Below are 57,671 nucleotides of genomic sequence, written 5' to 3'. Positions count from 1 at the left end.
TTGGCGTGAGCGACAATTTATTGGAGAACTTGGAATTGAAACAGATTTAGTATCAACTCGACCGCCACCCAGAGCGATCGCTTCTCACGTATGGGCAGAAGAAGCTCAAAAAAACACTATTTATCTATTTCCCTTTGCTGCGAAAGATTTTATTAATTCATTCCTAGAGGTTCTCAAAGCAGGTCGCGCTGCATGGTGGCAGTGCCTCGCAGTTATTGCCAAAGCGAGAGATACATCGTTATTTGAAAAAGTTAAACTCTTAGCACTGGTTTTGGTTGCTGGGAAATTAGCAAGGTTAACAAAAATAAAAGGTTGGTCTCACATCCACGTTCATTCCTGTGGTAATTCCGCCAATATAGCCTTATTTAACTCAATTCTTACAGGCTGTACTTACAGTATAACTCTTCACGGGCCTACTCTAGAAGTGTACGGGTCTAATCAGGAACAAAAGTGGAAAAATGCGGCTTTTGCGATCGTCATATCTCAACTGCTTCTCAATGATGTCAAAAATAAATTAGCAAACTTTCTTCCGAAACAATTAGCTGTTGCTCCCATGGAAGTTAATATTACAGAAATTAAACGCAGCAGCCCTTACAAGCCTTGGCAAGAAGGAAGTCCGTGCAAGATTTTTGCTTGCGGTCGCCTCAACCCGGTAAAAGGTCATAAATACTTGATTGAGACTGTAGAATTGCTGCGAAATCGGGAATTTGACGTGAGGCTGCAAATTGCAGGCGAGGATGAACAAGAGGGCAGCGGATATCACCAAGAGCTACAAAAAATCATTGAAGATAAATCGATGTCCGAATGCGTGGAGCTAATTGGGGCTGTTTCGGAACAGCGAATTCGCCAAAGTCTAGAAGTAGCTAACGTTTTCGCTTTGGCAAGTTTGAATGAAGGAGTTCCGGTTGCTGTAATGGAAGCAATGGCGATGGAAGTGCCGTCGGTTGTTACTAATGTAGGTGGAACTTCTGAGCTAGTAGATGACGGCGTGGATGCTGTATTAGTTCAATCAGAAAAACCCGAATAAATGGCAGATGCGATCGCAAATATACTGCAAAATCCCGAATTTGCTTTGAGCCTCAGTCAGGAATCTCGGAAAAAAATTATGGCCAAATTTAGCCACGGCCGCAGTGCAGAAACTTTAGCTCAGTGCTTGGAAAAAGTTGGAATAACTAACCTGTCTTAGTTATGCCAAAGAAAAAAATTAATCTCTGATTATATAAATCGAGTTGATTCCCAAACAAGTGATGTGAATTGTAATTGTTGCTCAAAATGCTTCAACGAAGTTCGGCGGTGAGTCATTGTTGCCGGTGAACTACTTCAGGATACTTCGATCGCACCAAATAGAGACTTGGTTAGTGACGCCCGCACCCAGGCCGAACTCTAAGCGATGTTTCCCGAAGAGTGCGATCGAATGCTTGAAATTTATCAACAAACCGTAAAAGATAGCGTCCGCTAAGGAGCAGCTTTCCTCTGTCTGTCGAGCTGTAGGGGCAGTGCCTAAAAACTCAAGCGCAAAAAACGGGTTAACCCGTATTTGGTTAACCCGCAAGCTTAGAAACGCGCACGGCGATTAATTTTGCACTACCAGCTTGACGTTAGCGTTTTGCAAACCGCGCTGCTTGACGGCTGCCAAGGTCTTGTTGACTGCGTACTTCTGGTTGATGGAGTTAATTAACTCAGTTTGATTGTGCTTTTTGGCCACGCCCCAGAGGTCGGCAATCAGGTCAAAGGAACCATCGCTATTGCGAGACCAACCCAGGTCGTATTCGCCTTCCAGAGTCGCTACGATGTCGGAGCGAACGCGCTGACCGTTATAACCGCGAACATCAGCTTCTGACTTGACTGAAATGCCCAAGTCGCGCAGGGAAGCTTTCAGGATTTCGGCATCGGTGATTTTGGTACGCAGAGTGCTAAAGTGAGACATTGGATTTCCTCCTAATAAAACTGAGAGAGAAACAACAACGGTCTGGATTTAACGGTGCCGCTGGGCGGCTTTTCAATCGAACTGCTAGCTGTTGCTAGCCTTTGCTCCTGTTTGGACCAGGAGAAAGCTTTTAGAATTCCATTCGCTGATATTCAGCGACGGAAGACGCAGCGGGCCGTGCGCGCTGTCTCGCCCAATCTCGGAGGGCGCTGACCTGTTCGGTCATGGTTTTAGACAGTGGCAATGTGGATTTAATGGCCGCGATGATATCTAACTGCGTAAACTCTCTATCTTGAGCGAAGGCCTCGTACATGGCTGCTACTAACCCTTGCTCAATTTCTGCGCCTGAAAAGCCCTCGGAAACATTGGAAAGCTGCTCTAAATCGAAGCGAGAGATGTCCCGACGGCGCTTTGACAGGTGAATGTTGAATATATCTTGGCGTTCTTCTTTGGTAGGCAGGTCAACAAAGAAGAGTTCGTCGAACCGGCCTTTCCTCAAGAATTCCCCCGGCAACCGCTCGATGCGGTTGGCTGTTGCCATTACGAAGACTGGGGAAGTCTTTTCTTGCATCCAAGTGAGGAATGAACCGAAAATTCGGCTGGATGTGCCTCCGTCTGAGTCAGCAGAACCAGTGCCTCCGGAAAAGGCTTTGTCTAGTTCGTCGATAAACAGGATGGCTGGAGAGATGGATTCTGCTGTTTTTAGAGCGTTGCGGAGGTTGGCTTCCGATCGACCCACCATCGAGCCGTCATAGACTCGGCCCATATCTAGCCGCAGCAGGGGCAGTCCCCAAAGGCGCGATGTAGTTTTGGCAATCAGCGATTTTCCGCATCCGGGTACGCCGAGAATTAACATCCCTTTTGGTTGGGGCAGACCGTATTCTCTCGCCCTTTCTGTAAAGGCGTTGGAACGCTGCTTGAGCCACCGTTTCAGCTCTTCTAAACCGCCTACTGCATCCAGGGTTTCATCTTCTTCAACGAACTCTAGAATGCCGTTGCGCCGAATTAATTGCTTTTTCTCCGACAGAACTATGTCTACTTCTTCTTCAGTTAACCGCCCTGTCGAAACGTGGGCTTTGCGATACACTTTTTCAGCTTCGTCCTTAGTCAATCCCAAGGCTGCTTTTAAAAGTTTTTCTCGCGCTTCTGTGGTAATACGTCGCGATTTTGTTTGCTCCAACTGACCGGACAATACTTGGTTGAGTTCCTTCATGTCTGGCAGCGCGAAGTCTAAGACCACCACTTCCTTTTCTAGCTCGATCGGAATTTGCTGCAAAGGAGACATCAGTATAATTGTCTTTTGCGTTCCTTTGAAGTTGGCGATCGCATCCCGCAATAACCTTGTTACAGTTGCATCATCTTTAAAAGGATGAAGGTCTTTGAATATATAGATTCCACTGGGGTTGTTGCTTGGTTCCCGCTGCCTGATAACCCACTCAAGGGCTGCCTGTGGCGAGAGGGTGCTTTGCTGAGTGTTCCGAGGTTGACCGTGATCCGTGCGCTCTATCATGCCTTGGGTTACAGTCCAGACGAATACTCGTCGCTGTGGCTTGGCTTGAGCTATTGTTGAAATTGCTTGCTCACACCGCTCTTCCTCGGATGTCACGAGGTAGATCAGAGGATATTGAGCTTGGATTAGGATACTGATCTCTTCTTGCATAGTCCTCGACCCACTAGAGACGGTGCTATCTGTGCTGAATCTCAATGCTGCCTTTAGCCGAATTAGAAAAATTTTAGTGAAAAATTTCAGTAAATTTAAGTTCTAGCTTTTGGGGAAGCAAGGCATTCTTAGCAGGGAACCAATTCTTCCTCTCCCGGTCTGGCTGTGCTGGCACCGACGCCTGACACCTGCTTTACTGGAAGATCTTGCTCAGCCAATACGCTCGGCTGACTTGTTACTGATGCCAGTTCTCCATCTCGCATTACTACAGAACCCGTGCATTCTGGACAAGTGTACACCCGGTGGGTTTGTCCGTAGGAGGCTTCTACTTCGTCAACCACTTCGGGGTTTCCTAGGTAAAAGACAATTGCCCTTTCTGCAATTGATGACATCGGTTCTGTTTCGACTGCGGCTTTGATTTTGAGCTGACGATGCAGTTCCGGTGGAAGATACAGTGTAACTTTTTGCTTTTCTTGCATATCTGTGAATTGACTTACCCGGGTATGTATATTAGATTAGCCGCTTAATTCTTTGCTGTCAACCCTCTATGCTGTTTTAGCGTCATCTTGTAATACTTCGTTACAATTGAGGTAATTTTGGGGCATCCTACAACGGAATTAATGGGCTTTTAGCTGATGAGGCTGCGATGCAGTGGCAGGTATTTCGATTTGGGATTGGGATATGGCGATTTGGGATTGGGGAATGAATGGATGGCTGTCAACTGCAGATTTAAGGCAAATTGACGCGCATAAACACAGATCATTTGTATAGGAGCGAGTTTGGGGAGGTAATGCAAGTCTAATTTTAAGGCCCGTTAGCCGATCGCCCCACCAGATATGGCAAAATCAATCAGCGTCTGCCGGTAAACCTCCGGCAATCCCGTGTCAAAACACCGCCCTTGCACCACATAACCAGCCATTCCCTCGATCTCCCGCAATTTCTCCAAACAGGATGTTAACTGAAATTCGCCTCTTTCTCGAAAATTGGCACTAATATGTTCCGCCAAATAATCAAATATTTGAGGATTGAGCACATACATCCCAAACATCGATAAAAATAAATCATCCCCCATTCCTTCTACGCTTAAATGCTGCCGCGCATACTCGATATCCGGCTTTTCGTAAACTTGCGTCACAGACAAAATAGCATCTTGTTCCCGCCAAACACCAGCCGCACAGCCGTAGTGATGAATTACCTCAGCCTGTGTCACCCTCAAACCAATTACGCTTTGCTGCACTTGCGAGTAAATATCCAATAGCTGGCGCGCGCAAGAGTTTGCAGTGTCCGACAAGTAAATGTGGTCGCCCAACAGCAGCAAAAATGGCTCCCTGTTCGTCCATTCTCTAGCACAAAATACCGCGTGGCCGAATCCTTCCTGAACATCTTGAGTAAGAATTGTAACTTTCTGTCCTACATTTTGTAAATATTCACTATAATCTTGGTTTTGCACAGACAGTTTTTGGAAAAGTTGGGGAGACGGAGGGGCTTTAAAGAAATCTTCAAAAAAAGCGCGATCGCCCTTTTGCACAACTATACCAACTTCTTCGATTCCGGCGCTCAAAGCTTCTTCCACAATTGCCAAAATTATCGGTTTGGCGCGGCCGTCGCGATCGATAATTGGAAATAACTCTTTCTTCACAGCCTTAGTAGCCGGAAACATCCGAGTGCCAAAACCGGCGGCCGGAATCACCGCTTTGCGGACTCTGTATTGAGAACGGATTGTCATAGGATTTTAGATTTTAGATTGAAGAATTTGAAGCTTCCTTAAATTGGTATTTTTTTTTCAACTGATTTTCAGTTTCACACAATTCATCTGAGGAAAATCCCGTGCAATAATCTCCATAACCTCCTGTTGACTTTCTGCATCTTTAACTATAAACTGCGCCGTGCCGTCTCCTTGAGAACCTACTCCCTTCCCACCCAAAATATAAGGCTGAATTGGTGCATAGTTCAAAAGTTCGTGCAAAACAGAAGCAGTTAACTGCCCCGGACAAGCGGGGATTAAATGCTTGTCAAATTCCCTCTGGGCAACTTTCATCAACTCGCCGAGTTTAACCGCATCTCCCTGCTGTAAAGCTGCGGCTGCATCCTGCGTAATTTGTGAACTAATGGCACCGAGATATAGCTGCACGTTTGCTGCTACTTCATTCGCAGCAAAGGGGTAAGCCAGATTGAGACTTGCCAGGATTTCTTGAGTGTTTTTGCTAGCGCCCAAATCTACGAGTACAAAAAACAAATCTTTGGTAACTTTTAACTCAACAACATCCATTTGAGAACCGTCAAAAATCATCATAATCGGGCGATTTCCATAGGCACAACCCTGATCCATGCGGCCGCAGCGCGAAGGTGTTGCAGTCTCGCCTAAATAAGCCATTTCCATTTCACCGCGCACGTTCATTTTTAAATCGTATAAGCGGTTGAAAGCGCGCGCTACTAATACGCAAATTGCGGCGCTGGAAGACAGGCCTTTCTGAATTGGTAAATCTGTTAAATAATTGTCAATCTCTACTCCTCCCACGCGGTAGTAGGTGAGAAATTGAGCCGCCACACCGGCTGCATAACTGAAAAAAGTTCCTGTTTGTGCTTCAGCAAGCAGACGATTTTTTTCCATCGGGAGTGCAGCTTCTATTTTGGTGCCGTCATTTAAAGCAGCTCGCAAAATCAAGTGTGTGGGATGCGCCTTAACTTCAGCATAAATTCCTTGATTTGTACTGGCTATCAGAGTGCAGCCTTTTGCTATAGCGGGATTGAGGGGGCGATAGGCGGCTGCCCAATCGCTGTGTTCGCCAAACAGACAAAGGCGGCCAGGAACAAAAAGCTGCATGACATCTATCTAAAGGTATCTATATTGCGATTACTTTAACCTGAAATGCAGATATTTGACTAAAAGTGCGATCGTCCTTTGGGTTGATGTCAGCGGCTGGCAAAATTTGTTTTAATAAATGTCTAGTTAGAAGAATTGAGGAAATTATTTCAATGCGTAAGTTAAATATAGGTCTATCTGACGAGCAACGTGCAGGTGTTATCGAACTTTTGAATCACGACCTGTCTGACGCTTATCTGCTGTTAATCAAAACTAAAAAGTATCACTGGGATGTAGTTGGCCCGCAGTTTCGATCGCTCCACCAGTTGTGGGAAGAACACTACCAGGTATTGACTGAGAATATTGATGCTATGGCCGAACGGGTTAGAGCTTTAGGCGGCTACCCAATTGGTACTGCTGAGGGTTTTCTCAAGTATGGTTCGATTAAGGAACACGTCGGCGATTTGCCTTTAGCAAGTGAGATGGTATCGCGTTTGGTTGACGATCACGAACTGGTTATTCGCAATCTCCGCAAACACGTTGAACAGTGTGGTGAAGAGTTCAAGGATGACGGAACCGCCGACTTTTTGACTGGTTTGATGGAACAGCACGAACAAATGGCTTGGATGTTGCGATCGTTTATTGAAGGGGAATCGCTTTCGTCTGACGGTCAGCAGCCAAAAGCTAAAACTGCTACAGCTTCTCACGCTTAGATTGGACGCGAGTTACCTACGGTGGTTATAAACCGTGTTTTTACGACAATACTGGTTAATCACCATTAATTTTGGTCAAAAACCCGGTTTCTCGGTCTCGGAATGCGTCCGGGTTAGCAGAAACCGGGTTTTTACGATAATACTGGTTAATCACCATTAATTTTGGTCAAAAACCCGGTTTCTCGGTCTCGGAATGCGTCCGTATTATAAATAAAATTATATTAGACTAGAATTTTTTAGTTAAACAGGGTAAACTCAATCAAAGGGTTTTTTAACCCTGATTTTGATTGACTTCGGCAGTTTGAGCCTAGGATATTGCCTATGGTACAAGTTGGTTTTCTGCGAGTCAGCCTTCAAAATTTACAAACAAAATTTAAAGACACAGGTTAGCCAGCTAGTCGGGAACTTAGTTTCTGCGGCTAGAATTTTGGCTAAGTTTTTTGCAAAGCAACCGATCGCTCTGAGGAGAGGCGAATTATGATTGAGCTTGGTGATCTGGTGCGATCGCGCAACAATGACCTCGGTATAGGAAAAGTTGTTAAAATATTTAATTCAGATGCCTTAGTTGAGTATTTTTGTTCGGTAGGAGACCGGAAAGAACGAACCTTAGCATTAAGTTTGCTCTATCGAGTTAGGCTGAAACCTCAGACGAGGTGCTATTTCTGGTCTCAAAGCAAACAAACTTGGAGAGTTGGTCGGATTTTTGCCTGGGATGAAGATAGCTGTAGATACGAGATTGACTTACCCGATCGCCAAACAGAATTCGCCGTTGAACGAGATATTTGCGTGCGTTGCAATATCCCCATTGCCGATCCGATCGCAATTATAGCGCTGAAAGGTCAAGAAACACCTTACTTTCACGATCGACGTTTAGCTTTTGTTAAGTGTCTGACTAAACAACGCGCTGTCAGTCGCGGGATGACAGGACTGATTTCTGCCAATATTGACCTTTATCCCCATCAAGTTGAAGTTGTCCGGCGGGTATTAGAAGATCCTATTCAACGTTACCTGTTAGCAGATGAAGTTGGACTGGGAAAGACGATCGAATCGGGTGCTATTGTTCGCCAATATCTTCTCGACTACCCCCAGGGACGGGCTGTGGTATTAGTACCGCAATACCTGCTCGAACAATGGCTTCAAGAATTAAAAAATAAATTTTATATCTCTGACTCGGACAATCGAGTGCAGGTGCTTGCAGTAGAAAATGTCGATCGAATCAGCCCGAAGGGCGATTTAGGCTTTTTAATTTTAGATGAAGCGCATCACGTCGCAGCAATGGCTACTTCTTCAGATTCGGTGAAGCGCGGGATTTTCGAGACTTGCAAACACCTCGCCCATCAAAGCGAGCGCCTACTCCTATTATCTGCAACCCCAGTTCTAAATCACGAGCAAGATTTCCTGGCGATGCTGCACTTACTAGATCCAATAACCTATCAACTTAACGATTTGGAAGGTTTTCGTGCGAGGGTGCAAAACCGCCAACAAATCGGTAGAGTTTTACTCTCATTTAAGGAAGGAGCAAATCCTTTTGTTCTTAAAACTAACCTTAACCAACTGCGTAATCTGTTTGCGGAAGATCCGTATCTGCTAAACCTTGCAGATGAGTTGCAAATTTGCTTGCAGACTAAAGAAACACCTGTCGCCGATCGCGATCGAATTGTGCGATCGATTCGCACCCACATCAGCGACACCTATCGCTTGCACCGTCGAATGCTGCGTAACCGTCGCGCTTCCGTAGAAGATGTAATTTTCGATCGCAATATCATACCAAAAGTAGAATATGAATTAGATGAGCGATCGCCCCAAATTCACGAACTCATCGACGAATGGCGCACTATCGCCCCCAAAGAACAACAATATCAACACATTTTTCTGCTGTTATTCCGTGCTGCTGGTACTTGGCTGGGAATCTTGCAACAGGTAGTTGAAGTCCGTTTAAATTGTATCACCCATGCTGGCATAACTCAGGAATTTGGGATGGATAGCGCCAGAATTTTGAGTGAAACTCCCAAATTTTCAGGAGAAGCAGAAATCCTGGAATCTTTGCTGCGAATTATTCAAGAACCTTCAGAAGATGGCGATCGCATCGAATTACTCAAAATAGTTCTCATCTATCATTTATCTGAGTGTTTCAAACTCCAATCTTATCGCAGCAACATTCATAAATTGCTCGAACAATTGCAACAGCGAATTCGCAGACCTATACCGGGAGATACCTTACCTAAAATTGTCATTTTCACCAGTTTTGTCAAAACAGGTAATGAAATTTTTCGGTACTTATCAGACACTTTGGGTCAAGAAACTGTAGCTAGCCATCAATTAGGGATGGAACGCTCTCAGGTTGAAAAAAACCTCGCTCGGTTCAAAAATGACCCAAAATGTTTTATCCTTGTTTGTGATTCCTCTGGTGAAGAAGGCCGCAACTTCCAATTTGTGAATTGGATGATTAATTTCGATCTTCCCTGGTCGCCAAATCGTTTAGAACAAAGGATTGGCAGGATCGATCGCATTGGTCGTCCGATGAATGTTCAGTTTACAGTATTTGCAGGTGCAGACCTAGAAGACAGCCCTCACAGTGCTTGGTATGAATTATTAAAAAGTGGTTTCGGCATTTTCGAGCAATCAATTGCCAGTCTTCAGTTTTATGTAGATGAAAAACTGCCGGAACTTGAAGCAGTGATGTTTCAAGCTGGCGCTAGCGGACTTTTAGAAAAAATTGACTCGATCCGGCAAGGAATTGCTGAGGAACAGGTGAAAATTAGCGAACAAAATGCTTTAGATGAAATTGATGCTCAGGATGAAAATGCTACCGAGTATTTTCAAGCTTTAGATGATTATGACGCTGGCCATCAAGAAATTAAACTAGCAACTGAAGACTGGATTTGTCAAGCACTAAAATTCAAGCAAATTGACGATTTGAATTTAGCAAAAGTGCAGCATTATCAACATACTGCGCGGACTTTAATTTCCCTTAGCGATCTAAGAACTCACTTTGCTAATTGTGGAGAAATATCTGGTACTTATAACCGGAGAATATCAACTCAACATCCTGGTGTCAATCTCTACCGTATTGGGGAAGGATTTGTGGAAGGGCTAGCATCTTATATTCATTGGGATGACCGAGGTCAAGCCTTTGCGATGTGGCGGTGCGATGAATCTTGGGATGCTGGAGAAGCGATGGAATGGTTCGGTTTTCGCTTTAATTATGTAGTCGAGGCTAATTTGGAAATAGCCCAGCAAGTTTTAACAGATTTGGAGCAGGATAGTAGTAAATTTAAATCTCTGAAGCGACGCACAGATGCGCTATTTCCCCCTATTGTAGAGACCATTTTTCTTGATGCTCGGTACGAACCAATGAGCATTGTTGAAGATGAAGCTCTTTTGAAGATTCTGCAAGGTTCGTACAATGGTAAAAGTTCTCGTCCCTGCCGAGATTACAATTTAGCCAAAAGTCGATTATCGGTGCTCAATGAGTTTGTTGATGAGAGTAAGTGGGCAGATTTATGCAGTCAGGCGCGCGAGACTTCTGAAATACTGTTGCGCGATCGCACTTTTTTCATCTCACTCTGCGAAGAACGCGCCCGAATCGCCGACCAGAAACTAGGAAATAGACTAGAGCAACTGCGGCTGCGCCTCAACCGACTGGCTGAAAACGAACAAACTTCGCATTTTTTATTAGCAAAAGAAGTGAACATAGAAACTGCGTTAAGTCAAGCTATTTTAGAAGGAATTCGGCATCCCGGAATTAAGCTTGATTCTGTAGGATTCATCATTGTTTCTGGGCGACCTCCGGTTGAATCTCAGGAAGGGGGTGATGAGTGATGACTGATTCTTTTCAACAACTCAGAGAAATTCTCCAAACAGGTAAGATTCCTGCGGATTTAAGTCATTTTCCAGAAGCTTGTCACAGGCGCTTGCTGGAAACTTTGGATGCTGCGGGAACTTCTTACGCGCCGGGAATGGGAGATATTGCGGCTCTGATCCGTCAGGTTCTGCGGCGGGAAGATGAGCGACAGGGCGGGATGCCCCAAACTCTGAAAGTACCTCGAACTTTCCCTTTCCCCGATCGCGAAATGTGGCAACAAAGCGGCATCGATATATTGAGCGAAGATGCAGATTACTATCTGATTAGCGCTCATTCTTGGCAGCCAGATTGGCTGGATTTTTCCCAAAGATATCCCCCAGACCAACCCGTATTTAATCAGGAAGAGCGCCGAAATTACGAGCCAGTAGAGGGAGATCCTTTTCTGGAATTGGTGCAGTTACAGAAGTATCAGAGTGCAGGGCAACGTGAAGCAATTCGGGCTGTTTTGACGGCTCCTAAAAATTCGACACTTGCGATTAATCTGCCTACTGGATCGGGGAAAAGTCTTTGCGCTCAACTGCCGGCTTTGTTGCGATCGCAAAATGCTGGTGTAACAGTTGTTGTAGTGCCAACTACAGCACTAGCCATTGACCAAGAACGAGCTTTGAAACGTTTTGTGAACCATCCGACTGCCTATTATAGCGATGAATCCGGGCAAGGACAACAGAGAAGGCAGGAAATTCGCGATCGCATTTGCAACGGCACTCAGCGAATCGTTTTCACCTCACCTGAAAGCTTGATGAAGTCTCTCGCACCTGCTCTTTACGAAGCCGCCAAATTACAAATGCTACGGTATTTAGTAATAGATGAAGCGCATATCGTCGAGCAGTGGGGCGATGAATTTCGCCCTGCTTTTCAAGAACTCCCCGGCTTGCGAAGAGATTTGTTGCGCTGGACTTCTTTTACAACTTTATTGCTAACTGCAACCTTAACAGAATCCTGTTTAGATACCCTGGAAACTTTATTTGGCAAACCAGGCAATTTTCAAGTAATATCTGCCGTACAGTTGCGGCCTGAACCTTCCTACTGGTTTGCTTGGTGTCAAAGTGAAAAAATCAGAAAACAGCGATTAATGGAAGCAGTTTATCATCTTCCCCGCCCTCTGATTATTTACGCCACAAAACGCGAAGATGTCAGGCGATGGCAACAGGATTTATTATCCGCTGGATTCAAACGGTGTGCAATTATGACCGGGGAATCCAGTCCAGAAGAACGCTCTCAACTGATTCAAAACTTGCGCGAGAGACGAGTTGATATAATTGTGGCTACTTCTGCCTTCGGATTGGGTGTGGATCAGTCAGATATTCGAGCCGTGCTTCATGTCTGCATCCCCGAAACTATTGATCGCTTTTATCAAGAAGTCGGTCGAGGAGGTCGAGACGGCAAAGCAGCAATCTCGCTCACCCTACATACCACTCAAGACTTAGAGATTGCCAAATCGCTTAATGACAAATCTGCCATTACGGTCGATCGGGGATTTCAACGGTGGAAAAGTATGTTTTTGAAAAAAGAAATGTTCCCCGATGGTCGCTTTCGCGTTCGCGTGAATCTTGCTCCATCCTCAAAACCAGAAGATATTGACATGAACAGCGAACAGAATCAGGCTTGGAACATCCGCACTTTAACGCTGATGAGTCGATCGGGTTTAATCAATATCGATGCTGACGAACCGCCGCGAAGAAGAAGTTTTAGATCGGAAGCAGATTATAACCAAGCTGGGGAAGTTCACAGAAAATCCCGGTTCATCCGTATCCGGGATGAATCGCACCTCAACCGTCAAACTTGGGAACATAAAGTAGAGCCAATTCGCCAACAGCGCCAAAACTGGAGCTATAAAAATCTACAATTAATGCGCGAGGTTTTGCGGCCGAAACGCTGTATTTCCGAAATTTTGGCTGAAGCTTACACCATACCCGCCCGTGCAGTACCAGAAGCCAGAAAATCGGTGATAGTTTCTCGCGCTTGTAATGGATGTCCTGTTTGCAGAAAAAACGGGCAAGCACTATTTTCTGGAATTATGCCCGCGCCATTACCTGTATGGCAGGAACCAAATTTTGTTGTAAGTGAAAAACTAAAATCCTTGCTGGGAGAAGATAAGTTAATGCTCGTTTTCTATGATTCTCATGAAGCTCAAAGCTGGAGACTCAAAAGCTCGAAAGTTTTTAACTGGTTAATCGATCAGGGAATTAATAATCTAGTGCTTCCTGATGAATTTCAGACTATCTTGATAGCAGAAATAAAGGCAATTGCCGATGCTTGTATATTTTTGTTTAAAAAATACGAACCCATGCTGATGCCGCGCATTCCGACCCTGATATTTCATCCACCCGGAAAGGCTATCCCTCACAACTATCTGTCACTCAACAGAACTTCTCAAGCTCCGCTAATCATTATGCTTCCCGTAGATACACCCGATCCGAGTCGCGATGACCGCAAGCTAATTAATATTTTTTCAGGCAGATACTTGATGTTTAACCAGTTTTGCAGGGAGGTTAATTTATGAGCGTCTTAAAAACTGCTTTAGCTACTCCTAGTAGAATGCGAGGAATATTTAGATATTTACTTCAAGCGCCAAAACAGCGCGAAAACAAGGAAAAACTAACTCGCCTGCTTTCTCCCGATCAATTGTCAGAAGGGAGAAACAAAACTGCCGAACATCCGATGTTTGATGCTGCGCTGCGAGAAAGTATCAAGTGTGGATTATTAATCGCAGACAATGAAGATATTGCTATAAATCCTCAGCTTCCCGAAGCATCTCGACATCCTCAGACAGGCGATCAGTTGTTACCTAATACGCTGGTACAGCTATTTTTTGCTGCTGATAACGAAGATGAAGAAGATTTAGGCCGGTTAATAGCATGGTATTTAGCACAGGATATTTATGATGCTCCCGATACATGGGAAAAAGTAGAAAAGCTGGTCGCAGAGCAGGGAGTTGCTGAGTCTTTAGATTTGAAAATATCCAGTAATACCCTGTCTGGTCAAGTCGAGGATTGGATGTGTTATTTAGGGTTTGCTTGGAGTCATGCTTCAGATTCCAACAAAAAACTTGTTGTTGCTGAGCCAACTGCTTATCTCAGACGAAATTTAAATGATTTATTTCAAGGAGAAGCAAAAGCTAAACTTTCAATTCGAGATTTTATCGATCGCCTAGCTAAAAAATGCCCGGTTTTTGAAACTGGAAAATTTCGAGAACAGGTTGAAGAAAAAATTGGTGGTCGCTTACCAAATCACTTATCAACTAGCACGGTTTTTGCTTTATTTCGCCTTCAAGATGATGGTTGCATCAAGCTGATAAGGGAGTCGGATGCTGATTTATTCATCTTTCCAAGTACAGACAAAGAAGTAGGATTTTCTCATATTATTTTGACGGGAGTAGAACCATGACTTTTACAAAATTTGTTTGCTGGGATGTCGATCGCGTTCGCCGGGTGATGGGTGTGGAGGCTACCCAAACTCCAGATAGTATATTTCTGGCAACTCACCATCCAATTGCTATGTACCGCCAGGAACTAATCGAAGCACCGTCGCGAGTTTCCTACAGTGAGGAACAATTTTTGAAAGATTTTCTAGCTGAACAAGATTTCGCTTTTGTGCCAGTTTTAGGAAGCTCTGGGACGGGAAAATCTCACCTGATTCGTTGGCTAGCTGCGAATATAGCATCGACACAGAAGCGCCGAGTTTTGCTGATTCCAAAAATTGGCACGAATCTCAAAGATATTATCAATTTAATATTAGAAGGGATGGAAGGAGCAAGTTTTGATGAATACCGGCAGCGTTTAAATCGAGCCACTAGCACCTTAACTGAAGCCCAAGCGCGGGAACAACTTCTGAATCAGCTTGCGGCTGCGGTTGGCCCGAATGGTCGGGGCGATCGCACTAAACTGTCGGACGTGGAAGATTACCTAGTGGGTACTGTTGATTCTTTTCTGTACGATCCATTTTTCCGAAAAGAACACTGGCTAAAGGATGGAGGTATTATCGATCAATTGGTTGTCCACATTCTCGGACAGCGAGATACGGTAGAAATTGTTGAAGAACGGCGGCATTTTTCTCTAAATGATTTGCCTCTCAATATTTTAAACTTACAAAACGCAGGGCAGCAAGCACGCGATTTTTATAGCTTTCTCATCTCTGATGAAGATACTCAAAAAGCAACTGTAGATTGGTTGAACCGACATTTAGATGAAGCCATAGCTCAGGTTTTGAGCTTGGGGCGGGAAGATTTGCAAAGATTGATGGGGGAAGTTCGGGAAGCTTTAGCAGAACAAGGAATAGAGTTAGTTTTGCTGATTGAAGATTTTGCTAAATTGCAAGGCATCGATCGCGAAGTTTTAGAAGCAGTTTTAGCGCAGCCTCAGCAAGCAGGAGGCAAATCTTTGTGCGCGATCCGAACGGCGCTAGCTTGTACTACGGGCTATTTTGATGGTTTGAGGTTAGATACTGTAAAACAGCGGATTACTTTTAGCGTTAATCTTGACATCGGTACAGTGGGCGAACAATCTTTAGTGAACTATGCAGATATCAAAAAATTTGTGGCAAACTATCTCAACGCGGTGCGTTTGGAGGAGAAAATAATTCAAAATTGGGCTGACTCTCGCAATCGTGAAGATTCGGATCGAGAACCTCTAGCTAGTGCTTGCAATGAATGCGAACACAAACTAGCTTGTCATGCAGGTTTTTCAGAAGCAGACAATTTTGGTTTATATCCTTTTACTTCGGAAGCGTTAGAGCAAATGCTGGCGAGAGTTAACCCAGGCAATTTTAACCCTCGAATTTTGATTAAAGATGTTCTGAAGTGGACGCTAGAAAATTCTGCTGCTGATATCGAGCGAGGAGATTTTCCTGCTATTTCTGTGCGGGAACACTTTGGGAAGATGCGGCTGAGTGCTTTGCTTCAGGGAGATATTCAAGCTAAGGATCCACAAAATGGCGATCGCCGCCAGACTCTCCTTGATTTGTGGGGGGATAGTAACGATCTTTGTGATTTGCACCCAGAAGTTCACTCTGCATTTAATATTCCGGCGCTGGGCGGGGAGGTTCAGCAAATAAAAAAAATATCATCTGTTTCGCGTGTTCAAGAATCTAGGATTTCAGTTAGTAATTATCAATTTGATTCGATCTCTACAACTAAAAATAATCAGACGACAGCCGCACAAATTCCCGACAAGCTGACTAGGCAAAAAGAATTTATTGATAGGTGGAACAATGGAGAAGGTCTCCCGCAAGATATCGCTGGGGAACTGCGGCCGTTGATTTACTCGGCTATCGGCGAGCGGATCGAATGGGATACGGAAATACTGCTTAAGGGGGTTTTTGCTAGTAGTGGGACGACATATTTTAAAAGCAGAAATATTACTTTTGTGAGTCCAAAGGTGACGAGGGAGACGATTTCTGGAGTTAAACTATCTCTTCCTCTGCATCCTGATGATGCAGATGAGTGTCGGGAAACGGCGATCGCCTTTCAAGGTATGTTGCAATACAAGCACTACAAGCATTGGAAGTTCCCGGAGGGCGATCGCTACTTCCGCACCTATGCTAAACAACTGGAAAGATGGAGTCAGTATGTAGTTGAGCAGATTCGCCTGTATCCCCGCGAGTCTGGGGAACCCTGGAGCCCTGTACCTGCGGCAGTTGAACTACTGGCGATCGCCACCACAATGGCCGGACATTCTACCAATTCTACTGAAGATTCGATCGATGCTTTGTTTCTCAAACTAGAGCCAAAAGATTTAGAACATCGTTCAGCTACTTGGAAAAAGCTATTTGGTACTTTACAAAAACACCGCGATGCTTTACTACAAATTGTTACCAGTCGCACAGCTTGCACGAAAGGAAGTTCTAAACACTTTCAAATTATTGATACTGTTCAAATTTTGGAACCTTTGAAACAGGTTAGCAAAACTTGGCAGCCTCAATGTGAAATTCCAACCGATGTTCGGGAGAAGTTTCCCGAAATTGATAAAGCGCGTCAAGCGGTGGATGAACTTCTAGAAAAAGCAATTCAAGAAGAGTGCGATCGGCAACTCGCTGTTTATCATTCTCTTGTATCTGAATTAGGAGAAAACTTCAATAAAAAGGATGTTGCTGATGTTGTTAAACAGGCAATGGAGGAAGCAAGCAAAGCAGGTGTAATTCGGGGTCGGAAGAATTTTTACGACCTAACATCGGTCATAAAACAGTTTAAGGCGATCGGGCTTTCTAGCTATGTAGATAACATGAAGCGCGTGCAAACTGAGAAAGATAATCTCGATAGTAAACCGGGGAAGCTGCTTAAATATCTCAGCGAAAATCATCAAAAAGCAATGACAGAATCTTCGGACTTTCTCAATAGTACCAATAATTTTCTTGATGCTTCTCTAAGCGAGGTCAAAAACCGGATTGAGGAGTTAGAAGCGTCAGGCGGTGGAACAGTAGAATCTAGTCATAGAGATATTCAAGATGGATTGGTAAAATTGCGGAATCTAATTAGTGAGATTAAAGGATAAACAATATGGTATTACAAAACTCCCATCAACTGAGTGAGTTGTCTCAAAAGATAATTAATCTTCGGAAGTATGCAGAGAATTTTCAAGCGTTTCAATCTAGACAAAACCAAATCGAGCAAGCTGTCGCTAAAACTATACCTCTTGTGCAATCTTTGAGAGCTTTTCGCCAAAGAGAAATTGTCAATTTTGATTTAACTCAAAAAGCAGACAGCTTGCTAGAATTAATTGCTAATGTTGAAGCAAGATTTCAGGAAGATCCTGAGTGGATTATCGACAATCAAAATTTTAACAACAAAAATAGTTTCAACTCTAAGGTAAATCAATTACAAAATGCTCTGAGAGAGCAATTGAGTCACGCTTGGAGGTTGTACCGAACTGAAAAGATGCCGAGCACGAATCAGGAAGTCCTGAAGGTGCTGGATAAAGTTTCGGCATTTAAGCCAACTATTCAACAAATTAGATCTTTAGAGTTGCAAATTCAGGGATCAAACTCAATTCCCCAAAGCAGTGAGGATTTTGAGAAAGTCGATCGGCTAATTGAGCAATTGAAGCAATGCTGGGATAAACTGGATGCTGATGAAGTCCCTGAAGCAGTGCTGAATTTTCTCAGAATTGCTGCTAATGAGGGTGCTACTTTGAGTCTTTTAACTCCTGAAGTGAAAGATTGGTTGACTAAACATGATTTGATGGATGCTTTACGAATTCGCTTGATATCAAATCCGTTAGCATCGGAATAGTAAATTCACTGTTGACTGTTGACTGTTGACTGTTGACTGTTGACTGTTGACTGTTGACTGTTAATATCATGCGTGAGTGCAACCGAAATTGATATGACGCTATCATTTTAGCAGTAAAAAAAGGTGATAAGTGCACTAGACAAATAAAATTGATGCCTAGTAAAATCCGTAACCCGCACTAGACAAATAAAGTTGATATCTATCATTTTATTAAACTATTAAACCGCATTCTTTCATACACCTGCGACGGTAGCATTCTGTGAACTTTCGTCCGCGTCTCAATCGTCGCAAGTGTCGTCTCTTCACTCGATTCTGATGTTGGTTTTAATTTTAAGCCAGATTCAGTGGGCGGTGAAACTATAATTTTTAAAAGGCTGGTTATTGACAGCAAGTAGAGATTGTGACGCAATAGTGACATAAATAAATCTTCTTTAAAAGCTTGAGCCAGCCAAAATAATGTACTGCGATGATTGCCGCTGCGGTTGCTTTTTACTGCTAAATAAATATAGAAATTACTGCTAGACCAGCGATAAATGTTGCTAGGAATTTCGGGATGTTGCTGCCGGACATTGGCCATAATTAAAGAATGACCTTTTGCCATTGCTGCATAGTTGCAAGACATACTGCTGGCAATCTGGCGGTAGCCAACTAAATATTCTGGCACTACTATAAATTGATAATGTTCGGCTATGCGGAGGTGCAGATCCCAGTCTTCGCAGCCTTGAGCATTTTCTGCTTTTAATTTGCAGTTGTAACCGCCAATTTTTTCAAAGCAAGCGCGGCGGATTAGGGATGAGCTGGCATTGCCGATAAAATATTTATAAACTAATGCTTGGTAAACTTCTCCGGCGATGGTGGAGTTGTAAAATCCGCCTGTGAGTAAGTCCTGTTCGTTGATGTCAACTGACCAGGAATAGACAACTCCGACAGTGGGTTCTGATTTTGTTAAGCATTCTATTTGTTTTTCTAGGTTTTGCGGATACCAAATATCGTCGGCATCGATGGGTGCAATGTATTCGCCTTGGGATTTTTCTATTGCTAGGTTGCGAGCGGCGGCGACTCCGGCATTTGACTGATGCAATAAGATGATTCGGCTATCTTTTTGGGCAAAAGATTTGACAATTTCGGCTGTTGTATCTGTTGAGCCGTCGTCTACTACTAAAATTTCTATGTTTTGATAGGTTTGAGATAAGACAGATTCTAGTGTTTTAGCAATAAATTTTTCGGCGTTGTAAGCTGGTATGATTACTGAAACTAATGGTGGTTTTAAATTGTTTTGGAAGGTGTTCATGCAGGATAAAAATTTGTGTAGGTGAAAATTTTGGCTCAAAGAAAGCGAGCTAATGGTATGTTAGCAAATCACTAAAGGTCGATCGTACACTGTTAAAAAAATTCAAATGTATGTTTTAAGTATATTGCCATATTTCTTAAAATGTGCATTGTTACAGCGGTGGGGATACAGACTTAGTGCAAGAGTCCCTCGCGAATGAGCTCTGCACAATAAATTGTATTTGTAAATTTCTGAGTCCGCTCCAACACTGGTAAGGTGCCGCGTACTCCTGTCGGGGAGAGCCCCAAATTTTAGAGGAAAGTTCAAGCTTCGGTGATTCACCGACGTTGCAAGTAAATCTCAACCTTGTAGGGCGAAGTCGAAGTATCTAAAATCGACGCTTCTGCTGACTTTTTTCAGTATACTTACTTAATGTTATATTTGATACTTGATACATATTTCTAAAATCAAAGTCTTGTGGTGGAACAGTGTCAGATACAATGGCTGGTGGGGCTTTTTCTCAAGTTTACAAAAACAATGACATATTTAAAGATTTCGTAAAGCTGTTGTCTGCATCAGGTGAGTTTAAGGAAGATCAAGCCTAGAATAGCAGGCAGGAAGGGGGAAAAATGCAGATTATTGCCATGAAGAGCAAAAATTTAGTTGAATAGAAACAGAAATCGAGTTATAAACAAAAAGTAGAGTTAATTTTGCTCTTCATGAAAAAACACCATTTAAATTCAAGCAAATTTTGGCCCGTGTAATTTAAGTTATTTAGGTGATGATTTCTACCGCTGACCCGACTGTATCCGTGATTATCCCAGTCCACAACGGGGGTTCTTACTTCCGCACCTGTTTGTCAAAACTGGCTCAAGCTGTGCCCAGACCGATCGAGATTATTGTAGTAGCAGATGGCGAAAGCGACGGTTCTTGGCGACTTGCAAAGGAATTCGGGGCAAAATTAATTAGAATTCCTGAATGCGGGGGCCCAGCCCGAGCGAGAAATTTGGGAGCGCAAGCTGCGAAGGGAGATATTCTGTTTTTTGTGGATGCTGATGTGGCTGTTTGTCCTGAAGCGGTGGGTTATGCGATATCGGTGTTCAAAAATAATCCCCACTTGACTGCTTTCATCGGCTCCTACGACGATGCTCCTGGAGATCCAGATTTTCTGTCGCAGTACAGGAACTTGCTGCACCACTACGTGCACCAAACCGGTAACGAAGAAGCTTCGACTTTTTGGGGAGCTTGCGGAGTGATTCGCCGGGAAATTTTTTTGCAGATGGGTGGCTTTAATGAGAATTACCGCCAAGCTTCGATCGAGGATATTGAATTCGGCTACCGTTTGAAACAAGCAGGTTATCAAATTCGGCTGTGCAAAACATTGCAGGTGAAGCACTTAAAGCGCTGGGAGGCGATGGGGATGGTGAAAGCTGACTTTTTTTACCGAGCGCTGCCTTGGACAGAACTTATTTGGCGCGATCGCCAATTGAATAACGACCTCAACTTGCAAGTGTCGAACCGGCTCAGCGTGATTTTAACTTATGCAATGCTGCTTCTGGTTTTGGGAACCTGTTGGTCGCTGAACTGCTTGCTAGCTGTGCCGTTTGTAGCTGTGCCACTGGTAGCAATTAATGCACCGCTTTATCGATTTTTTCAGCAAAAACACGGTCTCATATTTGCTCTGAAAACAATTCCTTGGCACTGGCTTTTCTATTTTTACAGCGGACTGGCATTTGCGATCGGCACGGCTCGTCATTTGTCCCAAAAAAAGCCCTTGACTGCCAAGGTTAGCTTGCCGGTACCGCTGAATCAATCAATGCCCATTGCGCTTCAACATCAGATCGATCGATAGTTTCTCAGGGTATGTACGGGTGCATCTATCTATTTTAGAAGTTATAAATAATTGTATAGTTCGATAAACAAAGCTGGAGGTAGGCTGAGTGAAACATTATCCGGTTGCGATCGTCGGTGCGGGCCCTGCGGGCTTGACTGCTGCCTACGAGCTCGTCAAACAAGGCATTATCCCTGTTGTACTAGAAAAAGGCGATAAAGTTGGGGGAATAGCTCGCACGGAAACCTACAAGGGCTATCGTTTCGACATTGGCGGCCACCGCTTTTATACTAAAGTTGAAGCCGTGCAACAGTTGTGGCAAGAGGTACTGGGAAATGAGTTTATTAAAGTGCCGCGATTGTCCAGAATTTTTTATCGAGGTAAATTTTTTAACTATCCGATTAGTGCCTTCAATACTCTGTTTAATTTGGGCATAATTGAGAGTACGCTAATTATTTTGAGTTATCTGAAAGTTAGAATTTGGCCGCTGCCGGAAGAAACAACTTTTGAACAGTGGGTGATCAATCGTTTTGGCGAACGTTTGTACAAAACATTTTTTAAGACTTACACTGAAAAAGTTTGGGGCATTCCTTGTTCGGAAATTCAAGCAGATTGGGCGGCGCAGCGGATTAAAGGATTGTCGCTGACGACTGCAATTATTAATGCTTTGTTTGGCAGCAACGATACTAAAACATTAATCAAAGAGTTTGATTATCCGGCTTTGGGGCCGGGGATGATGTGGGAAAAGTTCGCGGAAGCTGTGGAGAATAAAGACGGCAAAGTTTATCTCGATACTAAGGTGATTAGCTTTGAGCGCGAAGGTAATAAGATTAAAAGTATTACTGCGGAGCAAAACGGAGAATTAGTTCAATATTCGGCGGATAATTTCATTACGAGTATGCCGATATCGGCGCTGATAGCGAGGCTGAAACCGCAGCCGCCAGAAGAGGTGTTGCACGCCGCGCGATCGCTCAAATATCGAGATTTTTTGATTGTAGCGCTGATTGTCGATCGCAAGGATTTGTTTCCTGACAACTGGATTTACATTCACTCTCCCGAAGTCAAAGTGGGACGAATTCAAAACTTTAAGAATTGGAGCGCCGCGTTAGTTCCCGATGTCAGCAAAAGTTGTTTGGGAATGGAATATTTCTGCAGTGTAGGCGACGAGATTTGGGAAATGTCGGACGCTGAACTTGTGGAATTAGCAACTCGCGAGTTGGTTGGTTTGGGGTTAGCAACAACTGCTGAGGTTGAAGATGGAGTTGTCATACGGCAACTTAAAGCTTATCCAGTTTATGATGGGGAATATCGCGGACATTTGCAGGTACTTGAAGGTTTTGTGAAGGGTATTGAGAATTTGCAGACGATCGGGCGAAACGGTATGCACCGATACAACAATCAAGACCATTCTATGCTGACGGGGTTGCTGGCGGCGAGAAATATTCTCGGCGAAAAGCACGATTTGTGGGATGTGAATACTGAGCGATCGTACTATGAAGATTTTTCAGTCGATCGCTCAAAAGAAAAAAAGGATTCGGATTTAATTTCGCAGTCCATATAGCCAGCCGAAATCGGGATTGCCATGAAAAAAGCCAACCTGCCAAACTTAATCGGCTTCGCAGCAAGCGTCTTCTTGCTCCTGCTTTCAGTGCAGCGGTTTGTCCCTATCCAACTCGACTTAATCGAAGCGATCGCCGCGATCGCTTCTGCTTGGAGCGTTTGGCTGCTGGCTAAAAACAATCCCCTCGGCTGGTGGATCGGCTTAATCGGAGTTATCGCCTACGCTGCGGTGTTTTATCAAGTTAAACTTTACGGCGAAGTTGCGATTCAATTCTTCTATTTAATCACGAGCTTGCAAGCAATTTATATTTGGCTGCGGGGCGGCGAAAACAGCGCAGAAAAACCTGTATGCCGAATTTCCCAACGCTGGCTTATCTTCACAGGCGTCTTAGTTACAGTTGGCGTATTTGGCTTGCGAACAGTATTAATATCTTTGGGCGGCGCAGCACCTTTTTGGGATACCATGACGACCATATTAAGTGCGATCGCCCAGTTGTACCTAATGGAACGCTATCTCGAAAGCTGGTATTTGTGGATTGTTGCAGACACGATTTACGTTCCCTTGTATGCCTCGCGCGGGCTATATCTGACGAGTATTTTGTACGCGATATTTTGGTTGATGGCAATTCACGGGCTGCAAAATTTTCAGCGAATTTACTCGGAACAAAAGTTAAAACAGCAGCAATCTTTATGATACTGGGTGTTACTGTCGGCAAATTTTACCCCTTCCACAAAGGACACGACTACTTAATTCGAGAAGCTAAAAAAAAGGTTGACCGTTTAATCGTTCTCGCCTGTTACAAAACAAATCAAGCAGTTGCAGGAAGCGTTAGAGCCGAATGGATTCGGTTTTTGCATCCCGACGCAGAAGTTATCGAAGTGCTCGACGATTTGCCGGAAGCCCCGGAACCTTGGGCTCAGAGGACTCTTGAGGTGCTTTCCGGGCGAAAACCCGATATCGCTTTTACTTCAGAAGATTACGGGGAACCTTGGGCAAAACTGATGGGAGCTCAACACTTTGCAGTCGATCGCGAACGGCTCAAATTCCCGATTTCTGGAACGCAATTGCGATCGAACCTAGCCGAACACTGGCAAATGCTGACTCCCCCAGCCAAAGCTTATTTTGCCAAACGAGTCTGCGTGCTGGGTGTAGAATCGAGCGGCACGACTACCCTAGCACGATCGCTCGCACAGCACTACCAAACTGTTTGGGTGCCCGAATACGGCAGGTGTTACTGGGAAGGCCGGCAATATTCGCCCGATCCTGAAATTTGGGACAGCTATGAATTTGTAGAAATTGCCAAGAAACAAGCTGTTATAGAAGACCATATGGCTACTCGCGCTAACAAAGTCGTTATTTGCGATACAGATTCTTTAGCTACTTGTATTTGGCACAAACGTTACGTTGGTTCGGAACATCGGACGATCGAGCAAATTGCAGACAGCCGCCGCTATGATTTGTATATTTTGACTCAGCCGGATTTCGGGTTTGTTCAGGATGGAACGCGAGAAAGCGAACATTTACGGATGACTATGCACGAGTGGTTTTTGGAGATGATTCAGAAGAAAGGCAAGCGGTATATTACTGTCGGAGGAAGGCACGAGTTGCGAATTTCGGAGGCAATTGGGGCGATCGATTCTGTTTTGGTATTTGAACCGTTAAAGGAGCCAGAGAGTTAGGAATTATGAATATTTTTCAGTCGATCGCTCAACTATCATCAGGTAACGGCGGCAATAATCTTTCTACTTGTACCAGCAAACTAGGCAAAACACTTGTAACAATATTCCAAATAACTTCCGAATTCACTTGGTCATAACGGTGAACCAAAATATTGCGTAAGTTAATCCTATTTCGCCAATCAATTTCGGGATGGAACTGCTGAAAGTCGATCGAAATTCTCCGTGCGGCCTTCCCCAAAATCCCCAACTGCAGCTCTACGGCACTTTGCATCAAAACACTTTCCAGGTAAGTGTCGCATGAAACATCAGCCGTAAACTATTGAATCCGACGGATTGCTTGCGCCATGTCGAACAAGTGAACCACTATCACGATCGCCCGCTTGCATAAATCACTCGATAGGTTTTCAAAATGTTCGATCGCCGATAGGGATTTTTTAACTGCTTTTTTTCCACCAAATCCACACAACGGTGAAATAAATGCTCTATCTCCTCCTGCATACCCAATAAATGAGACAGCGTGAGGCGGTGGGATGGCTCATAGGTGACTAATACATCCACATCGCTATCAGGGCGAAAATCATCCCGCAGTACCGAGCCAAACAGGGCAAATTCGACAATGTTCCAGCGCTGGCAAAATCGTGCGATCGCATCTAGAGAGACTTTTAGGCGATCGTTCACTACATATTCTAAATCTGATTGCAACTCAATCATACGCGAGCCAACCTCCAACGAAAGCAAGTAACGTCTTTTGATTGTAACATCACAAGTCTAACTGAGCCTTCAGTCCCAAACGACAACTGCTTCAATATTGGGTCATCATCATGCTTCTCCTATGCTAATGTTTGAAGTGGTTTTTACTTCCGAAAGAGCAGGCATGGTTGCCCAACAGTGGGGACAAAACCAGCAAATTTCATGGTGGTGAATGTGCCGTAGTAATGGATAAGAACAATAAGGACATTCGTGCACGATCTTTTACCTCTGCGATTGATTACGGAAAAACTATTTTAGGGGCAGCCATATGTCCTAAATAAAGATAGGCAGCCGAGCGCAGCACAATTTCGGAATAGAGAATTTTTTGGATGTCTAAACTCGGTGCACGTTTTGCAGTGAATTTGTAAGCCACGATTTCCCCTTCCAAACTGAATTCACTATCCGTCAAGTAATGGTCGTAATCGTGCATTCCCTGAAAAATAAACCCGTAAATGGGATTGGGATAAACCGAAGAATCGTAACTTTCAGCAGATACCCAAAGTTGCCCTTGTTTGATATCTGCAAACATTTCTTCTGCGTTTTCGTAACGCATATAATCTGAAAATTGTAGATTTAAAGGCAATTGCTGGAACTCACCCATTAGCCAATCACAGAGTTGGGCGATGGTTCGATCTGAAATTTCGGCTGCCTTACTTTCCAGATAGAGTTTGGCGAGAGTTTCTACTTTTAATGCCGTTAAGTTTGCTTTTGTGAGAGTCATATCGCTCCCCTCCTAACCTTGAACTACCTTTATTCTGACAGTTTTTATCAACAACTGTTATGAGCTAGCTCATAGTTGAAAAAAAATAGTCAAGGCTATTTAATCGATCGCACTTCCTGTTAATTTTCCATTGCCAAACGTACTTGCTGTGAAACGCAACCTGCGGCTTGAATTAAATCGGCTGCTTTTTCGCCGATCGCAATTATCGGCCCATTCGTATTTCCTGTGGTGATTGTTGGCATGATTGACGCATCTACCACACGCAATCCCTCAACTCCACGTACCCGTAATTCGGGGTCTACAACCGCCATTGAGTCAGTTCCCATTTTGCAGGTGCCGACAGGATGAAACACCGTACTGCACGTTTCCCGGATGTAGGCTTCGAGGGCTTCATCGCTGTTAACACCGGCACCGGGAGCGACTTCATCACCCCGAAACTCATCAAAGGCACTTGTCTGAAACACTTTGCGGAGTAATTTAATTCCTGCAACCACCTTTTGCATATCAGATTCACTTTGGAGATAGTTCATCCGAATCATTGGTGCATCTTTCGGATCGGGCGATCGTAAAGATACACTACCAATACTCTCAGGATGGATCAAACATACTAAACCAGTGAACCCCGAATCAGAACTAGGAGGGAATGTCAACACAACAGGGCTGAAGATCAACTGTAAATCAGGCGCAGCATCCAGATTACCCTCGCTATGTAAAAACAATCCGGCTTCAACGATACTACTGGTGATTGCAGGGTGTAAATCCTGAGTTGCCAGGTGTACCACAGGAATGAGAGGATGATCTTGGAGGTTTTGACCGACACCAGGCAAATCGACTACTACAGAAATACCCAATGATTCCAGGTATTCTTGATTGCCAATGCCCGAAAGCATCAGCAGCTTAGGCGAATCGAACGCGCCAGCACTTAAAATCACTTCCCGGTTAACCCTAACTTGGTGCAGTGTTCCCTCGTGCATATATTCCACCCCAACGGCGCGGGTTCCCTCAAACAACAATCGAGTCACCAACGCTGCTGTCGTTGTTGTCAAATTGGGGCGATCGAGAATTGGCACCAGGAATGCTGCAGCAGCACTGTGCCGCTTACCATCTTTAATCGTCATCTGATAAAGTCCCGCACCTTCTTGCTGCATCCCATTGAAATCAGGATTGTTGTGATATCCCATTGCTACAGATACTTCTACAAATCTTTGAGATATCGGTGCCGGGGAAATTAGATCCGTAACACTCAACTCGCCATCAACACCGTGGTATTCGGAAGCACCTCGTTGCTGGTTTTCAGATTTCTTGAAATATGGCAATATATCTTGGTAACTCCAACCGGGATTACCCAATTCTTGCCAGCGATCGTAATCATGAGGATTACCTCGGACATAAAGCATGAAATTAATCGAACTGCTGCCGCCCAAGACTTTCCCGCGCGGGTGAAAGATTTTGCGGTTATTGAGGTAAGGTTCGGGTTCTGTGAAGTATGCCCAGTCTACCTCGGAGCCTAGTAGGTTGAAGCATTCTGCCGGGATTTGAATCTCCGGTTTAGTATCCGGGTTGCCAGCTTCGAGCAACAACACAGTTGTTTTACTGTCTTCTGTCAAACGGTTGGCGACAACGCAGCCAGCCGAACCTGCACCAATCACAATGTAGTCATAGTTCGTCATAACATTCTCCTGCTTTGTTGTATGTAATCGATTAATTTAGTCAGGCTAGAGAATTCAACTTTTCCTACAAGATTTCTGCATCAAGATACGGTTGTTTTTATACACTTCTAAAGTTCCCGACTGCTGACTGTCCAACGTGCCATCCCACACCCAATATTCATAATTACCCTTCCGAAACTTATAGACTCGAACGCCTTCTGTCGCTTTGCTAGTACCTCCGCCCAAACTTAAATTACCCTTGGAACTGGTGGAGCGATATAGCAGTTCACCTGAAGCCTTCTTTTTCCAAAGATTGATGTTGTAACCACCCTGGCATTTCATACTGAGTATGAGGTCAGCAGTAGAATCAGCAGATGCAGGTAAGGAAAAATTAGCTAAGACACAGATTGGTAGAGCAAGCAGTAATGCGGATTTTTTCAGTAGTGTTTTCATGGTTCTTAAAAGTGTTTAGTGTTTTCATGGTTCTTAAAAGATGATTCGGCGGTTGAAACCGCTTCTTGTCAAACGAAGTCTGCCTCCGCAGACTAAGAAATAAAGAAAGGGGTATTTAAACCGGATTTGGTCTAATCCCCCCTACAATCAACCAGTTTGATCTGCGTTGACAGGCATCACTTCAATAACTGTATGGGGACTTTTGAAGCTGAGACGCGCTTCGGGTTTCTGGAGTGCTATCATCGTTCTGACGTGTTCGTCTTCGTCATCACGAATGTTCACGAACACGTCGTATAGATTATCCACCTTGGGACGGCGAAATTCATGACTTAGTGCAGTTTGAACTTCATCAAACATATAAAGATCGCCATCCCGATAGAAATTGATTGCCACCTCGGGCGCAGGTTGAGCTTTCAGTTGGGCTTCAAAGGTTTTCAAGTATTCGTCATAGGTGTGATAGGCGTGACCTTCAATCAGTTCCATCAGGTAGTAGGCGTAAGAGGGAAACAGCATATAAATCGCGACGACTACCCAGTAGTAAGCGAATGCAACGTGTTGGGCGATGAAGCGATCGATCCAGAGGCGATCGCCCCCCAGTGATTCCATAATCAAGAGATGATGTAATTCGTTCCAGCTTTCAGCGAAGTGAACTTTCAACAAGTCAGCTTTGCGCCAGTAGCCCAGAGTCTCGTACAGATGCAGCACTGATAGATAAGAAAAGTAAGGCACGCGGGCGATCGTTTCCAGCATATAAAACCGAGGGTAGGAACGATTTCCGTAGACGACATCTACAAGGAAGACAAAAAAACCAACTATCAATCGAATCAAAACTTTCATGGCGAATTCCTCAAAAATTGAATACATTACTAGGGGTTCAGAGTCCGACTCATCAGAGAAGTTGAAGTTCTGACTTGTACCTACTTACGCCAGTAGTTGTTGGCAGCAGCGACTGTGGCAAATTCTATTGCGACAACGTGACCAACTGCAATCAGCATCATGGCATCATTGCCATAAACCTCTCGTAACTGGTTGCGCTTTTCTTCATCAGGCTGAGTCATTTTAATAATCAGCCGTGCCATTTTGACTGCCAGTTGCCGTCCCTCTTCAGGGGTTTCTGTCAAAAGCGAGTTATTAGGAACCAATGTAACTTCGGGTGGTGTTACAACAGATGGATTGTTTGAAGTTATATTATCCATGTCAAAATCTCCTGAGTTAAAGTGTTTTTTGTAATAGCAGCATTGATTTTCCAAAACCTCCCTAAGTTGATCTGCTTCGATCCTAGAATGAGTTGTCAATAACTTCTATGAGCTGGCTCATACTTGAAGCAAGTCACCGACGGTTTTAGGCTGTTACTCCAAAGACATATCCTGGCAAATCCGCTCTAGCTTTTCTGGATTCCGCACACTGTAAATAGACTGGATACAGCCATTAACAATCTCAAACGTCATCACACTGTGAATGCGGCCATCCAGATATTGAATCATGCCTGGTTGTCCGTTGATCTCGGCTAAGCTAGATACAGCATTGAGCATCCATTTGCGACGAATTGCTAATAGCATTCGAGCTACTTTCATTGCCCCGTGTATCGGCTTGATGGCGGCAATCACTTTGCCTCCACCATCTGAACAAAATGTCACATCCTTCGCCAGTAACAGCAACAATTCTTGCAAATCGCCCTTGGTGGAGGCATCTAAAAATTGGGCTGCAATCTGCTCTTGCTGCGGCCTGGAAACTGGGAAACGAGGACGTTGGCCGGCAAGATGCTGCTTCGCCCGCCGCAGGATTTGGCGACAGTTAGTGGAACTCTTGCCAACCATCTGAGCAATTTCGTCATAGTCGTAGTCAAAGACATCGCGGAGTAGAAATACTGCCCGTTCGATCGGAGATAAACGCTCCATTACAGTTAAAAATGCGATCGAGAGCGAGTCTGCTAATTCCATGATATCGGTTGAATTTTCGGATTGTTGCGTTAACATCGGTTCTGGTAGCCAGGTACCGACGTATTGTTCTCGTTGGACACGCGCCGATCGCAAATGATCGATGCAGAGACGAGTAGTAATCGTTGTCAGATAAGTCTTTGCCTCGCGCACCGTGGAGCTCGCCGTCTGTTGCCAGCGCAGGAAGGTTTCTTGTACCATATCTTCGGCATCTGTGACAGTGCCGAGCATTCGGTAGGCGATCGAGAACAGCAACGGACGATGGTGGTTAAAATCATCCAGAGAACTCATAAAGCCCCCTGCTCTTTTTGCTGAATAGTTCTCAAGGCCCACAAGCCAATTCCAGTTCCTAATCCATCCACAATTAATATCAGGATGGCTGTGACTTGGAACAGCCAACCCCAACCTTCAAAGGCAACTTGAGACACATGATCTGGACTAATCGCGATGAAATGATTGTAGAACCCAAACAGGAACGATCCTGCTATTGAACTGAGCAAGAGCCAGATACCAATGCGGTAGAACTGCGTCCAAAGCAAAACGGCTGCAATGATGGGAATCAGAAAAATCACAATACCCACAAACAAACTCTGAAGCAGAGATAGGGGAATTGGGATTTTCAGATGCGCTAAACCGTGCAGTCCGTTGGCGATCGCGTGGATGACCGCGATTGTTGTTCCATATTGAGCAATTTTCATCTTCTTTCTCCCTGATTAGAAAGCTTTTTAGACAACTCCTAGTGTTAGCCCGATCGAGATTAAATTGTCAGTTGGCCCTCTTCAACGGCAGTTTTAACAAGCCATTCCAACGATCGCGGTTGAAAATTGAGTTCGCGTTTTGCCTTACCATTGGAGACACCTCGTATCTGGATGCCATAGTAGACAGCATCTGCACCACTCATTCGCAGAGCATCCTCAACTGATACCTGCGGTGGCGGTGGAGCATTGAGCCACTGGGCATAAGCAGGAAGCCACAGGCGCACCTCTAAGGGTCGATCGTCCGCAATTAAGTAAATACCGGGATTTCCCCGATCGACTGCCGCCACCGTCGCGAAGGCCGCATCCTCAATGTGAACCCAAGACCATAGCCCATCGCCATTTCCGACGATCGGGAATTGTTGCTGCCGCACCTGTTCGGCAACGTCTCCATCGGTTGCGTACCAAGTGCCGGGCCCGTAGAAGAAGCCGTAACGCAGGATAATTCCTTCTAGATTGGGGTTCCCTAGCAAGCCATGTTCAATCTCATTCAGCGTGCGGGTTCCGTCTGCAACTGCGGGCGAGGCATCTAAGGCTAGCGGTGTTTCTTCGTCTGCCAATCCTGTACCGGGAATCGCCCAAAATGCGATCGACTGCCTGATGTAACGACGCACACCAGCCGCTTGCGCTGCCGCTAGGACATTTGCACCTCCTTCGAGACGGATGCGATCGTTCAGTTGTGCTGCCGCCTGCATTGTCTCAGGGGTGTAGGTTTTAGGCAGAGAGGTGAGTTGTTCGATTACAACGGACGGTTGAGCGCGAATGACTGCAGCTTTGATAGCATCTGCATCGAAGACATCTGCGATCGCAGGTTCCACACCTTGTTCAGCTAAAATCCGTGCTTTTTCGGGAGTGCGGGTTAACGCTACTACATCATGTCCTGCGCTGTGCAATTGGGCGAGCAGCGGACGACCGATCGCCCCCGTTGCACCTGCAACAAAAATTCTCATCTAGGAACCTCCTGTTGAAGCCTGTGAGGTATTTATAGATAAGACGAAAGAGCATCGTTAGTTGTGACAAGTCGTGCATCGCGGGCGATCGAGCAGGTTATCAATAGGAAACACGTCATAGAATTATTGATAAGATCGGAGGAGCTAGATTTAGAGGTCATCTTATGTCGCCGATTAAACAACGCCTTCTAGAAGCGATCAATCGAACTCCTGAATCGATTTTAGAGCAAACCCTGACATTCCTGGAATTTTTGACCAGTCGGACACAAACCGATCTCGCCCCAGATTTTGACTCAGATTTTGATTCAGATACCGATTCCAACGACCAAATCCTCGTTGACTTGAAAGCTTCCTTCCACCAAGCCAAAGCTGGACAAACTTTCCCCATCGAGGAACTCTGGGACGGCATCAATGTCTGATCTGCCAGTCCAACTCAAATTCACCGCACTCTTCAAACGTCGCCTCAAGGGACTTGCTAAAAAGTATCGTCAAATTCAAACGGATGTTCAGCCCGTCCTGGATGAGATTATCCCAGGAAACTTCATCGGAAACCAGATTGCAGGCACCCAATACACCGTTTACAAAGTCCGGGCTAAAAACAGTGATGCCCAAGTTGGTAAGAGCGGTGGTTATCGTTTGATTTATCAAGTTGAATCACCGACTCAGGTTGTTTTACACCTGATTTACTCGAAATCAGAACAAGCAAACGTCTCCGCTGAGGACATCCAAACTGCGATCGCACTTGGGCCAAGCATACCCAGGCCAATAAGCCGTTTTTCAAATCTAAATTTTGGAGATCGCCGACATTGACGTAGTGACAGGATACAGATGGCCCACGTAATATTATGTCAAGTATTAGTGATGATGCTATTTCTATCGTTGCAGTTCAAGCATTGTCAATAAATACTCAGAAATCTTAGCACGTAATTGAATCAGATATGACCTAATTCCCGACCTTCTTGTGGCGGCAGTGTATCTTTGAGAGTTGACACAAATTTTTTAAACTTGTGCTAACTCTTGACTTACAGACTTACAGAGTGAAAATATGCAAAGACGCAAGCAACAAACAAACCAACCTATGAACTTTTCCCAGAAATCAGGGGGCAACAGTGCCACACACTCAACAACCAACTCAACCCAGAATCCGGGCGCGGCCCGATTGCGGACAATACTCCTCGCCGCCGGCATAGCCTCTCTGTGCGCTAGCTGCCAAAATCCTCAAGCACCAAACGCCACAACTCCGGGAGCGACTCCAGCAGCCTCTCCCGTCGCAGTCAGCGCCCCCGGAGACCCAAATACTGTCAAAATTGTCTCCATGCTCCCCATGACAGGCAGCGCCTTGGGCCAATCTCAAACAATGGTCAACGGCATCAAACAAGCCCTTGCCGAAACTGACTCCAAAGCTTGCGGCGGCAAAATCAAAATCGAATACGAAGTGCTCGATGATGCCACCGCCGCCGCCGGCAAATGGGATCCGTCCCAAGTAACGTCCAACTCTAACAAAATAGTCGCTGACGGTTCGGTAGTTGCCGCTATCGGTCACTACAACTCCGGTGCAGCCAAACTTTCCATTCCCGTGCTCAACCAAGCTAACGTCGTGATGATCAGTCCGGCAAACACCTATCCGGGACTGACTAAACCAGGAACAGGCGAACCCAAAGAACCCAACGTTTATTATCCTGCAGGCACTCGCAATTTCACCCGCGTTGTCCCTGCTGATGACCTTCAAGGGGCTGTTGCGGGAAACTGGGCAAAATCTTTAGGAGTGCAAAAAGTCTTCATTCTCGACGATCAAGAACTTTACGGGAAAGGTATCGCTGACGTTTTTGAAGCAACTGCTAAAAAGTTGGGAATTCAAGTCCTCGGCCGGGAGGGAATTGATATTAAAGCTAGCGACTACAAGGCGTTAATGAATAAAATCAAAGCTTTAAATCCAGACATGATTTACTTTGGCGGCACTACTCAGAGCAATGCCGGACAAATAATTAAAGACATGAGAAATGTCGGGATGGCCGCTGATGCAGTTAAGTTCATGGGGCCCGACGGCATTAAAGATCAAGCTTTAATTGATGCCGGAGGCAAAGATGCCGAGGGTGTTTATGCTACTTTTGGCGGCTTGCCTCCTAAAGAATTGACTGGTGAGGGCGCGAAGTGGTACGAAAGTTACAAGGCAAAATATAATGCTGAACCGCAAGCTTATGCAGCTTACGCCTATGAAGCTGCTAAAGTGGCGATCGGCGCAATTAACAAAGTCTGCAAAAATGACCGCGCTGCGATCCGCGATGCTGTCTTGGCAACTAAGGATTTTAACGGGGTACTAGGCACTTGGAGTTTTGACGCTAACGGGGACACGAGTTTGACTACAATGTCAGGAAATGTTGTTAAAGACGGCAAGTGGGAGTTTGTGAGCGCGCTCAAAACGGAATAATTAGTCAGTTGACTGTTGTCAGTTGACTGTTGACTGTTGACTGTTGACTGTAGTGATTTTAACTGGTTCCTAAGCAGAGCCTAGGAACCAATGTCACTCTTGGTCTGCTGGATTTTCCCATCCGAAAAATTGGAGGTAGAGTCTCCGAATCAGCGTTTCTAATATCTGCCTAGAAACAAGTAGAATGAATGTTCCTAATGCCCAATTTTCACTGCCCAATTACGAATAATTATGAAAAACTGGAAAAGTATTCTATTATATCTAGGTGTAGCTTATATAGTTTTGTTGTTAGGGCCGATCGCCGGATTTGACTTGCCCAAAATTATTGGAGAAATAGCCAGCAGCCCTGAAGTTTTGATTCAACAATTATTAGTTGGTCTGGTTAACGGCGCGCTGATTGCGATTATTGCTTTGGGTTATACGATGGTTTACGGCATTATTGAATTAATCAATTTTGCTCACGGCGATTTGTATATGTTGGGTGCTTTTGCTGCCCTCACTGTGTTCGGGGCTTTTGGCATTCAAGACGGCGCACCTTTAGCTGTTGCGATACCGGTGATGTTAGTTGCTTTAATTGTATGTTCTGCGTTTTGTGCTGGGCTGAATATTGTTGTGGAAAAGTATGCTTATCGGCCTTTGCGAAATGCTCCGCGTTTGGCTCCTTTAATTTCGGCGATCGGGGTTTCTTTCATTTTCCAAAATATGGGGTTGTTTTGGGGAGGTTTGAAAGCTTTTATTCCGGTGATGGGTTCTAATTCGGCTGCTCCGAAAAGCTTTCCCGATTTGTTGCCCAGAGTCGATATTCTCAAAGCTTTGGGAATTGAAACCAGTATTGTATTTACCACTAAGGATTTAATTGTGTTGGTGGTGGCGGTTGTATTGATGGTTTTGCTTCATGTGTTTGTGCAGTACACTCGTCTGGGAAAGGCGATGCGGGCTACGGCTCAAAGCCGCGATGCTGCTAAGATTATGGGAATTAATGTCGATCAGATTATTGCTCTAACTTTTTTGATTGGTGGGGCTTTGGCTGGTTCTGCTGGAATTTTGGTTGGTTTGTACAATAATACGATCGTGTTTACGATGGGTTTTACGGCGGGTTTGAGGGCTTTTACGGCGGCGGTTTTGGGGGGGATTGGCAATATTGTGGGGGCGATGTTAGGAGGGGTTTTGATTGGGGTGCTTTCGTCTTTGAGCGATCAGTATTTGTCGAGCCGCTGGACTAATGCTTGGGTGTTTGGGGTTTTGGTGGTGATTTTGGCTTTTCGGCCTGGGGGTTTGTTGGGCGAGAATGTTCAGGAGAAGGTTTGAAGGTGCAGGGTTGAAATAATGGCAAAAGACATTTATCATTATAATGTAAGGACTGCTTTAGAAAAGGATGGGTGGATAATTACAGACGATCCTTTCCCTCTACGGCTTGGCTTGCGCGGTGTTTTAGTAGACTTAGGAGCTAAAAAGTTGCTAGCTGCTGAACGCAAGGGAACAATAATTGCTGTTGAAATCAAAAGTTTTATCGGCAAATCTCCAGTAAAAGATTTGGAAAATGCGATCGGGCAATATACTTTATACTTAACACTCTTATCTAGATTAGATCCAGAGCGCACGCTATATCTAGCAATTGTTGAAGAAGTTTATTCTACTTTTTTTTCGGAGGAAATCGTGCAAGTTGTTCTCGAAGATAGGGGAATAAAACTCATTGTGGTAGATCCAGTTAAGGAGGTTATTACAAAATGGATAAACTAGACGACTACCGGGACTTAATCTATAAAATATTGTCTTACTATGCTAATTTGCCGTACAGATACGGCGACATTAGTAGCTATGTGATTGTCAGCCAAGACCGCAATCATTTTATGTTGATGCACGAAGGTTGGCAAGACCGCAAACGCATTCATGGTGCGGTAGTTCACGTTGAAATTCGGAACGGCAAACTGTGGATTCATTATGACGGTATTGAAGATGGCATTACCGATGAATTACTGGAGGGTGGGGTTCCTGAAAACTGCATTGTTTTGGCGTTTCATTCGCCGGAAGTACGCAAACATACGGGATTTGCGATCGCCTAAAAAGTGCGATCGCGATCGAATTAAATATTCCCTGGTTTCACCCAGCTCAAAAATTTAACTGGTTCCTAGGCTCTGCCTGGTAATGAGTAATAACTGCCTTAGAAAAAGATGGGTAGATAATTAAATTCGATCGCTACTTCCCTTCTAATCTTTCATAGATAACATCGGTACGCATCGCGTACTTCGTACCAGTTCTGACTGTACATCCTTCGTGCGTGAGTTTGTGTTGGAAAATCACAGTCATACCAGTTTTAGGGACTACGGTATGTTCGAGTTGTTCGGTGAAGCGAGTTTGTCCCCCCTCGAAATCAGCGTTCAGGTACACGAGAACGCTGTGAAGAGTCACCTGAGAATCACTTGGACAATACCAATGATCCATGTGAGGCGCAAATCGCTGACCCGATCGATAGCGATACATCCTCAGACGTTCGTTCAAGCCCACTAAAACAAAGTTACCCATGCGATCGGGAATGTGGGACGAAGCCTCCGAAACAAATCTGCGGAAATTTCCGGGTCATCCCTGATGACGCGATCCTGGTTGCGGAACATCGGATTATTTGTCGCGATCGTCGGTGCAGATGCTTCAATTAGAGAAATCAGGCGATCGCACTCCTTGGAACTATAAACGTTTTCTACGACCCACAGGAAGCATTCGGACTCGAATCGAAACGGTACGTCAATATGAATATTCATGGCTGCTGGATATAAACTTTTTCGTCAACGTGATTCGATCGTAATGAGCGACGAATAAGAAATAAAGCACGATCGCATTTTACGTTTTAAATATTCCCTGGTTTCAACCAGCCAAAAACTTCGCCTAAAGTCAACTGCATTTCCCCCATAAATTCGGGAACCGGAAGTATATCTGTCGGTTCTTGCAATGAAATCGGCTGCTGCCTTGCGGGATAGGCTAAAATGGTTTTTTCATCGGGATCGAGCAACCAACCCATCTGACAACCGGCATTCAAACAGTGCAAAATATTGTGGGTGACTTTGGTTTGGCTTTGGCCGGGGGACAAAATTTCGATTGTCCAGTCTGGGTGAGCGTTAAATGTATTGGCAATTTCGCCGTCAGCGTCTAGGGGAATGCGATTCCAAACAAAAATGGCGACATCTGGAACAATAGAACGTCCGCCAAAAGTGCAGCGAAGTTCTGGTAGGGCTAGGGCAATTTGCGGTTTCTCTGCGATGTCGTTGGCGACTGTGACGAGTCTACCTTGTAGTTTGCTGTGTTTTCCTTGTGGCATGGGTTTTTGTACGATCGCACCGTTGATGTATTCGCTAGCGGGTTTGGTTTCTGGCAGTTGCAAAAACTCGTCCAGGGTGATAGTTTTTTGAGGAGCTTGTACCATATCGCGATCGCCCGTTTGAAGTGTGTTTCGGTAACAGTTCCAGTATATTTGAATTTTCGTCGCTTTTGGTGCAACAATCGAACTCAAAAGACTTTAAACTGTAGCTAGCCTGATGACAGTTTCCAGAGCAAGCAGCCGATATAACTACTGACTGCTGACTAATGACCACTGACTAATGACTTCTTTCTATGTCAAATAAAATAATCAAAGCAATTAAATCGACTGGTATTTTAGGAGCGATCGCCTTTTTGACTGTTGTGTTATTCGGCGGTTGGAGCGGCACCGTCATCGGGTGGCTGATGGGCACGGCGGCGGGCTTCATGAGTTGTCAAGATCAGAAAGTTCAAAACCCAAAAATGGGCGCAACAGTTGGCTGTTTTGCGGGTTTGGGTTTGGGCGTTTGGCTGTTAGTTGCTAGCGTACTAGAAGGAATTTTAGTTAGACCTTTTTCCGGTCAATCTGCTGTGGCTTTACCTACTACTTTGCTGTACGGGGTTTGCAGTTTGGCGATCGCAATTTTGACAGCTTCGTTAATGGGTGCTTTGCAAGGTTTACCGCCGCAACGCCAACGGCTCGCGACTCTGGTAACATTAGCTTTTATTCTAATTTTGTTTCCGTTTATCGACCTCGAAGCTCAAACTGGCTGGATTGCTACGGTAGTACAGATTCAAATCTTTATTATGTTGGCGCTGGGTTTGAATATTACTGTGGGTTTTGCGGGGTTGTTGGATTTGGGATATGCGGCGTTTTTTGCGATCGGCGCTTACACGACGGCTTTGCTATCTTCCGGGCAAGTAAATATTGCTTGGAATTTTTGGATCGTTTTGCCGATCGCCGCCGGTGTAGCTGGCATTGCGGGCGTTATCCTGGGCATTCCCACCCTGCGGCTCAAGGGCGATTATTTGGCAATTGTTACCCTCGGTTTTGGCGAAATTATCCCGGTGATATTTCGCAATTTAACCGACATTCGGATCGACGAACCAATCTCGAAGATTGTAGCTTTAATTTTGGGCAAGCCGGAATTGGTGCTGTGTCTGGTTGGGTGCGATCGACCTTTTAACCTCACAGGCGGCGAAGCGGGAATTAACCCGATCGCGCGTCCATCTCTCCCCATCATCGGCACATTCAGCACCGGCAACTACTTTCCCTGGTACTACCTAATTTTACTGCTCGTCGTCTTCGCTTACTTCATGATTTCGCGGCTGCGAGATTCCCGCTTGGGACGGGCATGGAATGCCATGCGCGAAGATGAATTAGCGGCAAGCGCCATGGGCATTAACTTGGTCAAAACCAAACTTTCGGCTTTTGCGATGGGAGCCACATTTTCGGGGTTTGCAGGCGCATTTTACGCTGCCTATATCAGCGCGGTTTTTCCCAGCGTCTTCGATTTTTCAGTCTCGGTGATTATCCTGTGCATGGTGATTTTAGGCGGTTTGGGCAACATGACCGGGGTGATTTTAGGCGCTATCATTATCATGTCTGCCGATCGGCTTTATCTACCCCAACTAGCCGAAGTCCTCAAAGGTTTCCTGAATACTTTTGTACTTCCCAGAATAGCAATTCCCCAGTTAGCAGACTTTCTCGCCACCAGTTTAGACCCCATTCAAATGCGTTTATTTCTCTTTGGTTTAACACTCGTTGTGATGATGGTCGTGCGGCCCGAGGGGCTGATTCCCGACAAGCTCCACCAAGCTGAATTGCATTCAGATAGTGAAGCGAGTAATGAATCTTTAGCAGATGCCAGAAGTCAATAGTAAAGCTGAAAAATTAGCCATGAACAATGTAACTGGTACTGCTGTTATCGTTGCGGAATTTAGAGCGGAAGAAAATCAAGAAACAATTCCTCTTTACACTGATAATGTCGTAAAAATATGGCTGAATGAGGAAACAAAAAAAATAGCTGCCAAAATTTCTAAAAACTCTCCCGCCGCTAAAGAAATGATTAAGTTGCGGACTAAGTATTTTGATGACGTTTTGTCAAATCAAATTTTAGGAGGTTGCAAGCAAGTAGTTATTTTAGGTTCTGGTTTAGACACTCGCGCTGCCAGAATCAATGGAGAAAAAGTCACTTATTTTGAAATAGACGATCGCGCTACACTGCAATTAAAAGAAGAAACTCTCAAAGCCAACAAAATTAGCGCCAATGTTCGCTACATTCCCGGAGATTACATCAAAGATGGTTTAATAGCTTTACTGAAACAGAGTGAATTGGATTTCGAGCGCCCGACATATTTTTTGTGGGAAGGCAACACAACCTTGCTTGCCAAAAAAGATGTAATATTGACCTTGGAACAAATTCGTGACAATGTGAAGAGTTTTCGATTGTCCTTTGATTATATGTCAGAGCGGGTGATTTTGAGAACCACGGGCTACCAAGATATCAATGATTACATAGATAAATACGAAAGTATGTATGCACCGTGGATTACAGGTTTTGACAATATCGCAACTTTGGCTGACGAACTCAATCTCAAACTTATTGAGAACTTTTCGACGGCAGATTTGCACGTACAATATCGCCCTCGCCGTTCCCTCGAATCTCATCTTTTTAAGTTCTATTTTGTTTGTACATTAGAGAATATGTCTGACAATCTCCCAACTTGATTCAGAAGCCTGCGTGAAATCTCATACTTCAATATAAAATATTAGGAAATAAACCCAAAATGTCACTATTAGAAGCACGGCAACTTACCATGAAATTCGGCGGTTTAACTGCAGTCAACCAGGTTAGTTTAACCTTAGAAAAAGGCTCGATCGCCAGTTTGATCGGCCCTAACGGTGCGGGTAAAACCACATTTTTTAATATGCTTACGGGCATCTATAAACCTACTGCCGGTAACTTGCTCCTCCAAAATAAGAATATCACCGGTTTGCCTCCCGATCGCCTGACAAGTTTCGGCATTGCTAGAACTTTTCAAAATATCCGCTTGTTTAACAATATGACTGTGCTGGATAATGTTTTGGTAGGCAGGCACAGCAGAATGAAAACAGGTTTGTTGGGTGCAATCCTCCGCCCGCCAACTGCGATAGTGGAGGAACGGGAAGCTAAAATAAAAGCGCTGACTATGCTGGATTTTGTCGGTTTAGGTGCTTCTAAAGCGCTGGAGTTGGCAAAAAACCTTTCCTACGGCGACCAGCGTAGATTGGAAATTGCTAGGGCTTTGGCTTCCGATCCGAAAGTGTTGCTTTTGGACGAACCGACGGCGGGAATGAATCCGAACGAAACGGCCGATTTAACTCGGTTTATTTACTTGATTCGCGATGAGTTAGATTTGAGCATTTTGCTGATCGAACATGATATGAAAGTGGTGATGGGAATTAGCGATCGCGTTAGTGTAATGGAGTACGGTACTAAAATTGCTGAGGGAACTCCGGCAGAAGTTCGCGCCGATCCTCGCGTGATTGAGGCATATTTGGGAAAAGAAGATGATGTTCACGGTTAATACAATTAGTCGGTTAACCGCAGATTTAAGGCAGATAAACACTGATTGACGCAGATAATTTTAAGATCGCGAGATGCTCTGGTTTACTATAGAAAAGGTTAATTTTAAATAAATGCAATAAAATTTTATACTTAGTCGGGACGATATAACAAAGGATAAGGTAGAAAGAGCAATTATGTTAGAAATTAAAGACATTCACACCTATTACGGAAATATTCACGCTCTCAAAGGGGTATCGCTAACTGTCTCGCAGGGAGAAGTTGTGACATTAATCGGTAGCAACGGGGCGGGGAAAACTACCACTCTCCGCACGATTCAAGGGCTGCTGCGCCCGCGCCAAGGTACTGTACTGTTTGAGGGAAAGCCTTTGGAGTCGCTTTCTACAGAGGCGATCGTCCGTTTGGGAATTTCTCAAAGCCCGGAAGGGCGGCTGATTTTTGGGCGCATGACGGTACAAGAAAACCTGGAAATGGGCGCTTATCTCCGCAACGATACTCTCGGTATCAAGTCTGATATGGAAAAAGTTTTAAATTTATTTCCGCGTCTGCGAGAAAGAATTAGTCAAAAAGGGGGAACTCTCAGCGGGGGGGAACAGCAAATGCTGTCGATCGCCCGTGCTTTGATGTCGCGCCCCCGTTTGTTATTATTGGATGAGCCGAGTATGGGTTTAGCGCCGATGTTGGTGAGTCAAATTTTTGCGATCGTCCGCGATATTAATGCGGGCGGAACTACTATTTTATTGGTAGAACAAAACGCCCGGATGGCTTTAAGTGTAGCCCACCGCGGCTATGTCATCCAAACTGGTGAGGTTGTAGTTGCCGGTACTGCTAGCGATTTGCAGTCAAATGAAACTGTTCGCAAGGCGTATTTAGGGGAAAGTTAAATATAGGAATTGGGCTCTAGCGTTGCGGAGGGATTGGGCGAGCGCGAAGCGGAGGGATTGGTAATCGGCTATTAGGTCGTCTCCGCTTAGGCAATGATAATTCTGTGTTATTTTGACAATACAATAGCAGCATTTTGAAGTTGATTCTGGAGTAATAAACTATGTCTGTGATGACCGAGGCTCTTGAGCGAATCAGTATTTACTGTGAGCTAAGCGAGCCAGATAGACCCAGAGAAGAAATTGAAAAAAAACTCAGCTTTTTTCCATTTCAGCTATCTGATGAAGCCTATGAATTTTATCAGTGGGCAGGCGCACCTGTAGGTATGAGGTGGCCAGATGATGACGATTGTTCATACAGTAGTTCGACATATTACTGTGCGCTGGAGAGATTTTTAGGAAATGCAGATGACTTAATTCATTTCCTGTCTCTTGAGGAGGCAAAAGGATATTATTCTCCATCTTTTCACGATCCAAAGTATCTTCCATTTGTTTCCTATGAAAATGGTTGGCTATTCATTGCTGGTTCGGAAACAAAGGTTGAAAACTCACCTGTGCTACAACTAGAAGAATGTGACCCTTCTTTATGGTTTCCTAGTTTAACCAACATGATGTTAGCGATCGCCGAGTCTTTAGAAACGGTTGGAACTATACTCCCAGACTTTGATTATCATAATGAAGATTATAGAACTAACAAATACCGCGAAAAAATTCAAGAACAATTGCAAGTAGTGGAAGCAATTGCTATAAAGTACGGCTCCCCAAGAGGGGCAATTCTTACCAACTAATTCTATTGATTCAACAGTCTTAATATCGTTTCCCAAAAATCTTGCAACAATCATTAGTATTGGGCGAGGTGCAGCGGAGGGTTTTCACGAATCCTATTTGTCAGGTGCGTCGCTATTAGATTGTCGATTTTTCTGGGAAATTCAAGGGTGGTGACGCACCTGACAACTGTTTGCAAGGCGTATTTAGGGAAAAGTTAAATAGCTATTTGGGGAAGGGGTAAAGAGTCATTAGTCATTGGTCATTAGTTAGAAGTAATGGGTAATTGGTAATTGGTAATTAGCAACGTGCACCGGGTATTGCAGCCGCAGCATCCGATGTCAAGACGGCAGAGGGCGGGCCCGCACCATCCACCGCCCCTACTAATAACAAATAACAAATAACCAATAACCAATAACCAATAACCAATAACTAATTCCCTATTTGCGATCGCAATTTCCCCGTTTTTAATTCAGTCTCAAACGCCATCCGTACCTTTTCCCACTCCGTTTCGGCTTCCAACAGCCGATCGCGCGCCGTCCTCGCATCAAAAACCTGTTCCCCTCCAGACTCAACTGCCATGCGGCCCATATACTCCAACTCCTTGCAAACTTCCGAAAAAGACACCGCTCCTAAATTAGCGCTGCTCGACTTCAGCGTGTGAGAAGCCAGCTTCAAACTATCAGCATCGCCGAGAAAAATAGCCTCTTTAATTGTTTCTAACTGCTGCGGTGCATCTAACAAATATATCTTAATCAACTCCCCCAAAAAATCCGGGTCTTCATCATCGTCTAACTCGCGGAGACTTTGCAAAACATGAAAATCGATCGGCGAATTTGCAGCAGGTTGAACCATCGAGTATCCAGCAGCCTCACTGTCAACTTGCTCAGTAATCTGTGGATTTTTTAGTTCAGCAACGGCATCCAATTCATCCCGCTGCAGTGGTTGGCATTTGCCCAGGGCGATCGCCAACTCTTCCCGGCGCACCGGCTTAGTAATATAATCGTCCATACCCGCTTCCAGACACTTTTCGCGATCGCCCTGCATCGCATTAGCCGTCATCGCAATAATTCTCGGCTTCCGATTAGCAGGCCACTCCTGACAAATGCGGCGCGTCGCTTCCAACCCGTCCATCTCCGGCATCTGCACATCCATCAGCACAACATCGTAAGATTGCCGCTTGCAAGCCTCCAAAACCTCCAGCCCATTAGCCGCAATATCTGCCCGATATCCTATCCTGTCGAGCAAATGCGTAGCTACTTTTTGATTCACCACATTATCCTCCGCCAGCAAAATCCGAATCTGAGTAGAATTAGCTCCATCCTGTGCGACAGAATTGCTAGCCACCTGCCTCAAAATCGCAGGTGTCCGCTGCACGCGGTGCTGTTCTTGAGAATTTTCAAAATACTTCAATCCCGAAGTCAAAGTTGCCACATTTGAAACTTCTCCCCTACCGCTTCTGCCGGCAACATATCCAAAAACTTGCAGCAACACATTATAAAACTGCGACTGTTTTAGAGGCTTAGTTAAAAAAGCCGAAAAATGTACTTCTGTAGTTTCAAGCTTTTTCCAGACTTCCGCCTTGCTCAAATAAGTAAACAGCACCAAAGGTAGCGGAACTTTGCGAGGGCTTGTAACGATGACATTCGGATTTAGCCCCTCGCCAGACAAATTGCTCAGCTCCAAGGAACGAATCTTCACAGCCAAAGCCACGCCATCCATATCTGGTAGATTCATCGCCAAAATAGCCAAATCTAGCGCCGAGTTTTCTTGGATAATTTTCACAGCCTCAGCACCCGAACTTGCAGCTACGGGTATCATTCCCCAAGCCTCAGCTTGCCGGATCAAAACTTGCCGGTTAATGGCATGATTTTCGACAATCAACAAATGCTTGCCCGCCGCAAATTCCGGCAGTTTTTTTGACTCTCGACTTTCATTAGCTTCTGCTGTCACCGTGAAATAAAAAATTGAACCGGAACCCGATACCGACGGCGGATAAAATCCAGCAGGCGGAATTCCTGCGGTACTTTGTCCGATCGCCGAAACAGCAGATTGAGACTTAGAACTTGCCGGACAAACTTGACTGACAACCCACATTTTACCACCCATCATATCGCTCAAACGCTGGCTGATAGCCAGTCCCAGACCAGTCCCGCCGTACTGTCGAGTTGTGGAAGCATCCACCTGCGAAAAAGCTTTAAATAGGCGATCGATCCGGTCTGGTGGAATGCCAATGCCCGTATCTTGGACAGCAAATTGAATCTCGTACTGTCTGTTACTTGGCAACTTTTCCTCCTTAGTTGCTAGCGGTTTCAGAGCTAAAATATTCGTTATTTCCGGCAAAATTTTAGTAGCTACAGGCTCGATTTTCCTAGCAGTACAAGAAACGACAATTTCTCCCGATTCGGTAAATTTGACTGCATTTCCTAGCAGATTTACCAAGATTTGGCGCAGCCGCGTGACATCTCCTAAAATGTTTTTGGGAACAGAATCATCAATAAAGTAAGCCAGCTCTAAACCTTTTTCTGAAGCTCTCGGAGCCAGCAATTCCAGAGATTCCTCTATGCAGTTTTGCAGGTCGAAGGGGCTATTTTCCAAATCCATTTTGCCCGATTCAATCTTGGAAAAGTCGAGAATATCGTTAATAATAGTCAGCAAAGCATCGCCGCTGGTGCGAATTGTCTCTACAAAATCCCGCTGTTCTGTAGTTAGTTCCATATCCAGCAGCAAACCGGTCATCCCGATTACCGCATTCATCGGAGTGCGAATTTCGTGACTCATCGTAGCTAAAAACTCGCTCTTAGCTCTGTTAGCAACTTCGGCCGCTTGTCGCGCTTGCTCCAAAGCTTCATTTTGCTCTACTAACTGTTGCTGTCGGTGAACTTCTTTTTCTAAAAGTTGGGCTTGGGCTAAGGTAATTCCGACTTGAGCGGCAACATCTTCTAACAGTTCAATTTCGTCGGGAGTCCACTGGCGAGTTGCATCGCACTGGTGCAAAGTAATAATGCCATTCGGTTCGCCTTGATAGGAAGTGCGAACCGCTAACATAGATTTTAAGCCGATGCGGCGGCACATCGGCACGGAAGATTCGAGCAAAGGATCGGCAAATACATCGGGAGATGCTAGGGCTATATCTTCAGCAAGCAGTTTTTCTGTGTAGGGGTTGTAAGTGACAGAAAGTTCTAAATCTAAAGCTGATGCGTGACCTGGTTCGAGGTATTCTGCGACGCAAGGAAGGTGCGGATAAGGTTGGGAAAGGTAGGTGTGAATTGTACAGCGATTGACACCGAATACACGCCCGATTTGGGTGGCGGTAGTCTGAAAAATTTCTTGAGTATCTAAGGTCGATCGCACTTTTTGAGTGATTTGTTTGAAGAGTAAAACGCACTGGTACTGACGCTGCAAAGTGTGCTCGCGTTCTTCGCGGGCAATTTCCGCGCCGATATAATTGCCCATCAATTTTAACATTTCAAAATTCAGCGGTTTCAAAGGTGGTTTAGCAGAGCTCGAAGTAAAGCTCAAAGTGCCAAAAATTCGCCCTTCCACTATTACCTGCGTGCCGACAAATGCCTCCAACCTGCGGACGGCGTAGGCCGGGTGATGCTTCCACTGAGTAGTGCCGGCGGATTCGATAGAAATAGGTTCGTTCGATCGCAAAACCTCTCGTTCAAAAGTTCTACTCAAAGCAAAACCATCTCCTTTGGCAAATCCGAAGGGGAAATTTGACGGTACATAGGCGGCGATGACTTCGTAGCGATCGCCCAAAACCCTGCCCAACAGCCCGATATCCATCCCAAACTGACTGCAACCCATTGCCAGCAACTGAGCAGTGCGCTCCTCAAAGGAGCCTGACGAGCTCACCATTACCTCGTAGAGCGATCGAATTGCTCGCTGGCTTTCCCGCAATTCCTCAACGCCTTCGACGCGGCTGCAGACATCGTGCAAAGTTCCTAAAATTCCCGCTATTTCACCCTGGGAATTCAGCCGGACTTGAGCAAATATTTCTACCGAAATAAAGCCAGATTCAGGATGAATATCTAATTCATTTTTCACCGAGTCCGAATTGTACTTAAATCGCAGTTCTCTCCGACAAAATTCCGATTTTCCAGACAGCAAAGACTCTAATAGATTTTCACACTGCGGGCGTTCATCTGGATGAACCCAATCTAAAAAATTAGTGTGCAAACTTTCGGAAACCGAAAAACCAGTAATTTCAGTCCAAGCGCGGTTGAGAAACGTCCAAACTCCCGCCGCATCCATCTGAAAAATTACTGTTGCTTTCAAAGAATCAAAGACTTGGAATCGATCGGGATCTGCGCCTTTGAGTTCTAACTGCTTGTTTGGAGTAATATCTGTATGAGTTCCGACCAAGCGCAGCGGTTTGCCTGCAGCGCTCCGCAAAACTTGACCCCGGTTCAGCACCCAGATAGTGCTGCCGTCTTTGCAGTACATCCGATATTCTGCTGCAAAATCCGCTGTCTTTTGTGCGAAGTGCTCTTCTAAGGCTGCCTTTACTCCGTTAATGTCATCTCGGTGGATGCGACTCCACCATTCCGATCGGCGATTCGAGATTTCCCCTGCTTTATAGCCGAGCATTTCTTGCCACCGCACGGAATAAAAAAACTCATCTGTTTCGAGATTCCAATCCCAAATCCCCTGATTGTTGACAGTAGCGGGGAGATTTTGGGGCGGCCGGAAACTATTTTCTGCAATTTCAACTTCCTGGTGGCGATTTGCTGCCGGAAGCTGTATTTGGGCGGCGAGTTTTTTGTATTGCGCGTTGCTAGATTCTAGCTGTCGCTGCAAAGCGATCAAGCTAGAATGCAGAGATTTTGAATCTAGCGCTTGTAAAAGGATAGTTTTAGGATTGACAATCCCGATCGGGTGATTGCTTTCGTTAATGACTAATAATGGTAACTGGTAGTAGTATTTTTGCAGCAGGGCGACGGCTGCTTCTAGGGTAGATTGCGATCGTACCAGCGGCGGCGAGCTGTTACAAATCGCTCCCGCTTTAATTTTGTTCGAGTCTCTTCCCAAGGCCTGCAACTGCACGATGTCTCGCGAACTTACCACCCCAACGAGTTTGTGCAGGTTGGGATTTGTAAATTTGGAATTTGTAGCACCAGTCGAGTTTGGTTCTGGGGTTTCAGTAATTAATACATAGCTAACATTGTGTCGGAACATCAGTTGCGCCAGATAGCGAACTGAAGAACTAGCAGGAGCGTGAATAATTCGCCCTGCTGCGATTTGAGGAATTTGATAAAGTTTAATTAAACTCGCCGGCAGCTCTAATTTCGGTTGTGAACTTGGCAGCGGCGGTGGGAAAGCGAAGGTAACAGGTGGCGGATCGCTGCTTGCTTTTTGTGGCGATTTCCCAAGTTCTTGCAACAGTTCTACCAAGCTTTGAGAGCTAATTAAACCGACAAGTTCTTCAGCATCGCTGACGACGGGTAAATGACCAATCTGATATTTTTCCAGCAGATTTACTAAGGAAAAAAAGTCGGTAATTTCCGATTCTCTGGCTACAGTTACGGTTCTGATCATGATTTGCTCGATCGCAAATCCCCTCAAAGCAGCGCCGATCGAATTTAGCTGTACCACATCTCGCGCCGTAAAAATCCCCAGCACCGTCTGCCCGCTCCCATAGGGAGCTTTTGCGCCGCCCTGATGCAGCCCGTTGCCGAAGGCCTTTACCGCACGCGGTAAGCCGTTGTAGAAACCCGACTGTTCCCGCAATCGTGGGGAATTCCCATTGCTGAGATTTTCCAGTTGAGAATGCTCGCGCGGCTCTACCACGAGGACGTAACTGGCTCCTGTGCTGCTCATCAGCTCGATCGCCTTTTCTACGGGCGTTTGAGGGGTGACGGTAAGGGGATTGCGGTTGATGACCTGACTGAGAGAAGGAATAAACATCAGCGGGCATAAGAGTGATATTTGTTAGAAAAACCCGATCGCGGGCAGCAGCTTGATTGAGAGGCTTTACCCGCGAGCTTTCCAAGCACGGTCAAACTTTCTGTACCATAAAATTCACCCCTACTTCCAGCATCTTGGCATTTAAAATTAATTCTGTGCCAAATCCTGACAATTGGCGGGTAATGACAAGTCAGAACCAATGCTATCTGCCACAGGGCGGACTTTTAACTGGCCGGCAATTCCTCGCCCAGCCTAACTACTGCGGGTTGACGAGCAAGAATTTCTGCGATTGTCCTGACTGCACCCTACTTTCTCGCCCTCAACGGAATTCTCGCTCAGATTCTGTTTGAGGCAAGATACTTATACACTACCAATTTACCAGCGGCCGCAGGCTTGTTACAAGATTGCCAATTAGTAGGTATATAAACTGTGCAATTAGGCGGTGGGAGAAGCCAGAGGGAGAGAACGGGAAAGGGGGAGCTTTGAATATATAGCCTTTCTCAAAAAGGTGAGGAGTTGAGATTTTAGATACTTCGGCTTCGCTGTACAAGTTTGAGATTTTAGATTGGGGGATTGAGAACTCGATCGATCAATACCTCATTTTGGGCTCGGACTGCTATAGATTTTAGATTAGGGAATTAGGGCATGGGGAAATTGAGGGATTGAGGGATTGAGGGATTGAGGGATTGAGGGAGCGATCGGTCAATCCCTCATTTTTGGCTAGAACTGCTATAAAACAAATAATTGCTATGACTCTGTTATTATAGCAAATATTAATAATTGCTAGGAATTCTCAATTATTATAAATTTTTATTTTAAATTAGCGTCTACTGCACCGATGTAGCGATCGCACCCCGCAGCAGTACCGGATATTTTAATTGCGACGGCGTTTTGAGCAAAAATTGCGATCGGGCTGGACAACTCAAGGATCGGGGCGATTAAAATGCCTATAACTAAACTTATAATTATGGTTTTTAATAACACTTGAATGCTGACGTTGGACGTTGGACGTTTGACCCAAAGCGAGGGGGGACAGCAAAACATGACTAATGACTAATGACTGATGACTGATGACTGATGACTTCAAACGACGCTGAAGTTCCCCAGCGGCCGTAGCAATTACGACCGCCAAAATCGGGTGCAGCGGCTCGCTGTGGCGAACTTCTGCAAAAGTGAGGACATGGATCAAAGTAAAATACCCACAGACTGCCAACAGTGGCAAAAACTCCCTCCAGCGATGCCGCAAAACTATCATGCCCAAAATAGCCAATACAGGCAAATTTCGCGACGCTAAAATGCCGACAATCCGTTGTGGCGAAAACAATGTCCGCATTGCCTTAATCTTAAACAAAGTGTGATAAGGCCAGTCACTTATAGGGTTTCCAAACCAGAAAAAAACTGCCTTTTGCAAACAATACCAGAGATAGACAGCAGGCTCGCGAAGTATTGAAGCGATCGCCCGTTTGGTAAAGTAGCGATCGCCCTCAATCGTAAAAGCATTGTGTCCTCCATTCCGAGCCGGATTGAGTTCTTCCCGCCAAATCTGAACAATATTGCGTTTTCGCAGTTGTTCTTAGGCTAAATGATAAAACTCGGGACTTCCTTGCCACAGCAGCGCCGTAGAAACGCTGTGGCAAGGAAGTCTTGTGAGTTCGATAATTGTGGTAATTCCAAGGTGTAGTAATGATAATAATTGCGCCCAAATAAGCCACAAAACAAGTAATCTTGCGATTTAAAGACCATTGAGGCTGCATCAATAGTGGCACAATTAATGGAAACAACATCGGGAGCATCCCAGTTTTGCAATGAGTATAAATACTGAGATAATTGCCTTGCCAAGTTGATGGCATAATAGAAAGCAGATAAATTACCACAACCTAAGTGCATATGACCCCAGAAGAACAGCAGAAGATCAAAATAAATCTCCAAGCAATAGCAGAGGTCTTTTATAAGAATACCTCGCCAGATAATCTCAAAAGCTTTGAATCTATCGAACTGACTGTCCGAGAGTATTTAGTTGAGACAGTAGCACCAGAAAGGGGCAGTTTTTTTTGAACTCAGCAGCGTCCAAGGGTGAGGGGAGCAAAAAAACATAAAAAGTTGTGCGCGTAGAAATAAAGCTCTCAAGTAAGCAAGCCCAAAAGCTGGGAGTAAAGAAGGGAAGTCGTTTGAGTCCTCACTGAGAAAAATGTTGTTTATTATTATTAGTGGGAAATGAATCATTTGCCAATGCTGAAAAAAACTTAAAAATGTTGACAGGAATTTATGTACCGCACAGTACACAACATCGGCTATTAGATCGTTATAAATTCTCTTCACCGTTGAACGGTGAGCAAGTAGAAGCATGTTCGTATAGACGGAGGAAATGTCAGGCTAAGAACTCCATGAGGAAAAGAAAGAGTAGGTCGGAATTATAAGGCAGTTAAGATCCATAATCAAGTAGCAGCCGCCTTCTTCCAAAATAATCCAGATTTAGTGGAGTGGGTAAATAGCCAACTTTCAAATGAACCGATAACCTGTTTGGGATATGGTCACGATGGGGTGTGGAATCTGTTTAATCAAATTGGGACTAATGAACAAAGAAGAAAAGTATTAGATTGGTATCATTTGAAAGAAAATTTACATAAAGTAGGGGGGTCACTCAAACGAATCCGAAGTGTCGAGAGCCAACTGTGGCAAGGGTCAACAGTAGAAGCTATAGGCGAATTTGTAGGAGTGAGAAGTAAAGAAAGTCAAAATTTCCAGAATTATCTCCTAAAACATCAGTCAAGAATCCCAAATTACCAGAATTATCTTGCATCAGGGTATTGATATTGGTTCGGAATCTGTAGAATCTTTAATTAAACAGATTGTAGCAAGAATTAAGATTGTAGGTGCACAGTGGAAAGAAAAAAACGTGCATCAAATTTTAAGACTCAGATGTGCTTATTTAAATAATGAGATTAAAATGGGTAGTTATGCTTAGTTAAAAAGCGGGATGCTCCCGAACCCATGTTTATAGACTTGTGGAGATTGTGCTGGAAAGCTTGGGTAGTGAGTTCTAATATCATGTCCGGTCAATTACTATAACGAAAAGGGTTCGTAGTGCGCCCGAAAGTTTGTTCTTGGGCGGAGGATACAAGTCCGCACTACGAACTTTACTTATTGCAGTCAATAGAACGGACATGATTAGGATTTCAACATTTGCTACAATGTGAATAAGAGATTAATATAATTTAATTAACATTTTTTGCTTGCACAACCAGTTTGAAAGCAGTATCAAAATGAATAAACGATTTTGGTTGCGATCGCCCTCCAACAAACTAGGTTGGATTATCCTACTACTATTAGGCGTTTTGGCTGCTTTGGCAACGATCGCCACCGCAGTTTACTTCAAAAGCCCGATCGCCCAAACAGCCAATCTCACCTTATCTGTAGACGTTACAGCCGATCGCCATTCCATCAGTCCCGACATCTACGGTATGAACGATTATGCCCTAGATCCGGCCATCGCCAAAGAGTTGCGAATTCCAGTCGAACGCTGGGGCGCAAATCACACCAGCCGCTACAACTGGTTAGTCGATTCTTCCAACAGCGGCGATGATTTCTTCTTCGTGGGCGGCGGCGACAACAAAAACCCGATTCCCGGCGATTCGATCGACAAAATTGTCAAAACCAACCGCAAAAACGGCAGCAAAAGCATCGTTACTATCCCGATGATGGGCTATGTAAATAAATTGAGCATCTGGAATTGCGGCTTTCCAGTAGCCAAATACGGCGCGCAAGAAAAAACCAATCCTTACATTTTTCCAGAAGAGGATAAGTGCGGCAACGGAAAGCGTCCAGACGGCAGTTTAATAACTGATAATAATCGCCTTGATGTTAGTATTATTAGCGATGCAGCTTTCCAGAAAGCTTGGGTTCAACACTTAGTTAAAACCCACGGTACTGCTGAATCGGGCGGCGTGCAAATTTATCAAATGGATAACGAACCAAGCGGCTGGGGAAACACTCACCGCGATGTTCATCCAGAAGCGACAAGTTATGACGAATTGCGCGATCGCACTTACCAATATGCCTCAATGGTAAAAGCCACAGATCCCACCGCTAAGGTACTCGGCCCGTCGGATTTCGGCTGGCCTGTTTATGTGGATTCGGGAGTAAAGGACGATCGCGAAAAACACGGCGGTGTCTGGTTTGGGCGGTGGTACTTGCAGCAAATGCGCGCCTGCGAACAGCAAAAAGGTGTTCGCATCCTCGACTATTTTGACGAACACTGCTATCCTGTCGTCGATGACCTCTGTTTGGCGAATTGTCCCGCCGGCGATGCTAAGACGCAAGCAGCCCGGTTGCGATCGACTCGTTCTCTGTGGGACAGCACTTATACTGATGAAAGTTGGATTGGTAAATCGAATCCGCCGCTAACAATTATTCCCCGGTTTATAGAATGGATAAAGCAGGATTATCCAGGTACAAAAATCGCAATTACTGAATACAATTGGGGCGGTTTAGAGTCGATGAACGGGGCGTTAACTCAAGCCGACATCTTGGGGATTTTTGGGCGAGAACAACTCGATTTAGCGACGCTGTGGGGGCCTCCAAAGTCTTCTGAACCGGGTTCCTATGCCTTCCGCACGTACCTGAATTATGACGGGAAGGGCAGCAAGTACGACGGCGATACTTGGGTGCGATCGCACAGCACAGACCAGGAACTTTTGTCAATCTACGGATCGCAACGCACTAACGACGGTGCTTTGACGCTAGTAATCATTAACAAAACCAGTAAAAAATTGACTAGCAACTTGAGTTTGAAAGGATTTAAATCGGCGGGTAAAGCTCAAGTTTACACTTACAGCGAGGCAAATTTGCAGGCGATCGTCCGTCAGGATGATTTGGCTGTCAGCGGTACTGGATTCAAGGCAACTTATCCCGCTAATTCTATCACTTTGGTTGCCATTCCCAAGGAAAAGGCTTAGTCATATCGTTTCTGCTTGCATCGTCAGGTGATTTAACCTTATTAGTACACAGAGTACACAGAGTCCGAGAATATATATCTGAATCATTCCGACGCTACCGGATTTGATATCAGTTGTCAAATCCCCTAGCATTGGAATTTTTACTGTGGCGACTAATCCCCGCTAATCTCCACCAACCTTTCACCTGTTCTCAAAAGTTCCAGCGCATCTAACAACGTTGCACTGAGAATCTCTCGCAACCGATCGTTTGATGTATGTAGTAAGACACAATTAATTACACAAAACTCTGGGCTGCAAGCCTTGTCTAGTAAAGAATCAGCAAAAAATCAGTGTGTAATTAATTCTGTCCAATTACTTATTGCCACACGTCAACCAAATAATTTGTGGGGGGGAATCAAGACGATCGACTAAATCAACAAAATCACTGTCTTTAGTCATCAAAATAACTCCCTGCGCTTTGGCTGCCTCGAAAATCTCAGGATCTTCAGCATCTCTCAGTCCAATGTCGCGCAAGGCTACCGCTGCTATTCCCAGTGTATTAGTCATCCAGGTTGCGATCGCTGGTGACAGATGTGCATCTACCCAGATCGTCATGCAACCAATACTGGATGATTAAGTTTACGTGAGGCGTACAAAAGAGATGCTTTGAGGTCGTCTATTTCCAGATCGGGCATTTCTTCGAGAATTTGTTCCGCACTCAAACCAGCCGCAAATAAGTCTAGTACATCTGATACCCGAATTCTCATGCCGCGAATACAGGGACGACCGCTACACTGTCTGGGATTAATTGTGATTCTTCCAAGTAGTTCCAACATTCAAGTTAGTGATGGTAAAAACTTATATAGCGGTTCGATCGCGTGGTGAGGTATGCCCGGTTTGGCCTATCCCGGATAGTACCTCATAGGAGATCTCGAAAGGCTGTATTCAGTATATCAGATTAAGCATCGACCATCCAAGCAATACACTTTTGCATTTGATTGCTCATCGTTTCTCGATCGGCATTATATCGGCGGCCGTGTCCCGGCAACACCCACTCAAACGAGTAATCAGCCAAATTCTGCATAGATTTGATTTGTTCCGGCCAAGAATACCAACAGACGTGGGGAAAGGCAATTAGCTGCTGCAAATTTTCCGACCAAGCCAGATGATCGCCGCTAAACAAAAACTTATTATTGTAAAGCAAAACTGTGTGAGCTTTCGTGTGGCCGGGAGCAGGTAGAATCAACAAATCATCGGCTAATTGATACGGTTCGCTGCCTGACAATTGAATTTCTACACTGCGAGTATCCGCGTTAATTTCATCAGTATGAAGAATGCGATCGCACCCAAAATGATCGTGGAATTTTTGATGGTCTGCTACATCGTCGCGGTGAGTCAAGTACAGATAGCGAATGCCGCCCATTGCTTCGATATTTTTGACTAGCGGCGGCGCAAAACGGGGAGAATCAACTAAAATGTTTCCTTCGGGGCGGACAATTAAATAGCTAGCCGCGCCGAAGGATTTCTCGGAATGGTAGCCGCAATGGTAAACATTTTCTGCTACTAACGCGGGCAAATTTTGCTGAACTTCTTTGATATTTTTCGGCTTTTCAACAGTGCCGATCGAACTGGTGGGACAAGACAAAAGAGCCGCGAGACTTCGCATTTCTTCAGTTTCGTTTGTCGGTTGCTGGTAAACCGCCGACTTTTCTTCGGCTTCAGTAAATACTTCCGGTGCCATCCAGCGACAAGTATCGCAGTTTATGCAGGTACTGTCTACATAAAAGTTACCGCTGATATTTTCGGGGCGGCGCAAATTTATATTAGCCATTTTTTTACCTTTGGATAAATTGAAAATGTTAGTTCACGCTAACATCTTCTACCATTTTACATTTCTTAGTGGGAACTTGGGGCGCAACTAAGCAAGCGTATGCAAGTCCGCACGCGCGATCGAATTAACCGTTTTGTTATGGTAATCGATCGGACGGGCTCTAATATTCTTTCCGTTTGCATCGGAATCATAATTTTCTGAGGGTGCAGTTCTGTCCGCTGGAGACAGCACTGCGGTATTATTTCGATCTAACTGGATTTGATCTAAATGGTCGATCGCCCATTCAATCCAACTAACCGCCGGAATTCCACTTAGTCACCTGATTCATTCGAGACAAAGCACTTTCAGCAGACTCACGAATATAAGGATCGGCGTCAGGATTGGCCGCCGCCGCCTCCAAAACCTCCTGGGCTTTTGTACCTCCGATTGTCGCCAAGGAACCAGTTATCGCCACAGCTAAGGCAATATTGTCAGTATTCTCGATCGTCTCAATCAAGATATCCAACGCCGCTGTACCAATTTGTCCCAGCGCCATTACCGAGGAGATATAAACCACCGGATTCGGATCGCTTAGTGCTTTTTGCAGCCCTTGCAATCCTAATTCTGGAAAAGTTATATCGGGATAGTTGACAGCGATCGCCGTTAATGCCTTTGCACAACTCGCCTGAACCGTGGCATTCTTGCTATTGAGCAGAGAATCTACCAGCAAGGGCACAGCATCGTTACCGATTATCCCCAAAACTTGCACTGCCGATCGGCGATAAACAACATCTTCGTCATCCAAAATTCCCATCAGTTGCCGAATAGTCGTTTCGTCGCGAGTTTCAGCTATTTCGCTTATTGCGCGTTTCCGCAGGTGCGGATTTGGATGCTTTAGCTGTTGGAAAAGTTCTTCTTTCGGCATTTTAGTCAGTAGTCAGTTGGCAGGAAAGCAGTTGTTAGTTGGCCCGAAAGCAGTTGTTAGTTGGCAGTCAACAGTTAACAGTTAACAGTCAACAGTCAACAGTCAACAGTCAACAGTCAACAACCTTAAATTATTATACTCTAGACATTAAACTCGCTGCTTTTTCCCGCAGCAGCAAATCCTCATCGGCGGCCAAAATCTCGCAGCCGCTTTTGTCTCCTAATTTTTCCAAGGCCATCAAACTAGCATATTTCAAATCCCAAATTCTAGTTTCCAGACCAACTTTTAGTTCAGCAATAGCGCGTTTGTCGCCGATTTCGCCGAGGGCGAAGGCTGCGGCGGCGCGGGATTTTTGAAACTGCGGTTCTCGATTGTGCAGCGCTTCTACGAGTAAATCGAAGGCTGGGGCGTACTTGAGCCAACCCAGCAGTTTCATGACGTGATAGTGCGCTCCGTAATCGTTGTATGCTGATTTTGCATAAGTTGCGAGTAAGGCATCCGGTGCTTCATTTCTGTAGGATTCTAGGATGGTTTTGGTTGCCAGATAACAGCGCCCGAAATCGGTTTCGTAGAGTTCATTAATTGCAAATTCGAGGCTTGGTAGTTGGTCGTATTCGTGTACTAAATCGAGGTCGTCGGGCCGATCGCCAATTATGCGATCGAGAATCGGTTCAATTTCGGTAAAAGCAATCTCTCCAGCAGGAATCCCCGCACTCGCCAGCATCCGCACAGCCCGCAGGCGAAACACCAAAGACACGGGACAGCGGGAAATCTCAGGAATTGCTTTGTAATATTTGGCGTCTATTAAATCTTGAATGCTGCTGCGGCGATCGTTAACATTGCTGCTTTGCAGCAACTCTACCACGCGCGACATTTGCGAGTAATCTCCCGAAAAGCGGCAGATTGTGGTGATTGCCGCACCTTGAATCATCCCATCTTTATCCTCTACAAATTGGTTGAGGCGCGAGATTGCTGCTGTGTAATTTAATTTTGCCAAAGCGTGGATGATTACCCGATAGCTTTGAGTTGGTTTGTCGAGCAATTTGGCAATATCTTCTAAGATATCGGGATTTTCTGTGCCGATTTCGCCGATCGCCCAAACTGCATTTTCTACCACGTAACAGTCATCATCGCCCAAGCAAGCATGGAGAGATGTGAGTGCAGATTTTGCCTGCAAGCGCCCCAAGGTTTCTGCTGCTTTGCGGCGAACTGAGCGATTGTCAAGCCCATCGTCGGTATTTTCCACGGCTACAATCAGGGCGGCGATCGACTTTTCTGTGGAAAAATTTACTAAATGAGAAGCTGCAATGTAGCGATCGTAAGGGTCATCTAGTTTTTGGGCCGGCGTTTCCAAAATGGCGATCGCCTGTTCTTCTGTCAGATTAAATAAATTAAAAAAACGTTTATCC

50 protein-coding genes and 1 pseudogene (1 of these 51 running past the window's edge) are annotated in these 57,671 nt (G+C 44.9%); 24 read left to right on the top strand and 27 right to left on the bottom strand.

The window, feature by feature from the left end:
• Together epsE and AACV78_RS14600 are read left to right on the top strand one after the other, a co-directional pair.
• Positions 1-1,027: the 3' portion of an exopolysaccharide biosynthesis GT4 family glycosyltransferase EpsE gene (gene epsE, locus AACV78_RS14605; protein WP_339383646.1), read on the top strand. It extends 98 nt beyond the left edge of the window; 1,027 of the gene's 1,125 nt are visible here — the last part of the coding sequence; the start codon falls outside the window, past its left edge; the stop codon is at positions 1,025-1,027.
• Entirely contained in the window at positions 1,028-1,186 is a 159-nt protein-coding gene (locus AACV78_RS14600; RefSeq protein WP_228042262.1) for a glycosyltransferase, read from the top strand. It begins immediately after the preceding gene.
• A gap of 387 nt (positions 1,187-1,573) precedes the next feature.
• On the opposite strand, the gene AACV78_RS14595 is transcribed toward AACV78_RS14600, so the two are convergent.
• From AACV78_RS14595 to AACV78_RS14575, 5 genes are all read right to left on the bottom strand, one after another.
• Entirely contained in the window at positions 1,574-1,927 is a 354-nt protein-coding gene (locus AACV78_RS14595; protein WP_096832348.1) for a DUF1257 domain-containing protein, read from the bottom strand.
• A gap of 130 nt (positions 1,928-2,057) precedes the next feature.
• Positions 2,058-3,587, bottom strand: a complete 1,530-nt coding sequence (gene ycf46, locus AACV78_RS14590) for a stress-responsive protein Ycf46 (protein ID WP_194008387.1) — start codon at positions 3,585-3,587, stop codon at positions 2,058-2,060.
• A gap of 128 nt (positions 3,588-3,715) precedes the next feature.
• On the bottom strand, positions 3,716-4,066 hold the full coding sequence (locus AACV78_RS14585; RefSeq protein ID WP_194008388.1) for a slr0373 family blue light stress response protein: 351 nt from the start codon (positions 4,064-4,066) through the stop codon (positions 3,716-3,718).
• Between the two features lie 335 nt (positions 4,067-4,401).
• Positions 4,402-5,313 carry a UTP--glucose-1-phosphate uridylyltransferase gene (locus AACV78_RS14580; RefSeq protein WP_194074305.1) on the bottom strand — a complete coding sequence of 304 codons (912 nt, stop codon included), beginning with the start codon at positions 5,311-5,313 and terminating at the stop codon, positions 4,402-4,404.
• A gap of 57 nt (positions 5,314-5,370) precedes the next feature.
• On the bottom strand, positions 5,371-6,411 hold the full coding sequence (locus AACV78_RS14575) for a mevalonate kinase family protein (protein WP_194074304.1): 1,041 nt from the start codon (positions 6,409-6,411) through the stop codon (positions 5,371-5,373).
• Positions 6,412-6,563: 152 nt separating this feature from the next.
• Here AACV78_RS14575 and AACV78_RS14570 point away from each other — a divergent pair, with 152 nt between their 5' ends.
• The 6 genes from AACV78_RS14570 to AACV78_RS14545 all read left to right on the top strand — a co-directional run bounded on the left by AACV78_RS14570 (position 6,564) and on the right by AACV78_RS14545 (position 18,193).
• The gene (locus AACV78_RS14570) at positions 6,564-7,103 is read left to right on the top strand and encodes a Dps family protein (protein WP_194008389.1); all 540 of its coding nucleotides are present in this window, start codon (positions 6,564-6,566) and stop codon (positions 7,101-7,103) included.
• A gap of 477 nt (positions 7,104-7,580) precedes the next feature.
• A complete protein-coding gene (gene dpdE / locus AACV78_RS14565) occupies positions 7,581-10,925 on the top strand; it encodes a protein DpdE (RefSeq protein WP_194008390.1) in 3,345 nt (1,114 codons plus the stop codon).
• Positions 10,925-13,471 carry a protein DpdF gene (gene dpdF / locus AACV78_RS14560; protein WP_194008391.1) on the top strand — a complete coding sequence of 849 codons (2,547 nt, stop codon included), beginning with the start codon at positions 10,925-10,927 and terminating at the stop codon, positions 13,469-13,471. Before dpdE ends, dpdF begins: the two co-directional genes overlap by 1 nt.
• Positions 13,468-14,355, top strand: a complete 888-nt coding sequence (gene dpdG, locus AACV78_RS14555; RefSeq protein ID WP_194008392.1) for a protein DpdG — start codon at positions 13,468-13,470, stop codon at positions 14,353-14,355. The genes dpdF and dpdG overlap by 4 nt, the downstream gene beginning before the upstream one ends.
• Positions 14,352-17,456 (top strand): protein DpdH, encoded by a 3,105-nt coding sequence (dpdH, locus tag AACV78_RS14550; RefSeq protein WP_194008393.1) that lies wholly within the window; start codon positions 14,352-14,354, stop codon positions 17,454-17,456. Before dpdG ends, dpdH begins: the two co-directional genes overlap by 4 nt.
• Before the next feature lie 5 nt (positions 17,457-17,461).
• Positions 17,462-18,193, top strand: coding sequence for a hypothetical protein (locus AACV78_RS14545; protein ID WP_194008394.1), 732 nt, complete (start codon positions 17,462-17,464; stop codon positions 18,191-18,193).
• A 202-nt stretch (positions 18,194-18,395) separates the two neighbouring features.
• Here the strand turns inward: AACV78_RS14545 and AACV78_RS14540 are convergent, their stop codons facing one another.
• Complete coding sequence (locus AACV78_RS14540; RefSeq protein WP_194008395.1) at positions 18,396-19,484, bottom strand: glycosyltransferase family 2 protein; 1,089 nt, start codon at positions 19,482-19,484, stop codon at positions 18,396-18,398.
• A gap of 760 nt (positions 19,485-20,244) precedes the next feature.
• Between AACV78_RS14540 and AACV78_RS14535 the strand changes: the two genes are divergently transcribed.
• The 4 genes from AACV78_RS14535 (at position 20,245) to AACV78_RS14520 (ending at position 24,534) form a co-directional block, all read left to right on the top strand.
• Positions 20,245-21,315, top strand: a complete 1,071-nt coding sequence (locus AACV78_RS14535; RefSeq protein WP_194008427.1) for a glycosyltransferase family 2 protein — start codon at positions 20,245-20,247, stop codon at positions 21,313-21,315.
• An 88-nt stretch (positions 21,316-21,403) separates the two neighbouring features.
• Entirely contained in the window at positions 21,404-22,855 is a 1,452-nt protein-coding gene (locus AACV78_RS14530; protein ID WP_194008396.1) for an FAD-dependent oxidoreductase, read from the top strand.
• A 21-nt stretch (positions 22,856-22,876) separates the two neighbouring features.
• Positions 22,877-23,548 carry a nicotinamide riboside transporter PnuC gene (gene pnuC, locus AACV78_RS14525; protein WP_194008397.1) on the top strand — a complete coding sequence of 224 codons (672 nt, stop codon included), beginning with the start codon at positions 22,877-22,879 and terminating at the stop codon, positions 23,546-23,548.
• Entirely contained in the window at positions 23,545-24,534 is a 990-nt protein-coding gene (locus tag AACV78_RS14520) for an AAA family ATPase (protein WP_194008398.1), read from the top strand. The genes pnuC and AACV78_RS14520 overlap by 4 nt, the downstream gene beginning before the upstream one ends.
• Positions 24,535-24,562: 28 nt before the next feature.
• On the opposite strand, the pseudogene AACV78_RS14515 reads toward AACV78_RS14520, so the two are convergent.
• The 10 genes and pseudogenes from AACV78_RS14515 to AACV78_RS14470 form a co-directional block, all read right to left on the bottom strand.
• Positions 24,563-24,838: pseudogene (locus AACV78_RS14515) on the bottom strand (HepT-like ribonuclease domain-containing protein); the annotation flags it as partial.
• Between the two features lie 62 nt (positions 24,839-24,900).
• Positions 24,901-25,245, bottom strand: a complete 345-nt coding sequence (locus tag AACV78_RS14510) for a nucleotidyltransferase family protein (protein WP_194008399.1) — start codon at positions 25,243-25,245, stop codon at positions 24,901-24,903.
• Between the two features lie 277 nt (positions 25,246-25,522).
• Positions 25,523-26,005: a transposase gene (locus AACV78_RS14505; protein ID WP_194008400.1), complete on the bottom strand. Its 483-nt coding sequence runs from the start codon at positions 26,003-26,005 to the stop codon at positions 25,523-25,525.
• Positions 26,006-26,124: 119 nt separating this feature from the next.
• On the bottom strand, positions 26,125-27,675 hold the full coding sequence (locus AACV78_RS14500) for a GMC family oxidoreductase (protein WP_194008401.1): 1,551 nt from the start codon (positions 27,673-27,675) through the stop codon (positions 26,125-26,127).
• A 54-nt stretch (positions 27,676-27,729) separates the two neighbouring features.
• Positions 27,730-28,107: a hypothetical protein gene (locus AACV78_RS14495; RefSeq protein ID WP_194008402.1), complete on the bottom strand. Its 378-nt coding sequence runs from the start codon at positions 28,105-28,107 to the stop codon at positions 27,730-27,732.
• Positions 28,108-28,254: 147 nt separating this feature from the next.
• Entirely contained in the window at positions 28,255-28,944 is a 690-nt protein-coding gene (locus AACV78_RS14490) for an alternative oxidase (RefSeq protein ID WP_228042261.1), read from the bottom strand.
• Positions 28,945-29,024: 80 nt separating this feature from the next.
• Positions 29,025-29,303: a hexameric tyrosine-coordinated heme protein gene (locus AACV78_RS14485; protein WP_194008403.1), complete on the bottom strand. Its 279-nt coding sequence runs from the start codon at positions 29,301-29,303 to the stop codon at positions 29,025-29,027.
• Between the two features lie 153 nt (positions 29,304-29,456).
• On the bottom strand, positions 29,457-30,335 hold the full coding sequence (locus AACV78_RS14480; protein ID WP_194008404.1) for an RNA polymerase sigma-70 factor: 879 nt from the start codon (positions 30,333-30,335) through the stop codon (positions 29,457-29,459).
• Positions 30,332-30,742, bottom strand: coding sequence for a hypothetical protein (locus AACV78_RS14475; protein ID WP_194008405.1), 411 nt, complete (start codon positions 30,740-30,742; stop codon positions 30,332-30,334). The genes AACV78_RS14480 and AACV78_RS14475 overlap by 4 nt, the downstream gene beginning before the upstream one ends.
• A gap of 59 nt (positions 30,743-30,801) precedes the next feature.
• A complete protein-coding gene (locus AACV78_RS14470; RefSeq protein WP_194008406.1) occupies positions 30,802-31,749 on the bottom strand; it encodes an NAD-dependent epimerase/dehydratase family protein in 948 nt (315 codons plus the stop codon).
• Between the two features lie 164 nt (positions 31,750-31,913).
• On the opposite strand from AACV78_RS14470, the gene AACV78_RS14465 reads away from it, so the two are divergent.
• The 6 genes from AACV78_RS14465 to AACV78_RS14440 all read left to right on the top strand — a co-directional run bounded on the left by AACV78_RS14465 (position 31,914) and on the right by AACV78_RS14440 (position 36,240).
• Positions 31,914-32,168 (top strand): hypothetical protein, encoded by a 255-nt coding sequence (locus AACV78_RS14465; RefSeq protein ID WP_194008407.1) that lies wholly within the window; start codon positions 31,914-31,916, stop codon positions 32,166-32,168.
• On the top strand, positions 32,161-32,559 hold the full coding sequence (locus AACV78_RS14460; protein WP_228042260.1) for a type II toxin-antitoxin system RelE family toxin: 399 nt from the start codon (positions 32,161-32,163) through the stop codon (positions 32,557-32,559). Before AACV78_RS14465 ends, AACV78_RS14460 begins: the two co-directional genes overlap by 8 nt.
• Before the next feature lie 268 nt (positions 32,560-32,827).
• Positions 32,828-34,177: a branched-chain amino acid ABC transporter substrate-binding protein gene (locus AACV78_RS14455; RefSeq protein ID WP_228042259.1), complete on the top strand. Its 1,350-nt coding sequence runs from the start codon at positions 32,828-32,830 to the stop codon at positions 34,175-34,177.
• Positions 34,178-34,408: 231 nt separating this feature from the next.
• On the top strand, positions 34,409-35,485 hold the full coding sequence (locus AACV78_RS14450; RefSeq protein WP_194008409.1) for a branched-chain amino acid ABC transporter permease: 1,077 nt from the start codon (positions 34,409-34,411) through the stop codon (positions 35,483-35,485).
• Positions 35,486-35,503: 18 nt separating this feature from the next.
• Positions 35,504-35,917 (top strand): element excision factor XisH family protein, encoded by a 414-nt coding sequence (locus AACV78_RS14445; protein ID WP_228042258.1) that lies wholly within the window; start codon positions 35,504-35,506, stop codon positions 35,915-35,917.
• Complete coding sequence (locus tag AACV78_RS14440; protein WP_194008410.1) at positions 35,905-36,240, top strand: XisI protein; 336 nt, start codon at positions 35,905-35,907, stop codon at positions 36,238-36,240. Before AACV78_RS14445 ends, AACV78_RS14440 begins: the two co-directional genes overlap by 13 nt.
• A 133-nt stretch (positions 36,241-36,373) precedes the next feature.
• Here the strand turns inward: AACV78_RS14440 and AACV78_RS14435 are convergent, their stop codons facing one another.
• The 3 genes from AACV78_RS14435 to AACV78_RS14425 all read right to left on the bottom strand — a co-directional run bounded on the left by AACV78_RS14435 (position 36,374) and on the right by AACV78_RS14425 (position 37,592).
• Entirely contained in the window at positions 36,374-36,700 is a 327-nt protein-coding gene (locus AACV78_RS14435; protein WP_194008411.1) for a 2OG-Fe(II) oxygenase, read from the bottom strand.
• Entirely contained in the window at positions 36,682-36,933 is a 252-nt protein-coding gene (locus tag AACV78_RS14430) for a hypothetical protein (protein ID WP_194008412.1), read from the bottom strand. The genes AACV78_RS14435 and AACV78_RS14430 overlap by 19 nt, the downstream gene beginning before the upstream one ends.
• 86 nt (positions 36,934-37,019) lie before the next feature.
• A complete protein-coding gene (locus tag AACV78_RS14425) occupies positions 37,020-37,592 on the bottom strand; it encodes a Uma2 family endonuclease (RefSeq protein WP_194008413.1) in 573 nt (190 codons plus the stop codon).
• Between the two features lie 188 nt (positions 37,593-37,780).
• Between AACV78_RS14425 and AACV78_RS14420 the strand changes: the two genes are divergently transcribed.
• The 5 genes from AACV78_RS14420 to AACV78_RS14400 all read left to right on the top strand — a co-directional run bounded on the left by AACV78_RS14420 (position 37,781) and on the right by AACV78_RS14400 (position 42,703).
• Entirely contained in the window at positions 37,781-39,346 is a 1,566-nt protein-coding gene (locus AACV78_RS14420; RefSeq protein WP_194008414.1) for an ABC transporter permease subunit, read from the top strand.
• Positions 39,330-40,196, top strand: coding sequence for a class I SAM-dependent methyltransferase (locus tag AACV78_RS14415; protein ID WP_228042257.1), 867 nt, complete (start codon positions 39,330-39,332; stop codon positions 40,194-40,196). The genes AACV78_RS14420 and AACV78_RS14415 overlap by 17 nt, the downstream gene beginning before the upstream one ends.
• A gap of 59 nt (positions 40,197-40,255) precedes the next feature.
• Positions 40,256-41,035: an ABC transporter ATP-binding protein gene (locus tag AACV78_RS14410; protein WP_194008415.1), complete on the top strand. Its 780-nt coding sequence runs from the start codon at positions 40,256-40,258 to the stop codon at positions 41,033-41,035.
• A 175-nt stretch (positions 41,036-41,210) separates the two neighbouring features.
• Positions 41,211-41,918 (top strand): ABC transporter ATP-binding protein, encoded by a 708-nt coding sequence (locus AACV78_RS14405; protein WP_194008416.1) that lies wholly within the window; start codon positions 41,211-41,213, stop codon positions 41,916-41,918.
• A 161-nt stretch (positions 41,919-42,079) separates the two neighbouring features.
• Positions 42,080-42,703, top strand: coding sequence for a hypothetical protein (locus AACV78_RS14400; protein ID WP_194008417.1), 624 nt, complete (start codon positions 42,080-42,082; stop codon positions 42,701-42,703).
• A 409-nt stretch (positions 42,704-43,112) separates the two neighbouring features.
• On the opposite strand, the gene AACV78_RS14395 is transcribed toward AACV78_RS14400, so the two are convergent.
• From AACV78_RS14395 to AACV78_RS14385, 3 genes are all read right to left on the bottom strand, one after another.
• Positions 43,113-48,593 carry a response regulator gene (locus AACV78_RS14395; protein WP_194008418.1) on the bottom strand — a complete coding sequence of 1,827 codons (5,481 nt, stop codon included), beginning with the start codon at positions 48,591-48,593 and terminating at the stop codon, positions 43,113-43,115.
• Positions 48,594-49,515: 922 nt separating this feature from the next.
• Positions 49,516-49,926, bottom strand: coding sequence for a hypothetical protein (locus AACV78_RS14390; RefSeq protein WP_194008419.1), 411 nt, complete (start codon positions 49,924-49,926; stop codon positions 49,516-49,518).
• A 151-nt stretch (positions 49,927-50,077) separates the two neighbouring features.
• Positions 50,078-50,443, bottom strand: a complete 366-nt coding sequence (locus AACV78_RS14385) for a hypothetical protein (RefSeq protein ID WP_194008420.1) — start codon at positions 50,441-50,443, stop codon at positions 50,078-50,080.
• Positions 50,444-51,856: 1,413 nt separating this feature from the next.
• Here AACV78_RS14385 and AACV78_RS14380 point away from each other — a divergent pair.
• Entirely contained in the window at positions 51,857-53,548 is a 1,692-nt protein-coding gene (locus tag AACV78_RS14380; RefSeq protein WP_194008421.1) for a glycoside hydrolase family 44 protein, read from the top strand.
• Positions 53,549-53,899: 351 nt separating this feature from the next.
• Here AACV78_RS14380 and AACV78_RS14375 read toward each other — a convergent pair whose 3' ends face one another.
• The 5 genes from AACV78_RS14375 to AACV78_RS14355 all read right to left on the bottom strand — a co-directional run.
• A complete protein-coding gene (locus AACV78_RS14375) occupies positions 53,900-54,142 on the bottom strand; it encodes a DUF5615 family PIN-like protein (protein WP_194008422.1) in 243 nt (80 codons plus the stop codon).
• Complete coding sequence (locus AACV78_RS14370) at positions 54,139-54,363, bottom strand: DUF433 domain-containing protein (protein WP_194008423.1); 225 nt, start codon at positions 54,361-54,363, stop codon at positions 54,139-54,141. The genes AACV78_RS14375 and AACV78_RS14370 overlap by 4 nt, the downstream gene beginning before the upstream one ends.
• Before the next feature lie 122 nt (positions 54,364-54,485).
• The gene (locus AACV78_RS14365) at positions 54,486-55,358 is read right to left on the bottom strand and encodes an MBL fold metallo-hydrolase (protein ID WP_194008424.1); all 873 of its coding nucleotides are present in this window, start codon (positions 55,356-55,358) and stop codon (positions 54,486-54,488) included.
• Positions 55,359-55,650: 292 nt separating this feature from the next.
• A complete protein-coding gene (locus AACV78_RS14360) occupies positions 55,651-56,262 on the bottom strand; it encodes a HEAT repeat domain-containing protein (protein WP_194008425.1) in 612 nt (203 codons plus the stop codon).
• Positions 56,263-56,395: 133 nt separating this feature from the next.
• Positions 56,396-57,671, bottom strand: a 1,276-nt coding sequence (locus AACV78_RS14355; protein WP_194074302.1) for a C-phycoerythrin alpha-cysteine-82 phycoerythrobilin lyase CpeY, incomplete at its 5' end; no start/stop codon positions are given.

This window comes from Tychonema sp. LEGE 07196, assembly GCF_963890365.1.
Classification (GTDB): Bacteria; Cyanobacteriota; Cyanobacteriia; order Cyanobacteriales; family Microcoleaceae; genus Microcoleus.
The sequence above is the reverse complement of the archived record's forward strand: the minus strand, read 5'-3'. Positions and strand labels throughout refer to the sequence as shown.

Bases quoted from the DNA above. Each gene is read 5' to 3' on its own strand.
- AACV78_RS14600 (WP_228042262.1), top strand. From the start codon at position 1,028: ATGGCAGATGCGATCGCAAATATACTGCAAAATCCCGAATTTGCTTTG.
- AACV78_RS14595 (WP_096832348.1), bottom strand. From the start codon at position 1,927: ATGTCTCACTTTAGCACTCTGCGTACCAAAATCACCGATGCCGAAATC.
- ycf46 (WP_194008387.1), bottom strand. From the start codon at position 3,587: ATGCAAGAAGAGATCAGTATCCTAATCCAAGCTCAATATCCTCTGATC.
- AACV78_RS14585 (WP_194008388.1), bottom strand. From the start codon at position 4,066: ATGCAAGAAAAGCAAAAAGTTACACTGTATCTTCCACCGGAACTGCAT.
- AACV78_RS14580 (WP_194074305.1), bottom strand. From the start codon at position 5,313: ATGACAATCCGTTCTCAATACAGAGTCCGCAAAGCGGTGATTCCGGCC.
- AACV78_RS14575 (WP_194074304.1), bottom strand. From the start codon at position 6,411: ATGCAGCTTTTTGTTCCTGGCCGCCTTTGTCTGTTTGGCGAACACAGC.
- AACV78_RS14570 (WP_194008389.1), top strand. From the start codon at position 6,564: ATGCGTAAGTTAAATATAGGTCTATCTGACGAGCAACGTGCAGGTGTT.
- dpdE (WP_194008390.1), top strand. From the start codon at position 7,581: ATGATTGAGCTTGGTGATCTGGTGCGATCGCGCAACAATGACCTCGGT.
- dpdF (WP_194008391.1), top strand. From the start codon at position 10,925: ATGACTGATTCTTTTCAACAACTCAGAGAAATTCTCCAAACAGGTAAG.
- dpdG (WP_194008392.1), top strand. From the start codon at position 13,468: ATGAGCGTCTTAAAAACTGCTTTAGCTACTCCTAGTAGAATGCGAGGA.
- dpdH (WP_194008393.1), top strand. From the start codon at position 14,352: ATGACTTTTACAAAATTTGTTTGCTGGGATGTCGATCGCGTTCGCCGG.
- AACV78_RS14545 (WP_194008394.1), top strand. From the start codon at position 17,462: ATGGTATTACAAAACTCCCATCAACTGAGTGAGTTGTCTCAAAAGATA.
- AACV78_RS14540 (WP_194008395.1), bottom strand. From the start codon at position 19,484: ATGAACACCTTCCAAAACAATTTAAAACCACCATTAGTTTCAGTAATC.
- AACV78_RS14535 (WP_194008427.1), top strand. From the start codon at position 20,245: ATGATTTCTACCGCTGACCCGACTGTATCCGTGATTATCCCAGTCCAC.
- pnuC (WP_194008397.1), top strand. From the start codon at position 22,877: ATGAAAAAAGCCAACCTGCCAAACTTAATCGGCTTCGCAGCAAGCGTC.
- AACV78_RS14520 (WP_194008398.1), top strand. From the start codon at position 23,545: ATGATACTGGGTGTTACTGTCGGCAAATTTTACCCCTTCCACAAAGGA.
- AACV78_RS14510 (WP_194008399.1), bottom strand. From the start codon at position 25,245: ATGATTGAGTTGCAATCAGATTTAGAATATGTAGTGAACGATCGCCTA.
- AACV78_RS14505 (WP_194008400.1), bottom strand. From the start codon at position 26,005: ATGACTCTCACAAAAGCAAACTTAACGGCATTAAAAGTAGAAACTCTC.
- AACV78_RS14500 (WP_194008401.1), bottom strand. From the start codon at position 27,675: ATGACGAACTATGACTACATTGTGATTGGTGCAGGTTCGGCTGGCTGC.
- AACV78_RS14495 (WP_194008402.1), bottom strand. From the start codon at position 28,107: ATGAAAACACTACTGAAAAAATCCGCATTACTGCTTGCTCTACCAATC.
- AACV78_RS14490 (WP_228042261.1), bottom strand. From the start codon at position 28,944: ATGAAAGTTTTGATTCGATTGATAGTTGGTTTTTTTGTCTTCCTTGTA.
- AACV78_RS14485 (WP_194008403.1), bottom strand. From the start codon at position 29,303: ATGGATAATATAACTTCAAACAATCCATCTGTTGTAACACCACCCGAA.
- AACV78_RS14480 (WP_194008404.1), bottom strand. From the start codon at position 30,335: ATGAGTTCTCTGGATGATTTTAACCACCATCGTCCGTTGCTGTTCTCG.
- AACV78_RS14475 (WP_194008405.1), bottom strand. From the start codon at position 30,742: ATGAAAATTGCTCAATATGGAACAACAATCGCGGTCATCCACGCGATC.
- AACV78_RS14470 (WP_194008406.1), bottom strand. From the start codon at position 31,749: ATGAGAATTTTTGTTGCAGGTGCAACGGGGGCGATCGGTCGTCCGCTG.
- AACV78_RS14465 (WP_194008407.1), top strand. From the start codon at position 31,914: ATGTCGCCGATTAAACAACGCCTTCTAGAAGCGATCAATCGAACTCCT.
- AACV78_RS14460 (WP_228042260.1), top strand. From the start codon at position 32,161: ATGTCTGATCTGCCAGTCCAACTCAAATTCACCGCACTCTTCAAACGT.
- AACV78_RS14455 (WP_228042259.1), top strand. From the start codon at position 32,828: ATGAACTTTTCCCAGAAATCAGGGGGCAACAGTGCCACACACTCAACA.
- AACV78_RS14450 (WP_194008409.1), top strand. From the start codon at position 34,409: ATGAAAAACTGGAAAAGTATTCTATTATATCTAGGTGTAGCTTATATA.
- AACV78_RS14445 (WP_228042258.1), top strand. From the start codon at position 35,504: ATGGCAAAAGACATTTATCATTATAATGTAAGGACTGCTTTAGAAAAG.
- AACV78_RS14440 (WP_194008410.1), top strand. From the start codon at position 35,905: ATGGATAAACTAGACGACTACCGGGACTTAATCTATAAAATATTGTCT.
- AACV78_RS14435 (WP_194008411.1), bottom strand. From the start codon at position 36,700: ATGGGTAACTTTGTTTTAGTGGGCTTGAACGAACGTCTGAGGATGTAT.
- AACV78_RS14430 (WP_194008412.1), bottom strand. From the start codon at position 36,933: ATGAATATTCATATTGACGTACCGTTTCGATTCGAGTCCGAATGCTTC.
- AACV78_RS14425 (WP_194008413.1), bottom strand. From the start codon at position 37,592: ATGGTACAAGCTCCTCAAAAAACTATCACCCTGGACGAGTTTTTGCAA.
- AACV78_RS14420 (WP_194008414.1), top strand. From the start codon at position 37,781: ATGTCAAATAAAATAATCAAAGCAATTAAATCGACTGGTATTTTAGGA.
- AACV78_RS14415 (WP_228042257.1), top strand. From the start codon at position 39,330: ATGCCAGAAGTCAATAGTAAAGCTGAAAAATTAGCCATGAACAATGTA.
- AACV78_RS14410 (WP_194008415.1), top strand. From the start codon at position 40,256: ATGTCACTATTAGAAGCACGGCAACTTACCATGAAATTCGGCGGTTTA.
- AACV78_RS14405 (WP_194008416.1), top strand. From the start codon at position 41,211: ATGTTAGAAATTAAAGACATTCACACCTATTACGGAAATATTCACGCT.
- AACV78_RS14400 (WP_194008417.1), top strand. From the start codon at position 42,080: ATGTCTGTGATGACCGAGGCTCTTGAGCGAATCAGTATTTACTGTGAG.
- AACV78_RS14395 (WP_194008418.1), bottom strand. From the start codon at position 48,593: ATGTTTATTCCTTCTCTCAGTCAGGTCATCAACCGCAATCCCCTTACC.
- AACV78_RS14390 (WP_194008419.1), bottom strand. From the start codon at position 49,926: ATGCGGACATTGTTTTCGCCACAACGGATTGTCGGCATTTTAGCGTCG.
- AACV78_RS14385 (WP_194008420.1), bottom strand. From the start codon at position 50,443: ATGCCATCAACTTGGCAAGGCAATTATCTCAGTATTTATACTCATTGC.
- AACV78_RS14380 (WP_194008421.1), top strand. From the start codon at position 51,857: ATGAATAAACGATTTTGGTTGCGATCGCCCTCCAACAAACTAGGTTGG.
- AACV78_RS14375 (WP_194008422.1), bottom strand. From the start codon at position 54,142: ATGACGATCTGGGTAGATGCACATCTGTCACCAGCGATCGCAACCTGG.
- AACV78_RS14370 (WP_194008423.1), bottom strand. From the start codon at position 54,363: ATGTTGGAACTACTTGGAAGAATCACAATTAATCCCAGACAGTGTAGC.
- AACV78_RS14365 (WP_194008424.1), bottom strand. From the start codon at position 55,358: ATGGCTAATATAAATTTGCGCCGCCCCGAAAATATCAGCGGTAACTTT.
- AACV78_RS14360 (WP_194008425.1), bottom strand. From the start codon at position 56,262: ATGCCGAAAGAAGAACTTTTCCAACAGCTAAAGCATCCAAATCCGCAC.